Genomic DNA, 41974 nt, shown 5'->3' with positions numbered 1-41974 from the left:
TACACACCAACCGTAACGGAAGTAACGCCAAGAGGTGAAGATAAAACATCGAGTGGAAAACAAGGGAAAGAACAAAAGGAAACACTGCAATTTACAGCGGGAGATCCAGACGTTCCAATGAAAATCGATGGTGATCAACCAGCGAAATTCATCGACCCAGAAACAGGAGACCCAACAGATAAGACAGAATTACCAGCGATGAAAGATGGTAAACAAGTCGGAACGTATAAATTAAATCCAAAGACAGGAGAAGTAACGTTCACTCCGAATAAAGACTTTGTTGGAACACCAGAAGGTGTCACTGTCCAAGCTAAAGATGCCAATGGTACTCCAGTAACTGCGAAATATACGCCAACTGTAACTTCTGTTACTCCTTCTTCTAAGGATGAAGTGACAACGGATGTTCAAGGCAAAACGCAAACTGCAAAACCTAAGTTTGAAGCAGGGGATCCAGAGGTCCCTCTAGATGATTCAGTTCCAGCAACCTTTGAAGATGGAACAACGACTAAAGTGATTCCTGGAGTTGGAACCTTCACTGTTGCTCCAGACGGAATGATTACTTTTGTTCCGGAAGCTGGCTTTACAGGGGTAGCTCCAACCGTAACGATTCAACGTGTAGACGTAAATGGAACAGTAGTAAAAGCAAATTACACTGCAACGGTTACGCCAGCACCAGTTATGCCAATTGAACAACATCCACAGGCTTCTCAACCAGAATTACCAAATACTGGTACTGGTGATGAATTTGGATTGTTTAGTGCAGCAGCATTAAGTATTCTAGCTTCTGTTGGATTAGTAGCGTCTTCTCGTAAAAAAGACGACGAACAAGAAGCATAACCAATCAATCAAATGAAGCGTGAGACTAGAAAAGATAGTCTCGCGCTTTTTGTTTGCCGTTGCAAAACTTTCTTTATAAGAGTAGACTGAAAGAGTACACGCGCAAAAGGAGTGATAATATGAAGAAAATCGAACAAAAAGATCTATTTGAATTAAAAAACGTAGCTCAACCGGTTGTGGCTGGAGGGGACATCTTCTTTACAGAAACGAAGATGAATGAAAAGAAGAATACTTATGAAACAGCTATTTATAAGTACACTAACGAAGGAAAAGTACCTTACGGAGATGATGGAACGGTCAATTCATCGCTTCAAGTATCGCCGGATGGGAAGTGGATTAGTTTTGTCAGTAATGAAGGAGAAGATAAAACTCCTCAATTGAAGATTCAAGCTGTAACAGGTGGGAAAGCCATCGCTCTGACACAGGAGAAAAAAGGTGTTTCCGTATATGTTTGGGGAAAGGATAGTCAGTCTATATATTATCAAACGACTAAAGCTGATGAAGAAGAAAAGAAAGAAGAATTCCCTCAACCGATCATCGTTGAAAAAACAACGTATCGATTCGATGGAGGAAGCTTCTTACCGAATAAAGAAACAACCCAAATTAAACAGGTAGAAGTAGCTACTAAAGAAGTGAAGACACTTTTTGAAACTGAAGATTCTATATTGTTCAGGGATGTGTTACATGATGGAGGAAGCCTTGTTGTAGACCGTGATTTATCTAATATTCGTTGGACATTAGATAGTGCAGAGGCTTGCTATGTGGATGTGGCCACTGGGGATATTCATCCTATTCTTGAAGCTGGAACAGATGAGTCTTACCGCTATATGTTGGATTCAAAAGAAGGAGTTATTTTAGCTTATAATTCAGGGGAACACGGTTTTGTTACACAAGTAGACATCGTATTCAATAAAGAAGGTCAACCAGGTTCAGAAGGAAGTATTTTAAATTTAACGTCTGGATTAGATGTGGAATGGGGAGACTGGCTAGTTGCTGACTTCCAACAATCGGTTACTGGAGTTGAACCTCAATGGATGGATGAGGAAAGCTTCCTTGTAAGTGCGAGTGTGGAAGGGAAAATCGTCTTATACCGTCTCTTCTTAGATGGAAGAAATGAAGTTCTTTTTGATAAAGAGGTTCATATTACAGGAGCCAAAATCATCTCAGAAAAAGAGCTGGTTATCACTTATTCAACGACGACACTTCCAAGCGCGTTAGCAAAATTGGATTTAACCACTGGAGAAATTACAAACCTTTATAATCCAAATGAAGCATACTTGGCGGAACATATCGTTACAACGCCTGAACGCTTTACGTATAAAGGTTACGACAACTGGGATATCCACGGATGGTATATGCCACCAGTCGAAAAGAAAGATAAGCACGCGGCAATTCTCTATGTACATGGTGGACCGCAAGTGGCTTACGGAGAAAGTTTCTTCCATGAAATGCAAGCACTTGCTGCTAAAGGCTACGGAGTCATCATGATTAACCCACGCGGAAGTAATACTTACGGACAGAACTTCGTGAAGAGTATTCTTGGCGACTACGGGAACCATGATTTCGACGACTTAATGATGGGGGTAGACTATATCTTAGAAACACATCCTGAAGTCGATGCGGACCAATTATATGTTGCTGGAGGAAGTTATGGCGGATTCATGACAAACTGGATTGTAACGCATACGGACCGCTTCCGTGCAGCCGTCACACAACGTTCTATCAGCAACTGGATTAGCTTCTACGGCACAAGTGATATTGGACAATTCTTCGTGGAAAAACAATTGCTTGATGACATTCATAATCCTAAACGCCTATGGGAAATGTCACCAGTAGCTCATGCCAAAAACGCAAAAACTCCATTGCTTGTTTTACACGGACAAAGTGACTTACGTTGCCCACAAGAGCAAGGGGAGCAAATGTATATGGCCATGCGTAAAAACAATGTGCCTACAAAAATGATTCTCTTCCCACAGTCTAGTCATGGACTCTCTCGTCAAGGATTACCAAATCTTCGTCAAGAACGTCTAAAAGCTATTACGGACTGGTTTGAGGAGTATTCAAAATAACCATTGAATAGAAAAAGAGTCGTATTTCATATCGAAATACGACTCTTTATTTTATTGAAATAGTTGTTGTTCGAGTGCACGACGTTGGACTTTCATCGTGGCAGTTCGTGGGAATTCGTCAAACGGTAGGATAATCGGTTCGTTTAAGTGGGGAAGGTTCACGAGTGTTTTCCACCATGCATCCCATAGGAATTCGCCATCACCTTTCACCGCCACAACTGGTTGAGGATAGCCATTTGGATCTTTTACAATGACGATTTCTTCAATCCAATCGTGAGTATCGAGCAAGAAGTCTTCGATGGCAAGCGTACTTGGTAGAGATTCGACTAAATCAACTTGACGGTCTTGCAAGATGAGTTCTCCCGATTCGTTGATATATCCATAGTCACCAGTATCCCACCAGTCGCCGTAGACATTCGCATTGAATCGGTCTTCCTCTTTATAGTAAGTCACAGCACGTCCTTTGGAAAACAAATGGATATTTCCTGGAGTATTTACTGGAAGAGGAGTCCCGTGTTCATTTGCAATTCGCGCTTTTGTGAAATCAAGATAACCAACGCCCATATTTCGAACATCTGTAGTAGGAAGACTTTCAAGGGTATGTTTCCGCACAATCGCTGGCCCACATTCACTTTGACCGTAGATTTGTAAGTAAATACCATTGCCTTCTTTATTGGTTCGTAAGAAAGTAGCCATTATTTCTTTATTAATTGCGTCAAAAGTAGAGTGATAGTAACGTGTATTTTCAAATAAATGAGGTTTCTCTTTTGCAAGGTGAGCCCACTGGACAAAATTATTCGGATGTGTCTCAATCGCAAGAGGAGAGTGATGCTGTAAAACCTTCTCTACATTTTGAACACTTGGATCAGCAATATAGAAATAAGGATAGCCAAGATTCATGAGCGAAGACATACCAATATTAAAGCGGGAATGAACGGGTGAAATATGGAAAGCCAATAAATCAACACGGTCCATTTTCTCCATGATGCTTTGTTGGAAGGCAATTCGCCACCCCATACTAATTGCAGAATGAGCAATGAGTTTGGGCACGCCAGTCGTTCCACTAGTATGCGTCATGTAACTAATCTCGGTGTCTGGTAGTGGATTAAAATCAACATCCGCTTCATCGGCCTGGAGGACATCACTAACTGAGAACGCACGTTTTTTCACCTCTTCAGGTAAAGAGGTAATTCTTTCAGCAGTAACGTCGTCAAACAGAATCCATGGCTTTTCTAAGCGCTCAGAGAAAATCTCAATAACTTCACTAGAAAGATGAAATGAAGTCATCACTGGAATAGCGCCAAGATAGCATACACTAACTGCAAGCCAGTACGTATCTACAGAGGAACTCTTATAGAGGAGAACTTTATCGCCTTGTCGAACCCCAAGAGTTGCTAATTGACGGGCGCGCTTGACAATCGATGCATGAGTGGCTTCATACGTTGTTTGGGTACCTAATTCTGGAAAAGCAGATGTTTTAGTATCTACAAAAATAGAGCAGTCAGGAAATTTTTCGCAAGCTTCTTTATAGTTTTTATAGAGTTGCAGTGGTTTAAATGACATAACAAAACTCCTTTCATTGATATTTATTATATCAGTCACAAAAAGGGAAAACAATGTGACTAAAAATATTGACAAAAGCAAGCTAGAAAGGTATATTATTAAAAGTTAATCGATAGGTTGCCAGTAAAGAGATATGTATTGACAGATTCTCTATTATTTGGTAGACTATTGGAGTTGAGAAAACAAGCAGAAGCATCCCGCTTCTCGCCTAAGTTGACAAGGGTCCTTGGGCTGATAGGAAATGTTCAAGTTTTAAAAAGACATTGGCAGCGGGAGTATTCGATTACTTCCGTTGCTTTTTTGCTTTTTTTCTCTCAAATATTCTTGGAGGTGAATATCATAGCAAAAGATATGATGGTCAATGATGGAATTCGCGCTCGTGAGTTACGTGTTATTGACAATAACGGTGAACAAATTGGTGTTCAAACGAAAAATGATGCTTTACGTTTAGCAGAACAAGCTGGACTTGATCTAGTATTAGTTTCGCCAAACGCAAAACCGCCAGTTGCCAGAATCATGGATTATGGTAAATATCGTTTTGAACAGCAGAAAAAAGAACGAGAAGCTCGCAAAAACCAAAAAGTCATCAATATCAAAGAAGTGCGTCTAAGCCCTACAATTGATGAGAACGACTTTAATACGAAGTTAAAAGCGGCGATCAAGTTCCTTGAAAAAGGTGATAAAGTCAAAGCAAGCATTCGCTTCAAAGGTCGTGCCATTACTCATAAAGAGATTGGCCAAAAAGTTCTCGAGCGTTTAGCAGAACAAGTTTCTGAAATCGCAACAGTTGAACAAAAGGCTAAAATGGACGGACGAAGCATGTTCTTGATGTTAGCACCTAAGAATGATAAGTAAAAAAGTAACAGGAGGAAAGTCTCATGCCAAAACAAAAAACACACCGTGGTTCAGCTAAACGTTTCAAACGTACAGGTGGTGGAGGATTAAAACGTTCTCAAGCCTTCACAAGCCACCGTTTCCATGGCAAAACTAAAAAACAACGTCGTCACTTGCGTAAACAAACAATGGTTCACGCTACTGACATCAAACGTATTAAACAACAATTAAGTCAAATGCGTTAATTCAGCACGCAAACTATTACATTTTCAAGCCAGTCGCAAGAGACTGATAGACCAAGGAGGAATTAATTATGCCACGTGTTAAAGGTGGAACAGTTACTCGTCGTCGTCGTAACCGCGTTTTAAAATTAGCAAAAGGTTACTACGGAGCGAAATCAAAATTATTTAAAACAGCTAAACAAGCAGTCATGAAATCATATATGTATGCTTACCGTGACCGTCGTCAAAAGAAACGTGACTTCCGTAAATTATGGATCGCACGTATCAATGCGGCAGCTCGTTTAAACGGATTAAGCTACAGCAAATTAATGCACGGCTTAAAATTAGCTGGTATCGAAATGAACCGCAAAATGTTAGCTGACTTAGCAGTTAACGATGCAGCTGCATTCACAGTATTAGCAGACAAAGCTAAAGAAGCATTAGCAAAATAATTTTATTTTCTAGATAATAGATCCACATTTGAGCCCCGTTAAACTCAATGTGAAGAATACCAAGAAAGAAATTGGAGGAAACAATCGTGCGTACAACATACATGGCTAAAGCTAGCACTACAGAACGTAACTGGGTTGTTATCGACGCTACTGATGTGCCATTAGGACGTCTTTCAGCTGTTGCAGCAAGCATTTTACGTGGAAAAAACAAACCAACATTTACACCTAACGTTGATACAGGTGATTTCGTAATCATCATCAACGCTGACAAAGTTGCCTTAACAGGTAAAAAAGCAACTGATAAAGTTTACTATCACCACTCAAACCACCCTGGTGGATTGACTGCTCGTACAGCTGGTGAATTACGTGCTAATAACTCTCGTAAATTAGTTGAATTATCAATCAAAGGCATGTTACCTAAGAACTCATTAGGTCGTCGTCAATTTACTAAATTACATGTTTACGGTGGAGCTGAACATCCACATGCTGCACAACAACCAGTAGCAGTAGACATCCAATCACTAATCTAAGGAGGAAAAAGCATTGGCTCAAGCACAATACCGCGGCACTGGACGCCGTAAAAACTCAACTGCCCGTGTTATCTTAGTACCAGGGACAGGAAACATTACAATTAACAAAAAATCAATCGAAGAATATATCCCATTTGCTTACTTACACGAAGTAATCAAACAACCTTTAAACTTAACTGAAACTTTAGGTTCATACGACGTTTTAGTGAACGTTAACGGTGGTGGATTCACAGGTCAATCAGGAGCTATCCGTCACGGAATCGCTCGTGCATTATTAACAGTTGACCCTGACTTCCGTGGAGTGTTAAAAGCTGCTGGCTTATTAACACGTGACCCACGTATGAAAGAACGTAAAAAACCAGGTCTTAAGAAAGCTCGTAAAGCGAGTCAGTTCTCAAAACGTTAATTTTTTACAAGTATTTATTACAAACTCAAAGCACTCTGTATATACAGGGTGCTTTTTTTGTTGAGAACTGACGAACGCAATTCACATGGGTGTTGTTGCTTTAGCAACTTACAGCCATGGGTGCGACGGGCGGAGCCCTAGCCTCAAAACGTTAATCAACACGATTATATCAACGTTTACAGACATTCAAGAATTTTCTCTTGGATGTCTTTTTTTGTTCAAAAAACTAAAGTTCACCCCAAAATTCACCCCAAGTTCACCCTATTGCTTTTTGAGACTTCTAAAGGCTATTTCTCCTGCTGTTTGATTTACTGTTTCTGTAGTATTAACATAAGTCTTCGTTATTTGGATGTCACTATGAGTAAGTGCTTCTGAAATAGCATTTAATGATGTTCCAGCCCGTCTTGCCAAAGTTGCTCCAGTGTGTCTTAATTTGTGAGGAGATGCTGGAGGAAGTTCCGGATGTCTTCTTCGAATAGTATTCATTCGATGATTAAGATAATCAATATGAAGTGGAACGTTAATACCGTTTTTTCTATTGTTGTATGTGAAAACGAATTGCTTTTCATTCTGTCTGATTCCAAATAGCTTTAGTTGCTTTTTTTGTTCTATTTTCCATAAAAAAGATTGATGAAATTCTAAAAAATGACAATAAAAGATTGATTTTTTGACTATGGTTGCGATCTGGTGATTCTTCTTGACTAAGGAAGTCTCTGCGATGGCTATTTTTCTACAGTCTTTACAGCGGAAACGGCGTTTTCTCAATCGAATGAGAGTCTTGTAGCCAGCACAATCGAGGTAGGGGATTTTGGATTCTTTTTGAAAGGCATATTTAGTCATTTGTCCTTGAAGTTGTGACATTTAGAGGGAGGATAATCGAGCTTAGCAATGACTTCTTTATGCGTTCCAGCATCAAGATAAACTAAGATAATAATGTTTTTGTCATTAATTCCAAGTATGTTTGTGATAAAATTTAATTGTTCCATAAGATTCTTTCTAATGAGGGTTTGGTCACTTTTTCATTATAGGTATTATGAGGCTTTTTTCTACAACAAAATAGACTCCATAATTCCTACAGTGGTTTTACCCACTACAGAAATTATAGAGCCTGAAACCAACGTTTCTGGGCTTTTTTCTTGCTTAAACTATTCTTCTGGCTGAATTTTGTCTGATTGAAAAAAGATTAGAAAATATCTTTTGATTTAATACTTGTATTCTCTTTTTTAATGTGATATAATTATAACGTAGATGTGAGATATTTATAACAAATGCTACAGTCACCAATCTTTTCTTACAAGAAAATCTGCCATTAGGCACAAGCCTAAAAATTTTACTGTTCAATGTGAACTATTTCTAACAAAGGAGGAATACATCATGTTTAAATCACAAAAAATAGGGCTCATCATTTCGACACTAATGACTAATCTTTTCGTTATTAGCTACGTTTTTCTAGCTACAAACCTCAGTCTTTTGGCTAAAATATTGATTAGCCTTACACCAATTATCGGTAGTGCCATTGGATTTTCTGCCTTCTACTTTAAAGACAGGAAAGAAGAATAAGATGAAACACATCAAAAAATGGTTAATTTGGACTTGGTTACCTGTTATGCTACTACTGTGGCTATTAACTCCGCCAAGTAATTCCCCCTGGGTAAAACACACTGTTTTTCTAGTCACGATTACCATGCAAGGACTTATTTTCTGGCTTGTTTCCAAGGCACAATCTCAAGAAGACGAGGAAAAGTATTTTGGACTGACAGAGAAGTTGTATGGTATGACCTTATTTTCCGCTATGGCCATTTACACTAAAGGTATCTGGATAATCACACCAGCTACTAGTCCTATCTGGCTGAAATACCTTTTTCTAGGTTCTGGCTTGTTTGTCCTCATTCTTTGCTTTCTCTATTTTGCATTAAAAAAAGTTGATGAACAAGCAGACGAGCGTTTCTATATGAACTTGGCAAAGGCAGCCTGCACAACCCTGGTACTGATAGTTCTATCTCTGATAGTGTTGAGCATAGTAACATTTTTCCTTCCCTTCACCCTAAGAACAGGCATGGTTTTGATTTTTACTGCATCCATGATTGTGTTTTTTGACCTGTTTTTCCTCATATTTGAAAAGAGGGGTTAGATATGGGAAAAATTCTAACAAACTTAAAAGCCATCCGAGAAGACTCCCGCATGACCCAGCAAGAATTGGCGGATAAGATTGGTGTACGACGGGAAACTATTCTCCACTTGGAGAATAATCGATATAACCCTTCGCTTGAAATGGCGCTTAAAATCGCACGTGTCTTTGGCATGTCCGTTGAAGATATTTTCCGCTTAAATGAGGAGGTCTAGTCATGAAAAAACAAATTTGTACCCACTGTGGTGCTGACCAATTTGTCGTAAAAAAACAACTGAAAGGTTATGCAGGATTAGTCAGTGAAGAGGCTAAATTCGTTTCAGGAGGTATTGCCCTCTATCATGAAATTTGTCAAAATTGTGGTACTGTTCATAGAAGTTTTGTGAAGGATGTTGAAAAATTATAAGCGATTCTAATTGTGGTTTTAAATATGCTAAAAAGGCCTAGAAAATCGGCTCTTTGTCAACTGTAGTGGGTTGATAAAAAGTTACAACCTGGAGAGGACCAAATTGGTTCTCTCCTTTTTGATATTCAAAGCAATGAGAATTCTCGTTTTAAAATTTTCAAAGTTCCGGAAGCCAAAAGCATTTCGCTTAATGACTTTGATGAGGATATTTGTGGCCTCAAGTTTTGCGTTTGAGTAGGGAAGTACAAGTGCATTAATGATCTTATCCTGATCTCTCAAAAAGGTCCTAAAAATGGTCTGGAAGATTGGATTGACAGAAGAAATAGTTTCCTTGATTAATTCAAAGAAATAATCAGCGTGCTTCTCTTGAAAATGAAACAGTAAGAGTTGATAGAGTTCATAGTGATCTCTAAGATCTTGAGAGTAAGAGAGAAGTTTTTCGAGAATCTCTTTATTGGTTAAATGCGACTGAAATGTTGGACGATAAAATCGTTTACTGCTCAGCGTATAGTTATCCTGTTGAATGAGTTTCCAGTAACGTTTCAGTGCTTTATATTCGTGCGATCTTCTATCAAACTGATTCATAATTTGGATGCGTACGCGATTCATTGCTCGACTGAGATGCTGGATAATATGAAAGCGATCGAGAACGATTTTAGCATTTGGAAAAAATTTTCTAGCAATATCGTAGTAGGAACTAAACATGTCTATGGTAATGACTTTCACGCGACTTCTTACCTGTCTAGAATACCGAAGGAAATGATTGCGAATAGTTGCTTGAGTCCGTCCATCTAAGATAGCTAGGATCTTTCTTGTATCGTAGTCCTGTGCAATAAAGCTCATCTTTCCTTTCTTGAAGCTATATTCATCCCAACTCAAGTGTTCTGGAAGGTGAACTGCACCCCAAAAGTTAGATTTTTTGTGTCTAACTTTTGGGGTGCAGTTCAATATTTGAGATGGGGGACTAGTCTATTTAATGGTGTTAATTGGTGTCAATTTTATCCAAATTGTATGATATTTATCTTAATTAGCATTGCTAATTTGTATGATTAGTTTCTTTTTCTCGAAACTTTTAGGAAAGAGTACATGCCTGGGGTTTGATGAGTTCAGAAATTTATAAAACAACTTAAAGTGTCATCAATAATAGTATTTTAAGTATAAAAGAGCTTATTAGAAAATTGTTCTCGTAGATTCATTACAACATATGCGTATACGATTGTAATTTATATAAAAATGTTTTGTAGACAATTCATTTCAGTAGTACAATATTAGTAAGAAGGAGGTTGTACTATGACTGCACATGATATTTTAAACAATCCTTTCCTTAATAAGGGAACTGCCTTTACCTTAGAGGAGCGAAAGGAACTAGGCCTTATTGGTTTACTGCCACCTTATATTCAAACGATTGAAGAACAAGCGGCGCAAACTTATGCACAAATGCAAACAAAAGCCAATGATTTGGAAAAACGTCTTTTCTTAATGGAAATTTTTAATACCAACCGGACTCTTTTCTATTACCTTTTTTCTCAACATTTAGAAGAATTCAATCCAATTGTATATGACCCAACCATTGCAGATACGATTGAAGGCTATAGTGATCTCTTTGTAGATCCACAATATGCGGGATATCTTGATATTAATCATCCTGAAAATATTGAAGCCACTTTGAAAAATGCTGCCGGGAGTCGCGAGATTCGACTCATTGTTGTAACAGATGCAGAAGGAATCCTTGGAATTGGAGACTGGGGAACAAATGGTGTCGATATTTCTGTTGGGAAATTGATGGTCTATACGGGTGCTGCTGGAATCGATCCTTCGATGGTCCTTCCTTTAGTCATTGATGCAGGGACTAACCGTGAAGAACTTCGTAACAATCCTAATTACTTAGGAAATCGTCACGAACGGGTCCGCGGAGATCGTTACTACGACTTCATTGACCAATTCGTTCAAACAGCAGAACGTCTCTTTCCTAAACTCTACCTTCACTGGGAAGACTTCGGTCGCTTGAATGCTGCGAATATTCTTGAAAAGTACCGGAAACAAATTCCGACCTTTAATGATGATATTCAAGGTACAGGAATTGTTACCTTGGGTGGAATCTTTGGTTCGCTGGATATTAGTGGTGAAAAATTAACAGATCAAGTTTATCTCTGCTATGGTGGTGGTACTGCGGGTGCAGGAATTGCCTCTCGTGTTCTTCGTGAAATGGTGAGTGAAGGTCTCTCCGAAGAAGAAGCTTATAAACGTTTCTTTATGGTTGATAAACAAGGTCTTCTCTTTGATGACATGGATGACTTGACACCAGAGCAAAAACCATTTGCTAAGAAACGTGCTGACTTTAGTAACGCAGACAAGTTGACTGACCTGCTTGAAGTAGTGAAGACTGTGAAGCCAACCATTCTTGTAGGAACCTCAACTCAACCGAATACCTTCACTAAAGAAATAGTAGAAGCTATGTGCGAAAACACAGAACGTCCAATGATCTTCCCCTTGTCAAATCCAACCAAATTGGCAGAAGCTAGTGCCAAAGATTTGATTGAATGGTCAGATGGAAAAGCATTTGTCGCAACAGGAATTCCTGCTGATACGGTTTCTTATAAAGGTGTAGACTATGTGATTGGTCAAGCAAATAATGCCTTGATTTACCCAGGTCTTGGTCTAGGTATGTTGGCTTCTGAAGCAAGTCTTTTGACGGATGAAATGATTGGAGCAGCGGCTCATTCATTGAGTGGTATTGTCAATCCAGGCCAACCAGGAGCTCCTGTCTTGCCACCATTCAAGTATGTAGCAGATGTTTCTATTAAAGTAGCTGAAGCAGTCGCTAAAAAAGCACAAGAGCAAGGTCTTGCGCGTGCTAAGGAAACAGATATGGCCAAAGCAGTTCGTGATTTGAAGTGGTATCCAGAGTATAAATAATTCATTTCTGCTGTCTACCGATAGAGCAGAAAAAACCAGCAACTTTTTTTATGAAGTTGCTGGTTTTGTTTATATCATTTTTATAAAGAAGTAATAAAAGTTAAACCGCCTAATATCACACCAGCTGCATTGGGAATGATAAGGATCCAGTCTTTTTTAGGTTCTTTTGTCCAACCATAGATTACCCAAATTAAACAAGAAGCCGCTGCGAATAGTGGTTGGAATGGTTGAGCTTTTGCTCCTTGTAAGTTAGCGATAATTTGTGGAATATATGCAATAAAGACAAGGACACCAACAAAAGCTCCAATAGATCCGACAAAGCGATTAATTTTTTGTTTAGACATACAATCCCTCCTGAGGTTTTATTATATCAGTAAGGAAAAGATACAGCCAATATTAAGATAAGAAGGAAGAGGATAGAATTGAAAGTTTTGCGTTAAGAAATTTCCCTATTTTAGATACATCTATTCTTATTTTATTGAAATCGAAATCAGAAGAAACTCTTCTGACGGTTGCTATTAAGTGATTTTAAGCTGTCCTAAAAACAAGACTGTTCAAACCAGGTCTTAAGAAACCTCGTAAAGCTAGTCAATTCACATGGGTGTTGTTGCTTTAGCAACTTACAGCCATGGGTGCGACGGGCGGGAGCCCTAGCCTCAAAATGTTAATATCGTTCTATTGCGAAGACGTATTCAAAGCATCCCATAGTTGAAGTATTTTTTCTTATAATCATATTCAAAAACACTATTCTAGAAAGGTACTTTAGAATTCGATTTTAATGATTATTATTTTTTATATATCGTCTATACGATTTTATTTTACAAAAAAAAATTAGTTTATATAGCATAGTATTTGATAAATCAAAATAGAACCATTATAATGTTATGGAATAAATTATGATTATATTTTGATAATCTATATCATTTTGGAGGATGTATGAAATTGAAACAAACTTACGGTTATCGTAAAAGTAAAATTTGTAAATCACTGTGTGGTGCAGTTCTAGGAGTAGTAGCAACAATCTCTGTAGCAGGACAAAATGTCTTTGCTGACGAAGCAACAACTGTGAGTGGAGTAGATACTTCTACTGCGACGGGAAATCCCGCAACGAATCTACCAGAGGCTCAAGCAAATCCTAGTAATGAAGCTATTGAAAGTCAAGCACAGGCTGGTCAAACAACGGGTTCAGTCCCAGTAAAAGTACCAACAACAGATGTTGATCAAGCTGTTGAAAATGCTAAAAATGCCGGTGTTAAAGTTGAAAAAGATGAGACTGTTGACAAAGGAACAGTAAAAACGGCTGAAGAAGCTAATCAAAAAGAGACAGAAATCAAAGACGATTATGCAAAGCAAGCAGAAGAAATCAAGAAAGTAACTGAACAATACAAGGCTGACGTAGCTTCTAATCAAAAAGAGACTGATCGTATCAATGCGGAAAATAAGGCAACATAAGATCAGTATGAAAAAGATATGGCTGCACACAAGGCTGAGGTCGAACGTATTACCAATGCTAATGCAGCTGCCAAAGCGGAGTATGATGCAAAATTAGCACAATATCAAAAAGATTTAGCTGATGTCCAAAAAGCGAATACGGATGCTCAAGCTTCCTATGAGGCTGCAAAAGAAGCCTATGATAAAGAGTTAGCGGCTATTCAAAAAGCAAATGCCGACAATGATGCGGACTACCAAGCTAAATTAGATGCTTATAATGCTGAATTGGCACGTGTGAAAAAGGAAAATGCAGATGCTAAAGCTGCTTACGAGAAAGCTCTTGCTGAAATTACCGCTAAAAATAATGAAATCAAAGCTGAGAACGAAGCAATCAAACAGCGCAACGCACAAGCTAAGGCTGACTATGCAGCTAAGTTACTTAAGTATCAGTCAGCTCTTGCTAAATATCAAAAAGATTTAGCAGATTATCCAAGAAAATTGCAAGAGTATAAAGACGAACAAGCTGCCATCAAGGCTGCTCTTGCAGAACTTCAAAATCATAAAAACGAAGATGGTAACTTGACAGAGCCGTCTGCTCAAAATTTAGTTTATGATTCAGAGCCAAATGCCCAGTTATCATTGACAACTAATGGAAAAATGCTGAAAGCTTCTGCAGTTGATGAGGCCTTCAGTCATGATACAGCTCAATATTCTAAAAAAGTTCTTCAGCCTGATAATCTTAATGTTAGTTACCTTCAACAAGCCGATGACGTGGCTTCATCCATGGAACTTTACGGCAATTTCGGGGATAAGGCTGGCTGGACAACTACTGTCGGCAATAGCACAGAGGTAAAATTTGCATCTGTCCTCTTGGAACGCGGTCAAAGCGTGACAGCAACCTATACAAATCTTGAAAAATCTTACTATAATGGTAAAAAGATTTCTAAGGTCGTCTTCAAGTATACACTTGATTCCGACTCAAAATTCAAAAATGTGGACAAGGCTTGGTTAGGTATCTTTACCGATCCAACTCTAGGTGTCTTTGCCTCTGCTTATAATGGTGTAGCTGAAAAGGACACATCCATTTTTATTAAAAATGAATTCACCTTCTATGATGAAGATGGCAATCCGATTGATTTTGACAATGCGCTTCTATCTGTTGCTTCCCTCAACCGAGAACATAACTCCATTGAGATGGCTAAGGACTATACTGGAACCTTCGTTAAGATTTCAGGTTCTTCTATTGGAGAAAAAGAGGGCAAAATTTACGCAACTGATACCCTCAATTTTAGGAAAGATCAGGGTGGTGCCCGCTGGACTATGTATAAGCGAGGCGGCGAAGACGGATCAGGTTGGGACAGTTCTGATGCACCTAACTCTTGGTACGGAGCTAGCGCCATCCGTATGTCTGGTACAAACAATAGCGTAACAGTAGGGGCTATCTCTGCTACTCTAGTAATGCCTGTAAATCAAATGCCAGTTGTTTCTGGAAAAGATAATACGGAAGCTAAAAGACCAAACATTTGGTATTCACTAAACGGTAAGATTCGTGCGGTCAATGTGCCTAGGGTTACCAAGGAAAAACCAGAACCACCAGTAGAGCCAACAGCTCCAGTAGAACCAACTTATGAAGTAGAAAGTCCGTTGAAACCAACTCCGGTTGAACCAACGTATAAGGCTGATCCAAAGCCACCTACTAAGACGCCAAATAAGCCAGAGCCAACGCCACCGACGCCACCGACGCCGCAATCGGAGCCTAAAAAACCAGTTGAGCCAACTTATAAAGAGGTTCCAACGCCACCAGCTGACCCTGTTTATCAAAATCTTCCAACGCCACCAGCTGTGCCAACTGTTCATTTCCATTACTTTAAATTGGCGGTTCAACCCCAAGTAAATAAGGAAATCAGAAATAAGGATGATATTGATATCGATAAAACCTTAGTGGCTAAGCAATCTGTTGTGAAATTTCAATTGAAAACAAATGATTTACCAGCTGGTCGTGATGAGACAACTTCCTTTGTCTTAGTTGATCCGCTACCATCTGGTTACCAATTTGATATGGAGGCGACTAAAGATGCCAGTCCGGGATTTGATGTCACTTATGTTGAAGCCAGTCATACGGTAATTTTCAAAGCGACAGCTGAAACCTTGGATAAGTTCAATGCTGACTTAACCAAGTCTGTGGCCACGATTTACCCAACAGTAGTAGGGACGGTTCTTAATGATGGAGCAACCTATACAAATAACTTTACATTGACTATTAATGAAGCTTACGGTATCAAGTCTAATATTGTTCGTGTCACCACACCAGGTAAACCGAATGATCCTGATAATCCAAACAACAATTATATTAAACCACACAAGGTTAACAAGAATGAAAATGGTGTTGTGATTGATAATAAGAATGTTCTTGCAGGATCAATGAACTACTATAACTTGACTTGGGATTTAGATCAGTACAAGGGAGACAAGTCTTCCGCTGAAACTATCGCAAAAGGGTTCTTCTATGTGGATGATTATCCAGAAGAAGCACTGGACGCGAATCTAGATTTGGTTAAAATTAAGGATGCCAATGGTAGAGAAGTCACTGGGATTACAGCCAAAAACGTTAAGGATATCTCAGAATTAGATCCTCATATTCAAGATATGTTGAAAAAAGCTGGTATCAAACCAAAGGGTGCCTTCCAATTATTCTTAGCAGATAATCCACAATCCTTCTATGATACTTATGTGTCTAAGGGCATTGACTTGACCATCATTAGCCCAATGAAGGTTAAGGATGAGATGGGCAAGATTGGTGGAAAATATGAAAATAAAGTCTACCAAATTGATTTTGGTAACGGTTATGAGTCTAATGTGGTTGTCAATAATGTGCCTAAGGTAGATCCTAAGAAGGATGTCACTTTTACTTTGGATTCTACTGACAACAGCAGTGTGGATGGTCAAACCATTGGGTTGAAAAAGATTTTCAATTATCGTTTAGTTGGTGGTCTCATTCCAGACAACCACTCAAATGAACTCTTTGAGTACAACTTCTATGATGATTATGATCAAACAGGAGATCAATACACTGGTCAATATAAGGTCTTTGCTAAAGTTGATTTTGCTCTTAAAGACGGAAAAGTCATCAAGGCGGGTACCGAACTGACTCAATACACAACTTCAGAAGTTGATGAGGTTAAGGGAGCTATTGCCATTAAGTTCAATGAAGACTTCTTGCGTTCTGTTTCAATTGATTCAGCCTTTCAAGCTGAAAGCTATATCCAAATGAACCGTATTGCGGTTGGCACTTTTGAAAATACTTATATCAATACTGTCAATGGAGTAACTTACACTTCAAATACGGTTAAGACAACAACTCCTAAAGATCCGACTCCAACTAATGTTAAGGAACAGCCAAAAGCTAACGGTTCTCAACCAAGTTCTAGTCAAGAAACTCTCCCAAATACAGGAGTTACAGACAATGCCTATATGCCATTAGTCGGCCTTATCAGCGCAATGACAAGTTTTGGCTTACTTAGATGGAAACCTAAAAACAATGATAGTAAAAAGAAAAGTAAATAGCACAAAAAGTGTACTAACTCTCAAAAGTTAGACGATTGATTTGGCTCTTTGTCAAATAGTGTTGATGAAGAATATTAGGAAGGAATTAAGCAACTAATTGTTGCTTAATTCCTTTTTGTTTTTGGGAAAAAAGCTTTGTTATTAAAATAATCCTGTTTCTAAAATGGTAATAGTTTCTAAAGCTGTAGACATTTCTTTTGAGTACTTCGCGGTTTATAGGGTGTTTAATCATTCTTGTACGAATTACTTATTTAACAGCGCGTATTTTGGTATAATGCGGATGTTAACTTTACTAGTCGAGGAGTATTTATGTCTTATATTAGCACGATTAAAATCGCACTGATTTTATTTCCTATTTTAGCGTTTGTGATTACCATTCCGTACATGATTGTGAACTACCGGAAGTACGGTTCGGTGAATAAACTACGCACCGTTATTTTCTATTCGTTTATTTTATATTTATTGGCGGCATACTCATTAGTGAACTTGCCACTGCCTGACCCTGCGACCATTCATACGACGTACACAGACAAGTTAAATCTCGTTCCGTTTTCGTTCGTTAAGGACTTTCTTACGGACAGCCCATTTGTACTGACGGATCCTTCGACATGGATTGATTCGATGAAATATCCATCGTTCTACATCCCAGCATTCAATGTGTTAATGCTTGTACCATTTGGGATTTACATGCGTTATTATTTCAAATGTAGCCTTAAGAAGACGATTCTACTATCGGCGCTACTTAGCTTATTCTTTGAGTTAACGCAATTATCTGGATTGTACTTCATTTATCCTGGCCCTTATCGTCTATGCGACATCGATGATATTATTCAAAATACGACGGGTGGCGCACTCGGGTACTTCATTGGCCAGCTTGCGGTTTGGGTTCTTCCTTCAAGAGACGCGATTGATGAGAAATCTTTTGAGAAGGCTACTCAGGTATCGAGCACCCGCGTTATGTTATCGCTTCTAATTGATGCAGCGATTATCTATGTTCCGTATAGCTTTTTAAATACAACGATTCCAGTTTCAGTCTTTCTTGCATTGTATTTTGCTTTAGTGCCACTCTTTAATGGAAAAACACTCGGAAATGCCTTGCTCAAATTCGGAGTGGAGTTTAAAGACAACAAAGCTATTCGGGCAGTGCTCAGAGGTATCCTCATCACCGCGTACTTCAACTGGATTCCGCTAGGATTACTCACACTCATGGATGTCTTTAACTTTGAAGCAGAAACACCAGAATTCCTCGTATTATTTGCAGGAACCTTACTCGTATTCGTATTGTACTTCTTAATCATCCTTATCGTGACGCTCTTCAATCGTCGTTTCTTATTCGACCGATTAACAGGGGCAGAGTACCAAAGCACAATTGATAGAAAAGCATAATCGTTTTTCTAAAATGAAATTAACATTTTTAGCATCCCATTTATTGGGGTGCTTTTTTTGTGTAGAGAATTGAGGTCAGTTGACACGGCCGTTGGAGCAACGTGACTTACGGATGTGGCTGCGACGGGCGAAGCCCTAGCCAGGGGGTGTTGGTGCTTTAGCAACTTACAGCCATGGGTGCGAAGGGCGAAGGCCTAGCAAGGGGATGTTGCTACTTTAGTAGCTTACAGCCCAGGCTTCGCTGGTTGAAGCCCTAGCCTCAAAATGTTAATATCATTTTTTCGATATTATTTTAAATCGAATTAATACTCGTCGCTACTTAATAGTAATGATTTGCTTTTTATGTAGATAAAGATTATACTTAACCTATCCACAAGTGAAAGTGAGGAATTAATATGGAAAATTTAGTAGTATCTATTTTCAAAACAGAAAGTGAAGCTTATCAGGCATTTGCTGAGTTGAAAACATTCAAGCAAACTGAGAAAACAAAAGTCGCTCAAATTGCTGTTATCAAAAATGAAGGCGGTCATATTACTGATAAAGATCGTTTTGATTTTGAAGATTCTGCAAATGATGGTGCTTTAAAAGGCGGCCTAATCGGTGCGTTTGTCGGACTGCTAGCGGGACCATTAGGTGTATTATTTGGTTACGGAATTGGAAGTCTATACGGATTAGCCGGAGGCGATACTGTTGAAGCTGTCCAAGAAGGTTTAATCGACCAAGTTTCTCAAAAATTAGTTAGTGGTGAAACTGCTCTTGTTGCTTTAGTTCAAGAAGATGATGAGCAAGTATTAAATGCTTATTTTAATAAATACGACACACAAATTTTACGTTGGAATGTTGAATCAGTAGTAGAAGAAATTGAAGCTGCTGCAAAAGTTCAAGCTGATCTTTATAATAAGGCTCGCGCTCAAATGAAAGCAGAACGTAAAGAGGCTCGTAAAGAAAAAATCGAAGAATTCAAAAATAATATTAAAGCTAAATTCGAAAATTTAAAATTATAATTAAATTTGATCTCAGCACTCTGTATTTACAGGGTGCTTTTTTGTTGTAGAAATGGAGAGCATAGAAAAAGGAATTAAGTAAACATTGTACTTAATTCCTTTGTAAATAAATCTATTCAGTTTACGATTAAAACATATTTCTTACTATAAAGAGGTTAGGAAAGTAAGTCCGCCCAAAATGACTCCAGCTGCATTAGGGAAAATAAGTATCCAGTCTTTTTTTGGTTCTTTAGTCCAACCGTAAATAACCCAGATTAGACAAGAAACGGCAGCAAAAAGCGGCTGGAAAGGTTGACCTTTACTTCCTTGTAGGTTTGCGATAATTTGTGGAATATAAGCAATAAATACAAGGAAACCGATAAAAGCTCCAATAGATCCAACAAAACGGTTAATCTTTTGTTTTGACATATGTTTCCTCCAAAAAAGTTAATACGGATATACTAACACATATTCTTTATTTTATAAACATATATTGATTTTAAGAGTCATTTTTAAAGATTTCTTAATCAGTAAAGAATAGTTTAAATTACAGACGGATTGGATAGAAAAGCGAGAATAAAATGTGGATATGGTATAATGAAGTCATAAGTATTTCATTAGAGGAAGTGGCCAGATGAAAATTATTGTCGATCGCAATTCGGTTTGTGCCGGAGATGATATATACAATCATGAGATGACATTCGAGGTGCCAGAAAGCCTTACCGTAGCCGAATTCTTTGACTTGGTGGAGAGTCACGGCTTCTTAGCATCAATTATAGGAAATGATGTAGCGTGGGGGCTTCGAAATCGCACGGGTAAAATCGGGGAGTATTTTACAAAAACAGGAGAAGTCACTCATCCAGAAGTGAGCATTAAAGATAAAATGGACGAAGCGGGCGGAAATCCTCATTTCTTTGTTCGCTATTATAGCAATCCAGAGTTAGTAAAAAAACAAGACTAGGAGAACTAACATGATTCGAGAAGTGTTTCGATGCTGTATCTCCAAACGGACGCGAATTCCGCTTCGAATTTGTGTTTAGTAATGATAATCATTTGAAAGTTTATCATTTATACGAAACCGTCAACGGACGTAGGAAAAAGACATTCATGGATGTTATCGGGTCCTTAATCGACTCATTGTAAAAGAAATAGGAGGAAAAGAAATGGAACCAACAGCACTTAAATGGGTCTTCTACCGCGAAGTGGATGTCCAACGCGATATCGAAGAAATTCTTGTGACAGGGGAAGTCGCTGACCGCGCCTTCAAAACCGTACGAGATGTGGCAGTATTCACCAACAAACGCCTGATTGTTAAAGATGTTCAAGGGTTAACTGGAACAAAAGTAGAGATGTATTCCTTACCGTATAGCGCAGTGAATATGTGGTCGACAGAAAATGCAGGAATCCTCGATTACACTGCAGAAGTGGAACTATGGACCAGAGCAGGCCATATTAAGATTGAATTGAAACGTGGTATTGATATTCGCGAATTCGAACGGTTACTAGCAGAGTATATTCTCTAAAACACATAGGTTGTCTGTTGTTTGTGGGACAGATTCCTTTAGTGGTAAGCTCAATGCATTGCTTTTCAATGAGGACAATGCTAGAATGAGTCATGTAATTAAATATTGAAGATCTTGGGAGTCTCGTTAGGGAGGCTGAGAGTGTGATATACAGACCAATATTATCTGATCAACTTCATGGTTGCGTAGAGAGTATCTTACAAAGTCGACAGTACCATTGTGTACATATCTATACAGGTGAACCCCCCTTTCAGGATTGAAAAGATCTGAAGGGGTTTTTTATGTCTCAACATGTTTCGTACGGGAATTGCCGTGTGGGAGTTCCAGGCTCACATTTAGCAATTAGCGGCGCGAGGTTTAATTTGGCACCGATGTCAGATGATTTCATCGACATTATTTTGGGGGCCATCAGGCAAGTGGATTTGTCCAATGTATGGGCAAAGACGGATCATACTTCTACCATCTATCGTGGGGGAAGTGTAGAAGTTTTCGATGCGTTAAAAGCTTGTTTTATTAGTAGTTATCGTCCGGGAGTTCACTGCTCGCTGGAAGCCACTCTTTCAAAAGGGTGCCCTGGGGATGTAGATGAGGATACACCTTTATCATTCGATGGGAGTCGAATCAATGAAGATCGTTCTCAAGCGACTCATTTTCCTGTCATTGGGAAATTCGCAGTATATCTGATGGGGTCTGATAATTATATGAAAACCATCGAGAAAGTGGTGAATCTAGGGATTGATCAAGGAACGATTACTGGAACAGGGCATTATGTCACTTTTCTAGGAGGGGACGTTCACGAGGTGTTTGATTATTTGGAACAAGTTTTTAAGATTTTAGAGCAAGATGTGAGTCATTTTGTGATTCAAGTGACATTATTATGCAATGTACCAGGGGGAGAAATTGATGAATAAAAATAAATTAGAACTAAAGGATTACTTATTTATTAGCTTAATTTGTGTATTGTTTGGGGTGTTTTATTTACTGGCAGTTTATGCAGGAGGCGCGCTTTCTGCCACACTAGCACCAATGGGACTGGGGATGCTAGGATATGAGCCATTTTACGGAATCTGGTTTATGGCTCCCGTATTCACGCTTTACTTTATTCGAAAACCAGGGATTGGTATTATTACAGAAATTATTGCAGCCGTAATTGAAGTGTTGCTTGGGAACATGTTCGGTATTATCGTTGTGGTGAGTGCCTTTATCCAAGGTCTAGGAGTAGAAATTGCCTTCATGACGAAGAAATACGGCGATATTACTTATGGAACCACAATGCTAGGTGCTGTTATTACAACCATTTTTACGTTCCTTTGGACAGGCTTCCGTAGCAATTATTTAGCATTAGATTGGAAGTTGGTAGCCGCTATTTTTGTGATTCGTTTAGTTTCTGCCTTAATCTTTACAGGATACTTAAGTAAACTACTATGCGACCAAATGGTAAAAACAGGAGTGGTCAAAGTTCGTGGCTAATCCTGAAGTGGTTCTCCAATTGAAAAATGCGACTTTAAGCGTTCAAAATCGAGTGCTGTTCTCCAATCTGTCCATGCAAATCCATTCGGGAGAAATTGTATTAATCATTGGAAGAAGTGGAGTTGGGAAAAGCAGCCTTATGAATGTGATTAATGGAGTCTATCCAAATGGGGACACAGATGTTCAATGTGAAGGATTAGAAATTTTAGGACATTCTCTTCTAACGTTAAATCACTTGGAGAGAACGAAGTATGTCCGCTCTATTTTTCAAAATGCAAGACTGTCGTTTGCAATGGAGACACCGTATGAAGAAATGATTTTCGTACTAGAAAATTTTTGTTTCCCCATTGAAACAATCGAACAGAATGTAGTAGAGCAAGCAAAAAAATACAAGGTTGAAGACTTATTACACCGAAAGTTTGCAAGTCTCTCAGGGGGAGAACTTCAAAAAGTGGCCTTTGCTTGTGCCAGCTTAGTAGATGCGCCTCTGTATCTAATGGATGAGCCATTTGCAAATATCGATGAAGAAAGCATTCCGTACTTTATCGAGCAAATTAAACGGTTAAGTAATGAAGGAAAAGCGATATGTATTATCGACCACCGATTGGACTTTTGGGAGTGGGTCAATCGGTGGTATCTCTTAGAAGACAGTGGAGAATTGAAACGAATCGAACTTCCTTTAAAGGAGAAAGATAAGCTTCTCCTAGAAGAGAGTGGGAATTTATGTTCATTACCGTTCAACGGTAAGAAAAAGATTGAAAATGCAAAGCCATTGTTGAAAGTGGAAGATGTTTCGGTTTTTGTAGAAAAAGACAAGCCACTTCTTAAGCATATTCATCTTGAGCTTCATGAAGGCGAGATGATGGCTCTTGTGGGACCTAGTGGGAGTGGGAAAACAAGTTTTTTCAAAGCTCTCTTAAAGCAAGTCCCTTACACGGGAACTATTGAATTGAAAGGACATTCTTTAGTAAAGGTGAAGAAGAAGGATTTATTTCAAAAAGTCGGGCTTGTTTTTCAAGATCCCACCCTTCAATTTGTGGCTGCGAAAGTTTTAGAAGAACTGAAAGTCACTTTTCCAGGCGAAGAAGAAAGTCGCCTCGAATCGCTTTTAGAAGAATACTCCTTACAGCAAACAAAGGAATTATCTCCTTGGCTTCTGAGTCAAGGGCAACAGCGCAGGCTCGCTTTTTTAACGATGACTGGAGAGGGGAAAGTTCTACTATTAGTGGATGAACCGACTTACGGACAAGACATGAAAAATGCGATGGCTATTATGAATGCATTGCAGCAATTATGTCAAGAGGGAGTAGCTTGTCTATTTACTAGTCATGACCGTAGATTAGTCCGTCAATATGCGCAGAAGGTGATGTGCATTCGTCATCAGACTATGGAGGTAGAGACGAATGAAGATGAGAATTAATCCAAGTGTGCAATTAGGAGTTTCGTTTTTACTATCTATGGTTATCCTTTTTACAAAATCATGGAAACTGAATGGAGCGATGATGCTAGCATCCATCGTGATAATAGTGTTGTTCAGACAACAACCTTGGGGACGCGTTGTAAAACTCGGACTGGGGTTACTGATGATTACCTTGACGTATTTTCTGTCAGTCTATTTTTATCCAAATGAGAATCTATTGGTTCAAACGGGATCACGTGGTGTTTTTGCTGTAGCTTTGGAATTAAGTAGTCGGATTCTTGCGCTTGGTCTTGTAGGAATTAGTCTATCAACTTCTATTGAGAAAAATGAATTCGTAGCCAGTCTCATCCAGCAATTGAAAGTGCCAGTGGCGATTGCTTATAGCATACTGGTAGCCATCAATTTTCTGACACTGATTCAAACAGAATATGAGCAGTCAAAATTAGCATTGCAAATCAGAGGGATTTCTGGGAGTGGAGTTTACTTAAAAGCCCTCACGACTATGATGATTCGTCTGATGCGACAATCCGAGTATACTGCCATGGCGATGGAACTGCGTGGATTTTCCGTAAATAGAGTGCAAAAAATTCAACTGGAAATTTCCATTTTAGATTTAATTTACAGTAGTTTGATGGTATCCTTTATCGTTATCGTCATATGGCTGCAACAATAAAACCAAAGAGTCACAATTGTGGCTCTTTTTCTATTTGTAGAAGAAGATTGACCCTCCAAAATGTAAGCGCTATAATTAAAGTGTACAAATCTATGTACGAAAATAAATCAAACGGAGGAAGCTTGCTTCATCTGTTGGAAAAGGGGTATGACAATGAGAAACACAAAAGTTCGTGCAATCCAATATGGTTGCGGTAAAATGGCCAAGGTCCTTTTCAAGTATATGGTGGATCATGGTGTGGAAATTGTTGGTGCAATCGATAATAATCCAGAAGTTGTTGGACTCGATGTCGGTGATTTTGCAGAATTAGGGTTTAAAACAGGAGTTGTGATTTCAGATAATGCAGAAGAAGTGTTCAATAGTTGTGATGCAGATATTGCTATTGTGACCATTCTATCCTATATGCCAGAGATGTATCCATTCTTTGAAACAGCAGCACGTCATGGGGTGAATGTGATTACGACTTGCGAAGAAGCCATTTATCCTTGGAATACCTCTCCATCTGAAACGAATCGTTTAGACCGTTTGGCAAAAGAAAATGGAGTCACCATTACTGGTTCAGGAATGCAAGATATTTATTGGATTAATATGCCTTGTCTTGCGATGGCAGGAGTGAACCGTATCGATAAAATTAAAGGAGTCGTGAGCTACAATGTCGAAGACTATGGATTAGCCTTAGCAGAAGCTCATGGAGCAGGATATACAAAAGAACGCTTTGATGAAGAAATTGCGACTGCAGAAAGTTTCCCATCTTACATGTGGAATGCAGCCGAAGCCATCTGTTCGAAGATGAACTGGACGATTAAAGACATCAGTCAAAAGAGTGTTCCATATGTTTTAGACGAAGATGTGTATTCAGAAACACTCGGTCGAACCATTCCTGCTGGGGAAGTGACGGGAATGTCTGCAGTGACAACGCTCCATACGCATCAAGGAGTAGAAATCGAAGTGGAATGTATCGGTAAAGTTTACCGAGAAGACGACGGAGATATGTGTGATTGGGAAATCACTGGAGAGCCAAACTTAGTGTTCTCTGTTCAAAAACCAGACACGGTCGCACATACTTGTGCAACGATTGTAAACCGCATTCCAACAATCTTAGATGCTTCTCCTGGATTTGTAACGAGCGAAAAATTAAGAGAAGCTGCTTATCCAACGTATCCATTGCATACGTATGTAGAAAATCCATTTTTTGAGTATTAAGAAAAAATATTCTGTTGAATCATAAAAGAGTCCCTACATTAGTAGGGACTCTTTCACTTTAGAATTCAGTCTTATTTATTGAAGTTGTTTTTAATTCCTTCAACTGCACCTTCAACGCTTTCTTTAACGTTATCAATGACTTCTTTCGCTTTTCCTAAACCTTTTTCAACAGCACCTTCTGATTCAAGGCTTTTATCGCCTGTAACTTTACCCGCTAATTCTTTAGCAGCACCTGTTGCTTGTTGTAATTTATCTTCTAATGACATATGAAGACCCCCTTTACTGTTTGACTCATTATAGCATCAAAAAAAGGATTCTCCTAAGTTTCTGCTTGAGAAAGTATTCATAAGCAGATGTTTAAAAGACTAAGGAAGTGTCATGTTAAAATAATTCTAAAGAACTCAAGGAGGAATGATAATGTCAGAATATCAATTACCACGCGTTTGGAGCGCAGCCGATAGCAACCAAGGGAAGTTCTCAGGAATTAACCGTCCAACAGCAGGAGCTCGTTTTGAACAAACGTTACCTGTTGGAGAAACAGACTTACAAGTGTATTCTCTTGGGACACCCAATGGAGCTAAAGTAACGATTCTGTTAGAAGAGCTATTGGAAGCGGGGGTTGAACAAGCAGCCTACGACTTGTTTAAGATTTCAATTATGGATGGAGATCAATTCGGAAGCGACTTTGTAGCCATCAACCCGAACTCGAAGATTCCAGCACTCTTAGACCATTCAGGGGATGAACCGATTCGTGTCTTTGAGTCAGCGAATATCTTGCTTTATTTAGCAGAAAAATTCGGAAAATTCATTCCACAAGATACCGCAAAACGCACAGAAGTCTTAAACTGGCTCTTCTGGCAAACAGGAGCAGCTCCATTTTTAGGAGGCGGATTTGGACATTTCTTCAATTACGCTCCAGAAAAAATTGAGTATGCGATTAACCGTTTCACAATGGAAACCAAACGCCAATTAGATTTGCTTGATCAAGAGTTAGCCAAACGCCCATATATCGCAGGAGGCGAATACACAATTGCTGATATCGCTATCTGGTCATGGTATGGTCAACTCGTTCAAGACAGACTCTATAAAAATTCTGCAGAGTTCCTTGACGCTCAAAGTTACAAACATCTTAACGAATGGGCAGACAGAATTGCCAAACGTCCAGCAGTGAAAAAGGGCTTGGAAGTGGAGTATAAAGAAATTAAGTAATGATACTTTCAAACGATATAAAAATAAAAAACAAAGAAGGGTTAGAATGATTGAATATAAAAATATAGCCTTGCGATATGATGAGAAACTCGTTTTAAAAGACGTGAATCTCACCATTAACGACGGCGAATTTATGGTGTTAGTGGGGCCATCCGGTTCAGGGAAGACAACGATGTTAAAGATGATTAACCAATTGATTGAACCAACTGATGGAAATATTTATTTAAATGAAAAACGAATCAAAGAACATGACCAGCGAAAATTACGCTTAGAGACAGGCTATGTCCTTCAACAAATCGCGTTGTTCCCGAACTTAACGGTGGCGGAAAACATCGCGCTCATTCCTGAGATGAAAGGGTGGAAGAAGGAGCAAATCGCAGCCAAAACGAAAGAACTGCTTGAGAAGGTAGGCCTTCCTTTTGACGACTATGCCAAACGCCTTCCAAGCGAACTATCCGGTGGGGAACAACAACGTGTGGGGATTATCCGAGCGATGATTGCTGAACCGATGACACTGCTCATGGATGAACCTTTCTCAGCACTCGATGCGATTTCTCGTAAGCAACTACAAGAACTGACAAAATTATTGCATCGTGAGTTTAAGATGACGACCATTTTTGTCACACATGATACCGATGAAGCGCTGAAACTAGCTGATCGTATTGCTGTCTTAAAAGACGGAGAAATCCAGCAAGTCGCATCACCTTCTGAAATTCTCGCAAGTCCTGCAACCGCATTTGTAGCGGAACTTTTTAAAGGAGGTGTTCGTCATGAATAATTTGATTACGACGTTTCAAGACCGTTTTAGCGATTGGACGGTAGCACTAGGGCAACATTTACAACTTTCCTTATTAGCGCTACTGATTTCGATTCTAATTGCTGTTCCTTTGGCGGTTCTATTAAGCTCTCGTAAGCGTGCAGCTGGCTTTGTTCTTCAAGTGGCTGGGATTTTCCAAACGATTCCGTCCCTAGCACTATTAGGGCTCTTCATTCCATTTATGGGGATTGGAACGGTTCCGGCGCTTACAACCCTTGTGATTTACGCCTTATTCCCAATCTTGCAAAATACGATTACAGGACTACAAGGAATTGATCCAAGTCTGGAAGAAGCCGCAGTGGCCTTTGGGATGACGAAATGGGAACGATTGAAGAAGTTTGAAATTCCGATTGCAATGCCTGTCATCATGTCTGGGATTCGAACATCTGCCGTCTTTATTATTGGGACAGCGACACTTGCTGCTTTAATTGGGGCTGGGGGACTCGGGTCGTTTATTCTTCTAGGAATTGACCGTAATAACGCTAGTCTCATTATCATTGGTGCAGTCTCTTCAGCTGTCTTGGCGATTGCGTTTAGTACCTTATTAAAATGGATGGAGCATGCTAAATTAAAAACAATTTTCGCAACCTTTGTCCTTCTATTTGCAGGACTAGGGGCTTCATTTGTATCAGGAATGATGCCTTCGATGGGACAACAAACCCTTATCATTGCTGGGAAATTAGGACCTGAACCAGAGATTTTAGCCAATATGTATAAACTATTAATTGAAGAAAACACAAAGCTGAAAGTGGAAGTAAAACCAAACTTCGGGAAGACAACATTTCTGTATGAAGCATTAAAATCAGGGGATATTGATATTTACCCAGAATTTACAGGAACTGTTACAGAAAGCTTGTTGAAACCTGCCCCAAGCATCTCTCATGACCCACAAGAAGTCTTTGAAGCAGCAAGGGATGGAATTCTAAAACAAGATGGCTTAGCCTTTCTAAAACCGATGGCATATCAAAATACGTATGCCGTTGCCGTTACTAGAGCGGTCGCTGAAAAGTATGGATTAAAAACGATCTCCGACTTGAAGAAAGTGGAAGGACAATTGAAAGCGGGCTTCACGCTCGAATTTAATGACCGAGAAGACGGAAATCGCGGTCTTCAAAGTAAATATGGACTAAATCTCAATGTCGCAACCATGGAGCCAAGCCTTCGATACCAAGCGATTCAATCAGGAGACATCCAAATTACGGATGCGTACTCAACGGACGCTGAAATTACGCGTTATGATTTAGTCGTATTAGAAGACGACAAACAATTATTCCCACCTTACCAAGGTGCACCTCTCATGAAGGAAGCTTTATTAAAACAACATCCTGAATTAGAAAGTGTGTTGAATGTATTGGCAGGAAAAATTACTGAAAGTCAAATGAGTCAAATGAACTATGAGGTTGGAGTAGAAGGGAAGTCTGCTGAAACGGTTGCCCGTGAGTTCCTTCAAAGCCAAGGCTATATTAAGTAGGAAACACAATCAATGTAGGACTTCACTTTAAGAACAGGGCAGATAAATCTAGTAGATACCCATTCACTGTTCAGCCTCCATTTTAGAAGAAAAATAGTAGTACAAAAAAAGAATGTAGTGAAACTACATTCTTTTTTTTGCTTTAATCAACCCTATAAAGAAATAGATTATTCCGCTACTTTTTTGAAGCGCATCGTGAAGTAGGCAGTAACCTTTTGATTATTATCCAGTATTTTTTGTTGTTCGAGTGTTAGTGTTAAAATGCCATCTTCAATGGAATATTTATAGGACACTGGTTTTACGAATTTTTCGACTGAAAAGGTCGCCAGACTTAGGAAGTTTGGTGCGTACTTGAATTCCATCGTACCGGTACCCTCATTGATTGTAATCCCTGTTAAGGTCTCTTGGACTTCATTCTTTTCATCATTAAATCCATAGGTGAGGTAGCCTTTTTGATTGTTCCATTTCTCTAGACTCTGTTTCAAAACATTATATTGATTTTTAATATATTCTTCTTTTGTTCCGTTGACACTTGTTAGATTCTTGGACTTCGCGTAGTCATAGAAGTTGCCCATAGCCGCTTCAATCGAGGTAGTATATTCATATACCGCTGAATTCCCTGTAATCGTCAGTGTCGGTTTTACGTCCTTGAAGGCATCCGAATAAATGAGTCGGCGTGGAATTTCTTCCTTATCCTGAAAATCTAGGTATCCTAAGCCGCGTTCAAGTGTACTTCTGAAATCGATTTGTTCCCATTTTCCTTCAAGAGGATTAGAAGAAGCAGCTGTTGATGTAGTAGTTGTTGTAGCAGTTTGATTTCCACAGCCGGCAAGCATTAAAAGAGAGCAGCCAGCAATCAATAATGGTTTTAAATATTGTTTAATCATGGTCGCGTCTCCTTTCTATTTCTTTTCTGCACTCGGTACGCGTTTGAAGTTCAGTTCGAAATGAACAGGAAGATTATCCTTCGTCTTCATATCGGCGTAGATTGTCAAGATACCGTCTTTTACTTCATAGTTGTATGTTACTGAATCAAATCTGTGATCTTTATCCGCTGTCGTTAGAGGGAAGGAGTCAAGAATGATGATCCCTTCGTCAAATGTGACAGTTTTTGCTTTTTCATCGACAGTTCCTGTAGCTTCGTAGCTATACGTTCCAGTCGATGTATCCATTGATGCTTTATATTTCTTGAAGTTTTTCACGAAATCTACTTGTCCATTAATATAACGGCTGACGAATTCGTCTTCTTTCATAGTTTTCTTGTCTCTTGAAATCTCGTAAAATGCTTTTGCAAATTTTTTCGAATCGTATTGATAGCTTAGCTTTGCAGTTGTGCCATCAACGGATAATTTCATCTTAAAGTCTTTAAAAGCTTCAATGAATTTCGCAAAAGTATAGCTTTTCATTCCTTTCGGGAAAAAGGCTTTCTGCAATGAATCAAGCTCGTAAACGGATTCCCATTCACCAGCTAAATTATTTGGATCTTTTTGTTCTTGTTGCGATTTTTGTGCATTATTGGTATTTTGATCTGATGTTTGGTTCTGTCCACATCCAGCAATCACAAAAACTGCGAGAAGAGAGAAGAGCCCAAGAAACAGTTTCTTAGTTTGTCTAATCATCGTTAGACCTCCTTCGAAAAGATAGTTGTATTATGTTTATATCATACTTCTAATATTTTTGTTTTGCAATGCTTTTCACGAAAATTACTACCTTCCCACGTAACTTCACCGATTATTCAAACTGAGAAGCACAAAATTATCTCTAACAATGGAACAAATAGTTGAGATTCTCAAGGGCTTTTATCTGCAAAAAAGTTAGCCGTATCTATTAAAATACGAAGGTCCTTTGGAGTATAGTCATGATAGCCGCGAAGAACAAGGAAGATGAATTAGAGCGGGTTAAAGTTTCCAACTTTTACCCGCTCTTTGAAGCTTGCTAGGGTTGAGACCTTAGGCTCAACCCGGTGTAGCAGTTATCATGACTATACTGAACCAAAGGTTCCGAAGTATTTTAATAGAGCTTAAGCTCTTATTTTTTTTGCACAAAAAACCCCTTGAGAAATTCTCAAAGGGCAGTGGAATGACTAATTGCTAGTTGTGTCAGACACTTTTTTGAATTTTGTTGTGATAAGGGTATTTACATTATTTTTGCCATCGCGTTGCTCGATTGTCAACGTTAAAATATCTCCATCAATAGAGTATTTATAAGTCGTTTCTTTATTGACAGGTCCAATGGACATGATCGCAAGCTGCACAATATTTATAGCTTCTGGGAAGACAATCGTTTGATTTGCTGTATCTAATTTACCATTTTTCAAAACAGAATGAATTGTGTTATTATCTTTATCAAATTCATAAGTTGTATTTGGGTAGTCTTTAGCAGCTCCTTGTAGAGTAGTCGATAATCTAATAAATTGATTTTTAATATATTCGTCTTTCGTTTGAGTTACTTTAGACGCATCTTTTTGTTTTAAGTAATCGTAGAACATTCCAAAACCTTCTGTTAAAGATACAGTGTAGTCGAATTCAACAGATGTACCTGTAATGTTCAACGTTGGTTTCAAATCTTTCAATGCCTCAGGATAGATCAGTTTGATAGCCGAATCATCATTGTTGAAATCTTTATAGGCTAAGCTTTGTTCAAGAGCTGGTCGGAAGTCGATAGCTTGCCATTTTCCTTCAATTGGAACTGGGTCTTTTTGTGTAGTGCTTCCTTTACGTTTGAAGTGCAGTTCATAGTGAACAGGAAGATTATCTTTTTTCGCTTTTCCGTCAATCGTTAAGTAAAGCATGTCATCTTTTAATTCGTAGTGATATGTGTTTTGCGAAGCGCGATTTTCGCCGAATGAGAAGAAGAATGAGTTCGTTACTGAAATTCCTTCATCAAATGTCATTGTTTTGGCATCTTGATCAATAGAACCTGTTGCTTCGTAACTAAATACGCCTGTATCTTTATTCATGCTAACTTTGTATTTCTTAAAGTCGCCTGCAAATCCTTCATGAGAGTCATATATGAGTTTTTTGAACTCATCTTCAGTCTTACCTCTAGCGTCTGTTGTGAAAGTGTAGAAAGCTTTAATAAAGTTATCAATGTTATAATCGTATTTAATCGTTGCTGTATTGTTTTCAATCTTCATGTCCATTTTGAAGTCTTGAACAGATTCAAATAAACGAGCAAAGTTGATTGCCTTGAGGGTATAGGCTCCGATTGATTCCGTAAAAGCATCGGGAATATCGACTAATTCCCAATCACCGTCAATCGTTTCTACTTTTGGCGCTTCTGTTTGAGCGGCATTTTGAGAGTTGCTTTGAGAACAAGAAGCCAGTACAAAGACTGAGAATAGAGCAACTAGTGTTAAAAATAATTTCTTATAATGTCTAAACATTGTTAGACCTCCTTAATAGAGTAATTCTAATATAATTAAATTATAACGATTACAATTTTTATTTGCAATGGTTTTCACGAATTTTACAAGCTTGCCCCGTAATTTCACCGATTATTCAAAATGAGAAGAGGAATAGTTTTATTTGACCGGTTCACTAAACGGTAGAGAATCTCAAGGACTTTTTAGTGTAAAATTGCTTTCAGCTTCTATAAAAATACGAAGGAGCTTCGGGGGATAGGAATGGGAGTAAGACAGAAGAAACAGTGTTTTTCTGTTTCTTCGTAGTCTTACCCCCGCAAGGACAAATAGGATTGACCAAACTACTTGATAGTGAAGGTCAATCCATTTGTCTACTGCGTCTACATTGTTTAAGTTAACAATATGAAAATTGCAAGCTTGCTAGGGTTGAGACCTAAGGCTAAACCCGGTGTAGTAGTTATCATAACTATTACGACCCAAAGGTTCTATAGTATTTTAATAGTGCACTTAATAAATCAGTTTTGAACTTTCTTAAATTTCAATTCGTAGTAAATATTATAGATTTTGCTAGAATCAGGCTTTTCAAAAGTAATTGTCAAGACATCACCGTCTAATGAGTAGTGATAAGTTGTTTCTAAATACGCTTGTGATGCTTCTGAAAAAATGACGAAATCTGCAATAGCCATTGGATTTGGGAAAGTGATGGTTTTATTATTTGTATCCACCTTTCCGTTTGGTACCACAGTATGGACACTGTAATTTGCCTCATCAATTTCAATTTTAGAATTCAAACTGACTGATAAATCTGTTTTAAGTCGATTAAAGTAGAAGTTGATGTATTTTTCTCTTGAATCTTTATTTTCTGTCTTAGTGGTTTGATAATAATAGTTGTAATCGGCATTATAGGCGTCTGTTAGATGAACCAAAACGTCATAAGTAGCGCTATTCCCAGAAATCGTTAAGGTTGGTTTTAAATCCTTTAACGCATTCACGTAAATTAATTGGAAAGCTTTTTTATTTTTTTTATTCACACGATAGAAGAGCCCCCGTAATAAGGCTTCTCTAGTATTCATCAGTTCCCATTTTCCGTCTAAAGAAACTGTCTGTTTAGAAGTTGGTTCTGTCGTATTGTTTTCTGAACCAGAGACACGTTCGAATTTTAATTCAACATGAGCCGGTAGCTGTGTTTCTTTTTCGGTTCCGTCCATAGAGATAATTAGTAGATTATCTTTTAAATCGTATTTATATGTGACTGGATCATATGCCTCCGTAAATGTCACCGGGAAGTACATAATGAAGTTTAAAGGTTCTTCTAAGTTCAGGGTTTTATCTTTAGAATTGACGGTCCCTGGAGCGTAGAAAGTAAAGGCACCCGTTGCTGTATCAGTTGTGACTTTGTTTGTCTTGTAAGGGTCTGCTAATTCTTTAATTTTTGGAAATAGTTTTTCCTTAAAAGCTTCAAGTGATATATCTTGTTTAGAGATTTTATAATAGTCCTCTGCAAAACGATTTAAGTCAGTAGAGTAGCTAACTTCCACATTTTCGCCATTAACCTTCAAGCGCATGTCTAAGTCGTCAAAAGTCGTTAATAACTTTCCAAATGTATCAACATTCAATTTGTATATAGAATAAACAGACTGCATTGAATTATGAATGTCTGTTAATTTCCATTCGCCCTCAATATCTGTTGTTATTTTCGTTTCTTCTGTTTTAGCAGCTGCCGAACTATCGGAGTTATTTGAGCCTTGAGAGCACCCTGCAATAACGAATACTGAAAAGATTGATAGCAGAGCGAACAAGTATTTCTTGCCAAGTCTACCCATTGTGAACCTCCTAAAAAGAGTCTTGTATATGCCTTTATCATACGTTTATTGCTATAAGTTTGCAACGGTTTTCATGAAAATTACAACCTTGCTTCGTCATTTCACTGATTATTTAAAATGAGAAGAGGAATAGTTTTATTTGACCGGTTCACTAAACGGTAGAGAATCTCAAGGACTTTTTAGTGTAAAATTGCTTTCAGCTTCTATGAAAATACGAAGGAGCTTCGGGGTATAGTCGTGATAACCGCGACAAACAAGCAATGTGAATTAGAGCGGGTTAAAGTTTTCAACTTTTACCTGCTCTTTGAAGCTTGCTAGGGTTGAGACCTAAGGCTCAACCCGGTGTAGCAGTTATCATGACTATACCGAACCGAAGGTTCTAGAGTATTTTAATAGAGCAGGAGATATATATTTTTTTGCACACAAAAACCCTTTGAGAAAATCTCAAAGGGCAGTGAATTATTTTTGCACTTTCTTAAATTTCATCGGATAAACCAAACGAATTCCATTTTCTTTAAAGACCTTTTCAGCGTACATCGTAAGAATATCGCCGTTGACCTCATAGTGATACGTAATTGGGACTTCTTTTGAAGAAATATAAAGTGGAAGAATACCAAATAGATTTGGAACATCCGGGAAGACAATCGTTTTTGCGTTTGTGTCTAAAACGCCACCTTCTTGTTTTCCTTTGAAGATATAAGTTTCATCATTGTAAGTACCAGATAAGTCTTCCGATTTTTTAATATTCTTTTGAGCATTTGCAGCAAGTACTCTAGCAGCTTCTGCCTTGTCCTTAGCGATATCTTTATGTGCTTCAGCAAAGAACTCGAAATATTTATTCATATCCACAGTATAGGTATAAGTCACCTTTGTTCCTTCGATGGTTAACGTAGGAGAGACATCTTCGAAAGCCTCTGTTACTTTCAATCGGGTATATGCGTCCTTGTAAGTATATAAAAATGTACGTTCTATTGTATCTCTAAAGTCGATTGCTTGCCATTCACCTTCAAGGGCGACTGGAGCAGGGGCTTCTGTTGTTGTTTCAGCAGTCGTTTGTTCTGGCTTTTGTTCAGCACATCCTGCAACGAATAGAAGAGTAAGAAGCGACATTGTCCATAGCGAAATTTTTTTCATCATTTTCATCATTCATCACTCCTTCTATTTGTTCTCTTCTGTGTAGTTGAAACGAAGACGCATCACAAGTTTCAAACCTTTATCGTTTTTGCCCTCAACAGAAAGGGTCATTTGTTTTCCCTCCACTGTATAGTTATACGTCATAGCCTCCAGTGGGTTGGAAGTAGGTCCTAAGATGATTCTGCTTAGGAATGTTGGAGTTTCTGGGAAAGTAATCGTGTGATTGTCCAGATCAATAGTTCCTGTTAGCGTATAGTCATATGCGTAGTTTGCTTCGTCGACTGTGATTTTGGTATGTTGAAGAGTCGCTACATAGGCTTTTAAATCTTCTGTTTTCTTTTGGACATATGTTTTGAAATCAGGTGTCGTAAGGTTTTGTCCTTTATATTGATCTTCGTAAATTCTGAGATAGTCAAAACGATACTTCAATTCAACCGTCTTGTCTTTAATCGTCATCGTCATATTGACATTATCTAAGTCATCCAACATAAGTGCTGCTGCGCGGGATTCCACATTAGTAGCAAGGAATACCTTTTGCAACGTCAATTGTTGTTCTGTCCATTGCCAAGTGCCTTGTTGGTCTTTTGTTAAATCTTGTGGAGTTTTAGGTGCTTGCTGTGTGGATGCCTGACAACCTGCAATGAGGAGTAAAGCGGCAAAGGCCAAGAATCCTAAAATCATCTTCTTAATCTTATAAAACATAAACGTGCCTCCTAAAGTTGGTTGTCTTCATTTTATCATTAAATGGAATAGTTATAAAGTGAAATTTTGAGCGTAATCTCATATGAATGATGGGCATCATGAAACAGCCTTTTGAAAATCTTGAAGGTACCTTTTAATTTCACTGATGTTTCAAAATGTAAAACGTAAAAATATTATTCAGATGATTCTCTTACCGTTTGAGCTTTTAAAGGTCTTTTATGTGCAAAAAATCCCTTTGAGAAAATCTCAAAGGGGTAGTAGGGTATTTAATTTGTTTTAGTATCTGAAACTTTCTTAAATTTTATTGGATAAACAAGATGAGCACCAGTTTCTTCGTACGTTTTCTCAGCATAAATTGTAAGAACGTCACCATTTAATTCATAGTGATAAGTAATTGGTACTTCTCTAGAATTAATATAAAGAGGCAGAACTCCCAAAATGTTTGGAATTTCAGGGAATACAATCGTTTTTGCATTCTCGTTTAAAACCCCATCTTTTAACGTCGCGGTTAACACTTTTGTATTATTATCAACGGTTCCAGTTTGATGTTTAAAAGATTTAAATTTCTCTTCTATAGTGCCTAGAAGAACGGCAGTAGCTTCTTCTTTTGTAGGATAATCTTCTTTATACCGTTCAGCATAAAAATCAATATATTTATTCATATCAGCACTATAAGAATAAGTTACATCTGTTCCTTTAATTGTTAGAGTCGGAACGATCTCTTGAAAGGCTTCTGTAACCTTTAATCGACTATTACCATCATCAAAGTAAATTAAGAAAGTACGTTCCACAGTATCTCTAAAATCTACAGCTTTCCAGTCTCCTTCGAGTGATACTGGGGTAGGTGTTACTGTGGTAGTTTCTGCAACTGTTGTAGTTTCTGCAACTGTTGTAGTTTCTGCAGTTGTTTGTTGTTGCTGCTGTTGTTGTCCACATCCTGATACAAATAGAAGAACAAGAAGGGAAAACATCCATAGGGAACTTTTTTTCATATTGTTCATGATTTATCACTCCTTCTAGTTATTGTCTCCTACATAGTTGAAACGAAGACGCATTACTTTAAAACGGCCGAGTTCGTCTTTGCCTTCAGCATAAAGTGTTATTTGGTTACCTTCAACGGTGTAAGTATAAGTAATTGGTACGAGTAGGTTAAACGTTGTTCCCATAACAATTGTATCTAAAAATGCAGGTGTTTCAGGGAACGTAATCGTATGTTTCTTCGTGTCGATTTCTCCGGTTAGAGAATAATCAAAGGCATGATTAGGTTCGTCTAAAGTAATCTTTGTATGTTTCATATTTGGAATATACTTCTTAAATTCGTCAATTCTATTTTTTAAATACGATTCAAAATCCCCTTTTTTCACTCCTGTTGCATATGCAAAATCCTTATACAGTTCTTTGTAATCAAAACGGTACTTCAATTCAACTGTATTGTCTTTAATGGACATCGTCATCTTAACATTATCAAAGTCATCAAGCATTAGTACAAGGGCAAGCTTTTTGATATCAGTAGCTAGGAATACTTTCTGAATCGTCATTTGTTGATCGGTCCATTCCCAAGTTCCTTGTTGATCTTGTGGAGCTTTTGTTGTTTGAGAAGTTTCATTTGTTTGAGAAACTTCATTTGTTTGGGAAGACTGCGATGGAGAAGGCTGACAACCAGCAATCACGAGTAATGTAGAGAATGACAAGAATCCGACAAGTATCTTCTTTGTTTTAGTCAACATAAAGTTACCTCCTAAAGTTGGTTACCTTTATTCTAACATTAAATGGAATCGTTATAAAGTGAAGTTTTGAGCGAAGAATGAAGAAGAAGGGAAAGTATAAATAAAAATAAGGTTGGCAAGGATTGCCAACCTTATGTAGATTTTACTCAACTTTATAAAAGAATTCTCTTGGATCACCACTTGAACCTTGTCCTGCCCAAATACGATTGACAGTTTGGTCTGATGGATCTTCTTTTGGAACCATTGTAAATTTAGTTCCAGCAGGTAGGAAGATGATTGAATAGCCACTAGTATTCGTGTTAACAGCAACGGTTAAATATCCTCGGTCCATCTTTGGTTTCCCCAATTTTTCAGTGGTACTCACAAGACCGTTTTTATCGAAGGTTAAGGTTTGACCTTTTCCGTTTTTCCATATTCCAGCAATACTTGAAAAATCACCGTTTTGAATGGCGTCAAGATCCATAGAAGTAGATGTTGATTTGGAAGAAGCAGTGTTTTTCGTTAAAGCATTCCATGTTAAGTTTTGTAAATTGAATTCTTTTGGGTATTTCTTCACATCTTCTAGATTATTTGTTTTAGAGACTTCTTCAAGCTCTTTCCCTTCTTTATTTAATTTAAATAAAATAAATTCTTGATTAATCGGAGTGCTCAATAATAGTGAGCGGTCTTCTCGAAGGGTGAGAGTTGTGCGTTCATTTCCAATACCTTCCATTTGATTTGAAGGATTGGTTAATTTTGCAAGCGATCCACCAGTGTTCGAATAAATATCTAGTAGAGTGTATCCATTGCGACTATCTTTTAGTGCGATCAGAAGTTCATCAGTTCCGTCTTGATTCAAATCGTAAAAGGCATATGAAATTCCTTTAAACTTTGGTTCAACGTCGCCTTTAGGAACGGCTTGAAGAGCGGAACGATTGATTGTCGTTCCATCTGGTTCTCCTCCTGCTAGGACTTTTGCGTAAGCTTGAAGAACTTCATCGAAAGAGTGCAACGTTAAGCTGGATTCCTTGGAAGCAGTGGTTGTCTGAGAAGCTGTCGTTGTTTCTAGGGTAGTCGTTTCTGAAGTTGTTGTTTCTTTACTAGTATCTGTAGTCGTTTGGCATGCGCCTAAAACGAAAGAACAAGATAATAGAGTGAAAATGAGTTTTCTATTTTTCATAATCGTTCTCCTTAATGAAAGAATAAATCTGTTTTCATTATACAGAAGAAGAGAGTACATGTCTAAAGAAATTTAGGAAGAAGATAGGCAAATGAAGCAAAACACACAAAAAGCTCCTTGGAAAAATCCAAAGGAGCTTTCATTTTTATGGAACAAACGATTGAGTTTAGCGTCCAAACCAAACGCTCATATCCACTAGACCTAAGCCTTTTACATACTCTGTAGAAGTGTATTGCCATCCCCAGCTTGGTTGGCTGTATGGAAGTTGGTATCTAAGTTGTGGAGTATAAGCCGCCACCCAGTCGACATATTTTAAGATATCCGGATGATTCAAGCGATTTTGTAAGAGATATTGATAACTGTAAATACGTACGTTCGTATAGCCAGCTTTTGACATCGTTTCTTGATAAGCTTTCCAGATTTTCACCCATGTAGCGGTATCTGTTGGGGCTACTTTAGAACCATTTTCATAACGCCAATCTTCAATATCGTAATAGATTGGGTAGGTTGGTTTGATATTGTATCTTTTGATGAGTTCTAATGTGAGATTAGCATCTTTGACGCCATCTTCATCGTTAGAAGCGTAAGTGTAAAGGTAAATGCCGTATGGAACGCCTAGGCGGTTTAGTTCACGAATATTATTGGCGAGATGTTTATCTTCAGCACCTGTATATCCAATGCGAACGATCACCGCATCGATACCATTTTCACGGATGATGCTTTCCCAGTTGGAGATGTGACCTTGGTGTTCGCTCACGTCCATGACTTTCTTTGTATGCTCGTCCCCAAGACGTTGAGAGGCACCATTATAGAAATAACGTTTGCCATTCTTTTCGACCCAGCCGATGTCGACCGCTTTTTTACTGAGGACATTCCCGTTATCGTCAAAGACATATTCATAATGATCGATGATATGTTTTCCTGTTGCCATTTTACCATTATCGAAGACGTAGTACTTGCCATCAATCCATTGTTGACGGGCTACTTTCCCATTAGAGAGGAAGTAGTACCAGTACTGGCCAACTTTCACCCATTTATTTTTTGCGTAGCGACCATCGGATTCAAGATAGTAGGAAGAACCGTATTTTTGATCGTAAATCATTTGGTTTTTCGCAATTTTTCCATCTGCTTTGAGATAGTAATCGCCAACCCATTCTCTTTGAGCCATTTGGCCGTCATTTTTGAAGAAGTACCATTCTTGATTTAACTCAAGCCATTTATTACGGACATATAGGCCGCCTTCTTGAATGTAGAACCAATTATTATAGCCTTTATCGAAAATCCATTCTTTATCAGCCATCGTACCGTCGTCTTTAACGTAGTAAGAACCGACCCATTTATTCTTGTCCATTTCTCCCGCTTTTTGGAAGTGATACCATTTCCCGTTTAGTTGCATCCACTTATCTGCGGCGTATTTCCCGTTTTCTTCAAGATAGTAGGTCGCTTTATAGTTGGAGTCATAAATGAACTCGGACTTAGCCATATAACCGCCTGACTTCAAGTAGAAGGCACCTTTCCATTCATTTCGGGCATAAGTACCACCAGGTTTGATATAGAACCAGCTATTGTAGGTTGTATCAAATACCCATTCATCATCGGCCAATTCACCGCTATCTTTATGATAGTAGTTCCAGTTAAATTCATTGGCGTACATGGTGCCATCTTGATGGAACATATACCATTTTCCATTGATTTGTTTCCAAGCGTTTTGAACGGCTTTTCCGTCTTCTTGGGCGTAGTACCACTTTTCATTGAACGTCACCCAACGATTGGTAACGAGTGCGCCATTATCGCCCATCAGGTAGCCATTTACAAGAGTATTCTTCTGCATTCTACCTGCACGGTCGAAGTAGTACCATTTGCCGTCGAATTGTTTCCAAGCATCTTTGAGGTATTTTCCAGATTCAGTAACGTAGTAGCGTTCTCCTTGAATCGTCATCCATTGATTCGTACCCATGACCCCTTCGTGATCAAAGGCATACCCATCAAAGGTTGTATTTTTAAGCATTTTTCCTTCTTCATCGAAGTAATACCATTTTTGGTCAATCTGCTTCCATTGACGAGTGATAGGCACCTTATTGATATGGTAATAAGTGACTCCATCTCTTGTTACAAAGCCCGTATAAGTGGACTTTTCAACTTCTTTCGTTTGCGATTCTTCATTAGATACTTCACGTTTTCTACGAGTACGAACTTGTTCAGTTGTCGTGGTGGTTGTTGTCTCTTCTTGAGTAGTAGGGGCGACAGTAGTTACTTCGCTTGTCGTCACTTCTGATGGTTTCTCGTCTACGGTTGTTTGTGCGAAGACTGCTTGCGTTGATAGCATCATCATTGCACTAGTAATAAACGTCAGTCTTGTATATTTTTTCATTTTTTCCTCCCTTTTTTCATGTGATACCATTTCAATATAACAAATGAGAGTGGAAGGTTCAAATAAACCTAAGCGCTTCCTTGCAATCTTAATAATTAGTCTTTTTTTGATTGAAAAAAGGGAAAGAGAGAACAAAAAAGCCTCACCCCATTGATATGTACCCCCTTTACTGGACAAACCAG

General features: G+C 38.4%; 38 protein-coding genes, 3 pseudogenes, 1 riboswitch and 1 other annotated feature. Of the genes and pseudogenes, 25 read left to right on the top strand and 16 right to left on the bottom strand.

Features of this window, described 5'->3' with window-relative positions; translation table 11 throughout:
* Together HMPREF3103_RS06395 and HMPREF3103_RS06390 are read left to right on the top strand one after the other, a co-directional pair.
* Window positions 1–837: Ig-like domain-containing protein (locus HMPREF3103_RS06395; RefSeq protein WP_148128817.1), on the top strand; the 837-nt coding region annotated here is incomplete at its 5' end.
* Between the two features lie 119 nt (window positions 838–956).
* A complete protein-coding gene (locus tag HMPREF3103_RS06390) occupies window positions 957–2906 on the top strand; it encodes a S9 family peptidase (RefSeq protein ID WP_070438400.1) in 1950 nt (649 codons plus the stop codon).
* Window positions 2907–2957: 51 nt separating this feature from the next.
* Here HMPREF3103_RS06390 and HMPREF3103_RS06385 read toward each other — a convergent pair whose 3' ends face one another.
* Window positions 2958–4469: an AMP-binding protein gene (locus HMPREF3103_RS06385; protein WP_070438397.1), complete on the bottom strand. Its 1512-nt coding sequence runs from the start codon at window positions 4467–4469 to the stop codon at window positions 2958–2960.
* Between the two features lie 178 nt (window positions 4470–4647).
* Window positions 4648–4776 (top strand) — a sequence feature (ribosomal protein L20 leader region).
* Between the two features lie 44 nt (window positions 4777–4820).
* Here HMPREF3103_RS06385 and infC point away from each other — a divergent pair.
* The 5 genes from infC (at window position 4821) to rpsI (ending at window position 6912) form a co-directional block, all read left to right on the top strand.
* Window positions 4821–5324, top strand: coding sequence for a translation initiation factor IF-3 (gene infC / locus HMPREF3103_RS06380; RefSeq protein ID WP_005605919.1), 504 nt, complete (start codon window positions 4821–4823; stop codon window positions 5322–5324).
* 23 nt (window positions 5325–5347) lie between these two features.
* On the top strand, window positions 5348–5548 hold the full coding sequence (gene rpmI / locus HMPREF3103_RS06375; protein WP_005605917.1) for a 50S ribosomal protein L35: 201 nt from the start codon (window positions 5348–5350) through the stop codon (window positions 5546–5548).
* Window positions 5549–5616: 68 nt separating this feature from the next.
* Complete coding sequence (gene rplT / locus HMPREF3103_RS06370; RefSeq protein WP_005605911.1) at window positions 5617–5976, top strand: 50S ribosomal protein L20; 360 nt, start codon at window positions 5617–5619, stop codon at window positions 5974–5976.
* 86 nt (window positions 5977–6062) lie between these two features.
* A complete protein-coding gene (gene rplM, locus HMPREF3103_RS06365; protein WP_039848825.1) occupies window positions 6063–6506 on the top strand; it encodes a 50S ribosomal protein L13 in 444 nt (147 codons plus the stop codon).
* Window positions 6507–6519: 13 nt separating this feature from the next.
* Complete coding sequence (rpsI, locus tag HMPREF3103_RS06360; RefSeq protein ID WP_005605904.1) at window positions 6520–6912, top strand: 30S ribosomal protein S9; 393 nt, start codon at window positions 6520–6522, stop codon at window positions 6910–6912.
* Between the two features lie 261 nt (window positions 6913–7173).
* Here the strand turns inward: rpsI and HMPREF3103_RS09735 are convergent.
* A pseudogene (locus tag HMPREF3103_RS09735) lies at window positions 7174–7898 on the bottom strand (tyrosine-type recombinase/integrase).
* Between the two features lie 388 nt (window positions 7899–8286).
* On the opposite strand from HMPREF3103_RS09735, the gene HMPREF3103_RS06350 reads away from it, so the two are divergent.
* From HMPREF3103_RS06350 to HMPREF3103_RS06335, 4 genes are read left to right on the top strand one after another with little or no spacing between them, the layout of a single operon-like run.
* Entirely contained in the window at window positions 8287–8472 is a 186-nt protein-coding gene (locus tag HMPREF3103_RS06350; protein ID WP_039848823.1) for a hypothetical protein, read from the top strand.
* A 1-nt stretch (window position 8473) separates the two neighbouring features.
* Window positions 8474–9043 (top strand): hypothetical protein, encoded by a 570-nt coding sequence (locus HMPREF3103_RS06345; RefSeq protein ID WP_070438394.1) that lies wholly within the window; start codon window positions 8474–8476, stop codon window positions 9041–9043.
* 2 nt (window positions 9044–9045) lie between these two features.
* Window positions 9046–9255 carry a helix-turn-helix transcriptional regulator gene (locus HMPREF3103_RS06340; RefSeq protein WP_005605896.1) on the top strand — a complete coding sequence of 70 codons (210 nt, stop codon included), beginning with the start codon at window positions 9046–9048 and terminating at the stop codon, window positions 9253–9255.
* 2 nt (window positions 9256–9257) lie between these two features.
* On the top strand, window positions 9258–9446 hold the full coding sequence (locus tag HMPREF3103_RS06335) for a hypothetical protein (protein WP_005605894.1): 189 nt from the start codon (window positions 9258–9260) through the stop codon (window positions 9444–9446).
* Between the two features lie 81 nt (window positions 9447–9527).
* On the opposite strand, the pseudogene HMPREF3103_RS06330 reads toward HMPREF3103_RS06335, so the two are convergent.
* Window positions 9528–10340 (bottom strand): annotated as a pseudogene (locus tag HMPREF3103_RS06330) (ISL3 family transposase); the annotation flags it as partial.
* A 396-nt stretch (window positions 10341–10736) separates the two neighbouring features.
* Here HMPREF3103_RS06330 and HMPREF3103_RS06325 point away from each other — a divergent pair.
* Window positions 10737–12362 carry a malolactic enzyme gene (locus HMPREF3103_RS06325; RefSeq protein ID WP_005605890.1) on the top strand — a complete coding sequence of 542 codons (1626 nt, stop codon included), beginning with the start codon at window positions 10737–10739 and terminating at the stop codon, window positions 12360–12362.
* An 80-nt stretch (window positions 12363–12442) separates the two neighbouring features.
* On the opposite strand, the gene HMPREF3103_RS06320 is transcribed toward HMPREF3103_RS06325, so the two are convergent.
* Entirely contained in the window at window positions 12443–12706 is a 264-nt protein-coding gene (locus tag HMPREF3103_RS06320) for a SemiSWEET family transporter (protein ID WP_005605887.1), read from the bottom strand.
* A gap of 592 nt (window positions 12707–13298) precedes the next feature.
* On the opposite strand from HMPREF3103_RS06320, the pseudogene HMPREF3103_RS06315 reads away from it, so the two are divergent.
* The 3 genes and pseudogenes from HMPREF3103_RS06315 (at window position 13299) to HMPREF3103_RS06305 (ending at window position 19747) form a co-directional block, all read left to right on the top strand.
* Window positions 13299–17357: pseudogene (locus HMPREF3103_RS06315) on the top strand (GbpC/Spa domain-containing protein).
* A gap of 309 nt (window positions 17358–17666) precedes the next feature.
* Window positions 17667–18743, top strand: a complete 1077-nt coding sequence (locus tag HMPREF3103_RS06310) for a VanZ family protein (protein ID WP_049554377.1) — start codon at window positions 17667–17669, stop codon at window positions 18741–18743.
* 395 nt (window positions 18744–19138) lie between these two features.
* Window positions 19139–19747 (top strand): DUF1269 domain-containing protein, encoded by a 609-nt coding sequence (locus tag HMPREF3103_RS06305; protein WP_048713928.1) that lies wholly within the window; start codon window positions 19139–19141, stop codon window positions 19745–19747.
* A 144-nt stretch (window positions 19748–19891) separates the two neighbouring features.
* Here HMPREF3103_RS06305 and HMPREF3103_RS06300 read toward each other — a convergent pair whose 3' ends face one another.
* On the bottom strand, window positions 19892–20155 hold the full coding sequence (locus HMPREF3103_RS06300; RefSeq protein WP_048709611.1) for a SemiSWEET family transporter: 264 nt from the start codon (window positions 20153–20155) through the stop codon (window positions 19892–19894).
* 205 nt (window positions 20156–20360) lie between these two features.
* Between HMPREF3103_RS06300 and HMPREF3103_RS06295 the strand changes: the two genes are divergently transcribed.
* From HMPREF3103_RS06295 to HMPREF3103_RS06265, 7 genes are all read left to right on the top strand, one after another.
* Complete coding sequence (locus HMPREF3103_RS06295; RefSeq protein ID WP_070438391.1) at window positions 20361–20687, top strand: hypothetical protein; 327 nt, start codon at window positions 20361–20363, stop codon at window positions 20685–20687.
* Between the two features lie 202 nt (window positions 20688–20889).
* Window positions 20890–21249 (top strand): PH domain-containing protein, encoded by a 360-nt coding sequence (locus tag HMPREF3103_RS06290; RefSeq protein ID WP_070438388.1) that lies wholly within the window; start codon window positions 20890–20892, stop codon window positions 21247–21249.
* Between the two features lie 104 nt (window positions 21250–21353).
* Window positions 21354–21459: riboswitch (TPP riboswitch) on the top strand.
* A 71-nt stretch (window positions 21460–21530) separates the two neighbouring features.
* Window positions 21531–22160, top strand: coding sequence for a YkoF family thiamine/hydroxymethylpyrimidine-binding protein (locus HMPREF3103_RS06285; protein ID WP_070438386.1), 630 nt, complete (start codon window positions 21531–21533; stop codon window positions 22158–22160).
* On the top strand, window positions 22153–22719 hold the full coding sequence (locus HMPREF3103_RS06280) for an ECF transporter S component (protein WP_070438383.1): 567 nt from the start codon (window positions 22153–22155) through the stop codon (window positions 22717–22719). Before HMPREF3103_RS06285 ends, HMPREF3103_RS06280 begins: the two co-directional genes overlap by 8 nt.
* On the top strand, window positions 22712–24139 hold the full coding sequence (locus tag HMPREF3103_RS06275; RefSeq protein ID WP_070438380.1) for an ABC transporter ATP-binding protein: 1428 nt from the start codon (window positions 22712–22714) through the stop codon (window positions 24137–24139). The genes HMPREF3103_RS06280 and HMPREF3103_RS06275 overlap by 8 nt, the downstream gene beginning before the upstream one ends.
* Complete coding sequence (locus HMPREF3103_RS06270; protein WP_070438377.1) at window positions 24123–24812, top strand: energy-coupling factor transporter transmembrane component T family protein; 690 nt, start codon at window positions 24123–24125, stop codon at window positions 24810–24812. The genes HMPREF3103_RS06275 and HMPREF3103_RS06270 overlap by 17 nt, the downstream gene beginning before the upstream one ends.
* Before the next feature lie 153 nt (window positions 24813–24965).
* The gene (locus HMPREF3103_RS06265) at window positions 24966–26015 is read left to right on the top strand and encodes an NAD(P)H-dependent amine dehydrogenase family protein (protein ID WP_070438374.1); all 1050 of its coding nucleotides are present in this window, start codon (window positions 24966–24968) and stop codon (window positions 26013–26015) included.
* Window positions 26016–26086: 71 nt separating this feature from the next.
* On the opposite strand, the gene HMPREF3103_RS06260 is transcribed toward HMPREF3103_RS06265, so the two are convergent.
* A complete protein-coding gene (locus HMPREF3103_RS06260) occupies window positions 26087–26281 on the bottom strand; it encodes a CsbD family protein (RefSeq protein ID WP_005605849.1) in 195 nt (64 codons plus the stop codon).
* A 151-nt stretch (window positions 26282–26432) separates the two neighbouring features.
* On the opposite strand from HMPREF3103_RS06260, the gene yghU reads away from it, so the two are divergent.
* The 3 genes from yghU to HMPREF3103_RS06245 are packed head-to-tail and all read left to right on the top strand — an operon-like array spanning window position 26433 to window position 29512.
* Complete coding sequence (gene yghU / locus HMPREF3103_RS06255; RefSeq protein WP_070438371.1) at window positions 26433–27224, top strand: glutathione-dependent disulfide-bond oxidoreductase; 792 nt, start codon at window positions 26433–26435, stop codon at window positions 27222–27224.
* A gap of 46 nt (window positions 27225–27270) precedes the next feature.
* The gene (locus HMPREF3103_RS06250; RefSeq protein WP_070438368.1) at window positions 27271–28002 is read left to right on the top strand and encodes an ATP-binding cassette domain-containing protein; all 732 of its coding nucleotides are present in this window, start codon (window positions 27271–27273) and stop codon (window positions 28000–28002) included.
* A complete protein-coding gene (locus tag HMPREF3103_RS06245; RefSeq protein ID WP_070438366.1) occupies window positions 27995–29512 on the top strand; it encodes an ABC transporter permease/substrate-binding protein in 1518 nt (505 codons plus the stop codon). Before HMPREF3103_RS06250 ends, HMPREF3103_RS06245 begins: the two co-directional genes overlap by 8 nt.
* Window positions 29513–29679: 167 nt before the next feature.
* Here the strand turns inward: HMPREF3103_RS06245 and HMPREF3103_RS06240 are convergent, their stop codons facing one another.
* The 10 genes from HMPREF3103_RS06240 to HMPREF3103_RS06195 form a co-directional block, all read right to left on the bottom strand.
* Window positions 29680–30399, bottom strand: coding sequence for a hypothetical protein (locus HMPREF3103_RS06240; RefSeq protein ID WP_049554388.1), 720 nt, complete (start codon window positions 30397–30399; stop codon window positions 29680–29682).
* Window positions 30400–30414: 15 nt separating this feature from the next.
* Complete coding sequence (locus HMPREF3103_RS06235; protein ID WP_070438362.1) at window positions 30415–31131, bottom strand: hypothetical protein; 717 nt, start codon at window positions 31129–31131, stop codon at window positions 30415–30417.
* Window positions 31132–31595: 464 nt separating this feature from the next.
* Window positions 31596–32897 (bottom strand): hypothetical protein, encoded by a 1302-nt coding sequence (locus tag HMPREF3103_RS06230; RefSeq protein WP_070438359.1) that lies wholly within the window; start codon window positions 32895–32897, stop codon window positions 31596–31598.
* Window positions 32898–33391: 494 nt separating this feature from the next.
* Complete coding sequence (locus HMPREF3103_RS06225) at window positions 33392–34699, bottom strand: hypothetical protein (protein ID WP_070438356.1); 1308 nt, start codon at window positions 34697–34699, stop codon at window positions 33392–33394.
* Window positions 34700–35158: 459 nt separating this feature from the next.
* Window positions 35159–35845: a hypothetical protein gene (locus HMPREF3103_RS06220; protein WP_070438354.1), complete on the bottom strand. Its 687-nt coding sequence runs from the start codon at window positions 35843–35845 to the stop codon at window positions 35159–35161.
* A gap of 12 nt (window positions 35846–35857) precedes the next feature.
* Complete coding sequence (locus HMPREF3103_RS06215) at window positions 35858–36535, bottom strand: hypothetical protein (protein WP_070438351.1); 678 nt, start codon at window positions 36533–36535, stop codon at window positions 35858–35860.
* Between the two features lie 266 nt (window positions 36536–36801).
* On the bottom strand, window positions 36802–37536 hold the full coding sequence (locus tag HMPREF3103_RS09640; RefSeq protein WP_070438344.1) for a hypothetical protein: 735 nt from the start codon (window positions 37534–37536) through the stop codon (window positions 36802–36804).
* A 15-nt stretch (window positions 37537–37551) separates the two neighbouring features.
* Window positions 37552–38262, bottom strand: a complete 711-nt coding sequence (locus HMPREF3103_RS06205; protein WP_070438342.1) for a hypothetical protein — start codon at window positions 38260–38262, stop codon at window positions 37552–37554.
* Between the two features lie 142 nt (window positions 38263–38404).
* Window positions 38405–39421, bottom strand: coding sequence for a DUF6287 domain-containing protein (locus HMPREF3103_RS06200; protein WP_070438339.1), 1017 nt, complete (start codon window positions 39419–39421; stop codon window positions 38405–38407).
* Window positions 39422–39587: 166 nt separating this feature from the next.
* Window positions 39588–41792: a GH25 family lysozyme gene (locus HMPREF3103_RS06195; RefSeq protein ID WP_070438335.1), complete on the bottom strand. Its 2205-nt coding sequence runs from the start codon at window positions 41790–41792 to the stop codon at window positions 39588–39590.
* Window positions 41793–41974: the final 182 nt, after the last annotated feature.

Source organism: Granulicatella sp. HMSC30F09 (genome assembly GCF_001806915.1).
Taxonomy (GTDB): Bacteria; Bacillota; Bacilli; order Lactobacillales; family Aerococcaceae; genus Granulicatella; species Granulicatella adiacens.
Note: the sequence above shows the minus strand (reverse complement) of the source record. Positions and strands in the feature narration are given on the sequence as shown.

Coding starts and splice junctions, on each gene's coding strand:
- HMPREF3103_RS06390 (WP_070438400.1), top strand. CDS start 957: ATGAAGAAAATCGAACAAAAAGATCTATTTGAATTAAAAAACGTAGCT.
- HMPREF3103_RS06385 (WP_070438397.1), bottom strand. CDS start 4,469: ATGTCATTTAAACCACTGCAACTCTATAAAAACTATAAAGAAGCTTGC.
- infC (WP_005605919.1), top strand. CDS start 4,821: ATGATGGTCAATGATGGAATTCGCGCTCGTGAGTTACGTGTTATTGAC.
- rpmI (WP_005605917.1), top strand. CDS start 5,348: ATGCCAAAACAAAAAACACACCGTGGTTCAGCTAAACGTTTCAAACGT.
- rplT (WP_005605911.1), top strand. CDS start 5,617: ATGCCACGTGTTAAAGGTGGAACAGTTACTCGTCGTCGTCGTAACCGC.
- HMPREF3103_RS06350 (WP_039848823.1), top strand. CDS start 8,287: ATGTTTAAATCACAAAAAATAGGGCTCATCATTTCGACACTAATGACT.
- HMPREF3103_RS06345 (WP_070438394.1), top strand. CDS start 8,474: ATGAAACACATCAAAAAATGGTTAATTTGGACTTGGTTACCTGTTATG.
- HMPREF3103_RS06340 (WP_005605896.1), top strand. CDS start 9,046: ATGGGAAAAATTCTAACAAACTTAAAAGCCATCCGAGAAGACTCCCGC.
- HMPREF3103_RS06335 (WP_005605894.1), top strand. CDS start 9,258: ATGAAAAAACAAATTTGTACCCACTGTGGTGCTGACCAATTTGTCGTA.
- HMPREF3103_RS06325 (WP_005605890.1), top strand. CDS start 10,737: ATGACTGCACATGATATTTTAAACAATCCTTTCCTTAATAAGGGAACT.
- HMPREF3103_RS06320 (WP_005605887.1), bottom strand. CDS start 12,706: ATGTCTAAACAAAAAATTAATCGCTTTGTCGGATCTATTGGAGCTTTT.
- HMPREF3103_RS06310 (WP_049554377.1), top strand. CDS start 17,667: ATGTCTTATATTAGCACGATTAAAATCGCACTGATTTTATTTCCTATT.
- HMPREF3103_RS06305 (WP_048713928.1), top strand. CDS start 19,139: ATGGAAAATTTAGTAGTATCTATTTTCAAAACAGAAAGTGAAGCTTAT.
- HMPREF3103_RS06300 (WP_048709611.1), bottom strand. CDS start 20,155: ATGTCAAAACAAAAGATTAACCGTTTTGTTGGATCTATTGGAGCTTTT.
- HMPREF3103_RS06295 (WP_070438391.1), top strand. CDS start 20,361: ATGAAAATTATTGTCGATCGCAATTCGGTTTGTGCCGGAGATGATATA.
- HMPREF3103_RS06290 (WP_070438388.1), top strand. CDS start 20,890: ATGGAACCAACAGCACTTAAATGGGTCTTCTACCGCGAAGTGGATGTC.
- HMPREF3103_RS06285 (WP_070438386.1), top strand. CDS start 21,531: ATGTCTCAACATGTTTCGTACGGGAATTGCCGTGTGGGAGTTCCAGGC.
- HMPREF3103_RS06280 (WP_070438383.1), top strand. CDS start 22,153: ATGAATAAAAATAAATTAGAACTAAAGGATTACTTATTTATTAGCTTA.
- HMPREF3103_RS06270 (WP_070438377.1), top strand. CDS start 24,123: ATGAAGATGAGAATTAATCCAAGTGTGCAATTAGGAGTTTCGTTTTTA.
- HMPREF3103_RS06265 (WP_070438374.1), top strand. CDS start 24,966: ATGAGAAACACAAAAGTTCGTGCAATCCAATATGGTTGCGGTAAAATG.
- HMPREF3103_RS06260 (WP_005605849.1), bottom strand. CDS start 26,281: ATGTCATTAGAAGATAAATTACAACAAGCAACAGGTGCTGCTAAAGAA.
- yghU (WP_070438371.1), top strand. CDS start 26,433: ATGTCAGAATATCAATTACCACGCGTTTGGAGCGCAGCCGATAGCAAC.
- HMPREF3103_RS06250 (WP_070438368.1), top strand. CDS start 27,271: ATGATTGAATATAAAAATATAGCCTTGCGATATGATGAGAAACTCGTT.
- HMPREF3103_RS06245 (WP_070438366.1), top strand. CDS start 27,995: ATGAATAATTTGATTACGACGTTTCAAGACCGTTTTAGCGATTGGACG.
- HMPREF3103_RS06240 (WP_049554388.1), bottom strand. CDS start 30,399: ATGATTAAACAATATTTAAAACCATTATTGATTGCTGGCTGCTCTCTT.
- HMPREF3103_RS06235 (WP_070438362.1), bottom strand. CDS start 31,131: ATGATTAGACAAACTAAGAAACTGTTTCTTGGGCTCTTCTCTCTTCTC.
- HMPREF3103_RS06230 (WP_070438359.1), bottom strand. CDS start 32,897: ATGTTTAGACATTATAAGAAATTATTTTTAACACTAGTTGCTCTATTC.
- HMPREF3103_RS06225 (WP_070438356.1), bottom strand. CDS start 34,699: ATGGGTAGACTTGGCAAGAAATACTTGTTCGCTCTGCTATCAATCTTT.
- HMPREF3103_RS06220 (WP_070438354.1), bottom strand. CDS start 35,845: ATGATGAAAATGATGAAAAAAATTTCGCTATGGACAATGTCGCTTCTT.
- HMPREF3103_RS06215 (WP_070438351.1), bottom strand. CDS start 36,535: ATGTTTTATAAGATTAAGAAGATGATTTTAGGATTCTTGGCCTTTGCC.
- HMPREF3103_RS09640 (WP_070438344.1), bottom strand. CDS start 37,536: ATGAACAATATGAAAAAAAGTTCCCTATGGATGTTTTCCCTTCTTGTT.
- HMPREF3103_RS06205 (WP_070438342.1), bottom strand. CDS start 38,262: ATGTTGACTAAAACAAAGAAGATACTTGTCGGATTCTTGTCATTCTCT.
- HMPREF3103_RS06200 (WP_070438339.1), bottom strand. CDS start 39,421: ATGAAAAATAGAAAACTCATTTTCACTCTATTATCTTGTTCTTTCGTT.
- HMPREF3103_RS06195 (WP_070438335.1), bottom strand. CDS start 41,792: ATGAAAAAATATACAAGACTGACGTTTATTACTAGTGCAATGATGATG.